Raw genomic sequence first — 46,079 nt, 5'->3', positions numbered from 1 at the left:
GGGGTCAGCCCGGTAGGCAGGGCAGTGGCCTGTCCTGAGGCAGGGGTCAGCCCGGTAGGCAGGGCAGTGGCCTGTCCTGAGGCAGGGGTCAGCCCGGTAGGCAGGGCAGTGGCCTGTCCTGAGGCAGGGGTCAGCCCGCCCGGTGCACCACCGCGTCGCACAGCTCCACCAGAGCCGCCTTGGCGTCGCATTCCGGCAGCGGCGCGAGCGCGGACCGGGCCTCCTCGGCGTACCGCACCGTGTCCCGGCGCGCCTGCTCGAGCGCGGGGTGGACGCGCAGCCGGGCCAGGACCTCCGCATGCCGGGCGTCGTCCGCGAGGTCGCCGTCGAGCAGCTCGCACAGGGCGAGGTCCTCGGGGTCGCGGTGCGCCTCGGCGGCCGCCCGCAGCAGGAGCACCGGCAGCGTCGGAATGCCCTCGCGCAGATCGGTGCCGGGGGTCTTGCCGGACTCGTGCGAGTCGGACGCGATGTCCAGGACATCGTCCGCCAGTTGGAACGCGGTGCCGAGCCGCTCGCCGTACTGCGTCAGGACGTCCACGACCGTCTCGTCCGCGCCGGACATCATCGCGCCGAAGCGGCCCGAGACCGCGATGAGGGAGCCGGTCTTGCCGCTGATCACATCGAGGTAGTGGTCGACCGGGTCGCGCCCGTCGCGCGGCCCCGCGGTCTCCAGGATCTGCCCGGTGACCAGGCGCTCGAACGCTTCAGCCTGGATCCGGACCGCCTCGGGCCCGAGGTCGGCCAGGATGTGCGAGGCACGGGCGAAGAGGAAGTCGCCGGTCAGGACGGCCACCGAGTTGCCCCAGCGGACATTGGCGCTGGGCACGCCGCGGCGCACGTCCGCCTCGTCCATCACGTCGTCGTGGTACAGCGTCGCGAGGTGGGTCAGCTCCACGACCACGGCCGAGGGCACAACGCCGGGCGCGTGCGGGTCGCCGAACTGGGACGCGAGCATCACGAGCAGCGGCCGGAACCGCTTGCCACCGGCGCGCACCAGGTGCTGCGCGGCCTCGGTGATGAACGGGACCTCGCTCTTGGTGGCCTCGATCAGACCCTCTTCGACAGCAGCCAACCCGGCCTGGACATCGGCTTCGAGAGCCTGGTCCCGCACGCTCAGCCCGAACGGCCCGACGACGGTCACGGGGTTCTCCTGTCTGCTGACTGTCTACTGACGTTCACAAGGTCGGTATCAAGATCGGTCACAGGCCACACGCCGCGCCCCGCACACGTCCACCACACACGTCCACCGCGTGCGTTCGGCCGCATACGTTCGATCACAGGATCGATGTCGCGGTTTGTCGATGTGTCGCCGTCATCGTTCAAGTCAGCGTATCCGGTCCCGTTTCGATCACCGTGAGCGCCCGCCCTACCTGGGCCTTGATCGTGGCTCGATCGTGGCGCGATCGTTTTCGGCCCTACTCCGAGCGATTGTCGATCACCACCGGTATGTTCGTGATCGTTCCCCTATATCCCTTCTGCTTCTCTCTCCCTATATCCCTTCTGCTTCTCTCTCCCTATATCCCTTCTGTTTCTCTCCCCCTTCTCTTCTGTGGCCCACGTCTGCTGCGGCCGCTCCTTCTGTGGCCCACGTCTTCTGCGCCGCTCCTTCTATAGCGGCTTGTTCTGTAGCGGCTCCTTCTGTAGCGGCTTCTTCCGTATCCGCTGCTTCTGTGTCCGCTGCTTCTGTGGCTCGTGCCCCTTCTCAGCCCGTCAGAGGTCCCGCCCATGCGCATCCGCACCGAGTTTCCGTACGAGACGACCCACGACGATCTCCGCATCCCGCTCCCCGACGGCACCCGGCTCTACGCCCGCGTCTGGCGACCGGCCGGCGGCGGCCCCGTACCGGCGCTGCTCGAATATCTGCCGTACCGGCTCGGCGACGCGACCGCAGCGCGCGACTGGCAACGCCACCCCTGGTACGCGGGGCACGGCTACGCCTCCGTACGGGTCGATGTGCGCGGACACGGGAACTCCGAGGGCCTGCCGGGCGACGCGTACGGCGAGACGGAGCTCACCGACGGGGTCGCCGTCGTGGAGTGGCTGGCCGAACAGCCCTGGTGCGACGGCACGGTGGGCATGTTCGGGATCGCGCGGGACGGCTGCGACGCCTCACTACAGATCGCCGCGCTCGCGCCCGAGCCTTTGAAGGCGGTCGTGACGGTCTGCTCGACGGACGACCGCTTCGGCGACGGCGCGCACTACCTGGGCGGCTCGGTACTCGCCGTCGACATGCACGCCTGGGCGGCGACCCTGCTCGCCTTCGCCGCCCGGCCACCGGACCCGGCGCACGTCGGCGAGGCGTGGCGGGAGATGTGGCTGCGCCGCCTGGAGTCCCTGGAGCCGTTCGTCCACACCTGGCTCGCCCACCAGACCCGCGACGCCTACTGGCGGCACGGCAGTGTCGGTGAGGACTACGCGGCGATCAAGGCGGCCGTCCTCGCGGTGGGCGGCTGGTACGACCCGTACCGCGACACAGTGCTCCGCCTCGTCGAGCATCTGCCCGGTCCGGTACGGGGATTGATCGGGCCGTGGTCGCACGAGTACCCGGACCGGGGGCGGCCGCCCGGACCCGCGATCGGCTTCCTGCAGGAGACGCTCCGCTGGTGGGACCACTGGCTGAAGGGCACCGACACGGGGGTGATGGCCGAGCCGAAGCTGCGCTCCTGGATGAGCGAGTCGCACCCGCCGGCCACGGGGGACGGGGGGCTGCCGGGGCGGTGGGTGGGTGACCCGTTCTGGCCTTCGCCGCGGGTCACTCCGGTTTCGTACGGGTTCCGGGACGCTCCTTCGGAAGGCACCTCGTACGCCGACACCGCCCGGGGTGCCGCGCACGCCGACGCCTCCCGGAGTGCCACGCACGCCGACGCCGCCCGGGGTGCCGCGCGGCCGGTGCGCTCACCGCAGCGGACCGGCCTCGACGCGGGGCCGTTCTGTCCCGTCGGGGGCAAGGCCGACCTGCCGCCGGACCAGCGGGACGACGATGCGCAGTCGGTCTGCTTCGACTTCGCGGTGCCGGAGCGCGTGGAGATCCTGGGGCGGCCGCGGGTCACGCTCCGGCTCACCCTGGACACCCCCTTCGGGCAGACCGTCGCCCGCCTCTGCGACGTGGCGCCCGACGGCACGTCCACCCTGGTCACCCGGGGTGCGCTCAACCTCTCGACGCGGCACGGCCCGGACCGGGCGGACGCCTGGCCGCCGGGCACCACAGAGGACGTCACCTTCGCGCTGCACGCCATCGGCCACGTCTTCCCGCCCGGCCACCGCATCCGGCTCGCGGTCTCCTCCGCGTACTGGCCCTGGATCTGGCCGCAGCCCGACTCCGAGGCGGGCTTCACCCTCGACCCGGCGGGCAGCTCCCTGGAACTCCCGGTACGCGCGGTGCCCTCCGAGGACGAGGGCATCGGCTTCGACGAACCGGAACAGGCCGAGCCACTGGGCGTCGCCTCCCCGGCCTTCCTCGACGAGGCCGAGGCGCCCCGCCCCGAACGCCTCGTCGTCCGCGATGTGGCCCGCGGCCGCTGGCGCCTGGAGGTCGGCCGCCCGGGCTCCAGCGTCACCCGGTACTACCCGGACGGCCTGGAGCTCACCGAGGACGCCCAGGAGACGTACACCATCGACGAACACGACCCCCTCTCCGCCCGCACCAGCTCCGACTGGCACATCCGCCTGCATCGCCCCGAACTCCCCTGGGACGCAAGGGTGGAGGCCCACTCCGAGATCTCCGCGAACGCCACGGACTTCCTGACCATGGACGAACTCATCTGCCGCACCGGCAACGAGATCGTCTTCCACCACACCTGGCAGAAACGGATCCCTCGTCGGGCGTAGGGGGCACAGAACCGTCGGGCGTAGGGGGCACAGAACCCCGTCACGGATCCCTTAGGGAACAGTCACGGAGCCCGTCAGGGATCTGTCACGGAACCCGTCACGGAATCTGTCACGGAACCCGTCAGGGAACCGTCACGGGAAGAGCCGCTCCAGGACCACCGCGACCCCGTCCTCCTCGTTCGACAGCGTCACCTCGTCCGCCACCGCCTTCAGCTCCGCATGCGCATTGGCCATGGCCACGCCGTACGCCCCCCACCGGAACATCGGCACATCGTTCGGCATGTCCCCGAACGTGATCGTCGACTCGGCGCCAAGCCCCAGACATTCCGCCGCCAACGCCAGGCCCGTCGCCTTGTTCACCCCGAGCGGCTGCAACTCCACCGTGCCCGGCCCCGCCATGGTCACCGTGACAATGCCGTCCGCCACCGAGCGCGCCGCGGCGGCCAGCTCGTCGTCGCTGAGCGAGGGGTGCCGCATCAGCACCTTCGTGATCGGGTCGGCCCAGAGCGCCGCCCGGCTGCCCACCCGCACCGCGGGCAACGTCGGGTGCGGCATCTCGTACCCCGGCTCGATCAGCATCAGGCCGTCCAGCCCGTCCTGGTTCACCGCGGCGAACACCTCGCCGACCTCCGCCTCGATCTTGCCCAGCGCCTGGTCGGCGACCTCCCGGTCCACGGTGAGTGAGCTCAACAGGGTGTCCGCCCCCGCGTCGTAGACCTGCGCCCCCTGACCGCACACCGCGAGCCCGCGATAGTCCAACTCCACCAGAAGATGGCGCACCTGCGGTGCCGGACGGCCAGTGACCACGATGTGCTGCGCACCCGCCGCCGCGGCCCGCGCGAGCGCCGCCCGGGAACGTACGGAAACGGTGTCGCCATGGCGCAGCAGGGTGCCATCGAAGTCGGTGGCAATGAGGGAATACGGGGGTCGGGAGGGCATGCGCAACAGGATACGGAGACCCCAACAAAGGCCTCTAAAGGGGGCGTTGACCTTTCCCGGGGGGGGCTCCCCCTCCCCTCCCCACCCCTCCCTCACCCCCTCACCCCCTCACTCCCCCGCACCCCGAACCCGGCACCCACACCCGCACCCAGCACCCGGCACCCGGCACCCGGCACCCGGCACCCAGACCCAGCACCCAGCACCCAGCACCCAGCAATGCTCACCCCGTAACCCAAATCCCGAATTCATCAGCCCAGTAATGCTTTTCCAGATATCACCACCTTGCGTCGGCACTGCCGCCACAGGCGGCTCTCGTCGTAACGTGTGGGCAACCTGTTGAAGGAAAGTGAGGCAGTGTCCATGCCCGAGCAGACCCCGCTCGACCTGCCCGAGGGCGACCCCTTCGGCCCGCACAACCTCCCCTACGGGGTGTTCACACCGAACGCTCCGGGTGACGACAGGCGCAGGGTCGGCGTTCGGCTCGGCTCCTTCGTCCTCGACGCCGGTGCCGCGGCCCGCGCCCTCGGCTCGCCGTACGCATCGCTGCTCGACCAGCCCACCCTCAACCCGCTGCTTGCGGCGGGCCGTCAGACCTGGAGCGATGTCCGGCGCGCGCTGACCTCCTGGGTGACGGTGCCGTCCCACCGGGACGCGGTGGCGCCGCTCTTCCACCCGCTCTCCGAGGTAACGCTGCACCTCCCCTTCGAGGTCGGCGACTACGTGGACTTCTACGCCAGCGAGAACCACGCCACCAACCTGGGCCGCCTCTTCCGCCCCGACTCCGAGCCGCTTCTGCCCAACTGGAAGCATCTGCCGGTGGGTTACCACGGCCGCGCGGGCACCGTCGTGGTCTCCGGCACGGAGGTCGTACGTCCCTGCGGCCAGCGCAAGGCACCTACGGCGTCCGCTCCCTCCTACGGCCCTTCGGCCAAGCTGGACATCGAGGCCGAGGTCGGCTTCGTGGTGGGTGCCGCGTCCGAGCTCGGCACCGCGGTACCGCTGTCCTCCTTCCGTGATCATGTCTTCGGGCTCTGTCTGCTCAACGACTGGTCCGCGCGGGACATCCAGCCCTGGGAGTACGTTCCGCTCGGCCCGTTCGTGGCCAAGTCCTTCGCCACGTCGGTCTCCGCCTGGGTCACTCCGCTGGAGGCCTTGGAGGCGGCCCGGATCTCCCCGCCGGACCGCGATGTTCCGCTCCTTCCCTATCTGGACGACTCCGCCGAGGACGAGGCGGGCGGCTTCGACCTGCGGATCACGGTCACCCTCAATGGCGAGGTGATCTCGGAGCCGCCGTTCGCCGGGATGTACTGGACGCCCGCCCAGATGCTGACCCATATGACCGTGGGCGGCGCCTCGCTGCGCCCCGGCGACCTGTACGGCTCCGGCACCGTCAGCGGTCCCGAGGCCCACCAGCGCGGCTCCCTGATCGAGCTGACCTGGAACGGTGCCGAGCCCCTCGAACTGCCCTCAGGGAAGCGGACGTTCCTGGAGGACGGGGACGAGGTCACGATGACTGCGTGGGCGCCTGGCCCGGATGGAGTCCGGGTCGGCCTGGGCGAGGTCACGGGGCGGATCGCTCCGACCCGGGCAGGATCCGCGGGCTGACGGGAGCCCTTGGGCGGGGCCGGGTGGGGCGGGGCCGGGGTGGGTTGTTTTCCCCTACCCCGCCCCTTCCCGGCTGTGTTCGATATGCGGCTGACGCCGCGTGGGCGGCTCCGCCCCCAGACCCCCGTATCGCGCTCGACCAAGGGGTGGCACGAAGCGCCTCGCCGCTTGTCCTCACGCCGGACAGGCTCACTGGAAGCCCGTCAGTACCTCCAACACCCCCTCCCCCCACGTCGCCAGCTTCTTCTCCCCCACACCGCCGATCTCGCCCAACTGGACGATGGACGCGGGGCATTGCACGGCGATTTCCCGGAGCGTCGCGTCGTGGAAGATGACGTAAGCCGGGACGCCCTGTTCCCGGGCCTGTTCGGCGCGCCAGGCCCGTAGCGCCTCGAAGATCGGCAGGGCTTCTTCCGGCAGGTCCACCGGGACCTTGGCCTTGCGCTCGCCCTTCGGTGCCGAACTCCGTGCCACCGGCGCCTTCTTCGGCTCCTTGCGCAGCGGCACCTCGCGCTGTCGGCCGAGGACCGCGCCGCTCTCCTCCGTCAGTACCAGCGTGTTGTACTCGCCCTCGACCGCGAGCAGACCTTGGGCCAGCAACTGGCGTGCCACGCTGCGCCATTCACCTTCCGTCAGATCCTGTCCGATGCCGAAGACCGACAGCTGGTCGTGGTCGAAACGGATGACCTTCGCCGTCTTCCGGCCGAGCAGAATGTCGACGATCTGGCCCACGCCGAACTTCTGCCGCCGCTCCCGATCCAGGCGTACGACCGTGGAGAGGAACTTCTGCGCCGCGATGGTCCCGTCCCAGGTCTCCGGCGGGACAAGGCAGGTGTCGCAGTTGCCGCACCGCTCGGCGGCCTGCTCCTGGCCGAAGTAGGCGAGGAGTTGGGAGCGGCGACACCGGACCGTCTCGCACAGCGCCAGCATCGCGTCCAGATGGGCGGCGGCCCGGCGCTGGAACGCCTCGTCGCCCTCGCCGCCCTGGATCAGCTTGCGCTGCTGCACCACGTCGTTGAGGCCGTAGGCCATCCAGGCCGTGGACGGCAGACCGTCACGACCGGCGCGGCCCGTCTCCTGGTAGTAGCCCTCCACCGACTTCGGCAGGTCGAGGTGGGCGACGAAGCGGACGTCCGGCTTGTCGATGCCCATGCCGAAGGCGATGGTCGCCACCACGACCAGGCCGTCCTCGCGCAGAAAGCGGGCCTGATGGGCGGCGCGGGTCCCGGCGTCCAGGCCCGCGTGGTAAGGCACCGCCTCCACGCCGTTCTTGCAGAGGAACTCGGCGGTCTTGTCGACCGAGTTGCGTGAAAGGCAGTAGACGATGCCCGCGTCCCCGGCGTGCTCGTCCCGCAGGAGCTTCAGGAGCTGCTTCTTGGGCTCGTCCTTCGGCACGATCCGGTACTGGATGTTCGGCCGGTCGAAGCTCGCCTCGAAATGCCGGGCGCCGGGCATGCCGAGGCGCTCCGTGATCTCCCGGTGTGTGGCCCGGGTCGCGGTCGCCGTCAGCGCGATCCGGGGCACCTCGGGCCAGCGCTCGCCGAGCAGTGACAGGGCCAGATAGTCGGGCCGGAAGTCATGGCCCCACTGCGCCACGCAGTGCGCCTCGTCGATGGCGAAGACGGAGACCTTGCCCCGGCCGATGAGGTCGAGGGTGCTGTCCAGGCGCAGCCGCTCCGGCGCCAGATAGAGCAGATCGAGCTCGCCCGCGAGGAACTCCGCCTCGACGACCCTGCGCTCGTCGAAGTCCTGCGTCGAGTTGATGAACCCGGCGCGCACACCGAGCGCCCGCAGCGCGTCCACCTGGTCCTGCATGAGTGCGATGAGCGGGGAGACCACCACGCCCGTGCCGGGTCTGACCAGGGCGGGGATCTGGTAGCAGAGCGACTTGCCGCCGCCCGTGGGCATGAGCACCACGGCGTCGCCACCGGCCACCACGTGCTCGATGACCGCTTCCTGCTCCCCGCGGAAGCTGTCGTACCCGAAGACGCGGCGGAGCGTGCGCAGCGCATCGCTCTCCGTCACCTTCACCTCGTCCATCACCACGGTCCCGTCCATCGCTGTCCCCCCGTACGCCGTCCTTCGACCACACCCGCAACGATAGGGCTCACGGCGGACAGGCCCGCAAAGTTATCCACAGGCGGCACTCTCCGGTATGAAAAACCGTCGCCCATGAGCCGCCCATGAAAGGCCGTCGCCCGGCACCCCATCACGGGCACCGGGCGACGGCACGACCGACCGCGGCCGGTCCACCACAGGCCTACCGGATGAACACCCCCGCCTGGCTCGCCAGGTCGAGGAAGTACTGCGGCGCCAGACCGAGCACCAGCGTGACCGCCACACCCACGCCGATCGCCGTCGTCGTGAGCGCGGAGGGCACCGCCACCGTCGGCCCCTCGGGGCGCGGCTCGCTGAAGAACATCAGGACGATGACCCGGATGTAGAAGAACGCGGCGATCGCGGAGGAGATCACACCGACCACCACGAGCGCGCCCGCGCCGCCCTCGGCGGCCGCCTTGAACACCGCGAACTTCCCGGCGAACCCGGAGGTCAACGGAATGCCCGCGAGGGCGAGCAGGAACACCGCGAAGACCGCCGCCACCAGCGGCGAACGCCGCCCGAGCCCCGCCCACTTGGACAGGTGCGTGGCCTCGCCACCCGCATCCCGGACCAGCGTGACCACGGCGAAGGCGCCGATCGTCACGAAGGAGTAGGCGGCCAGGTAGAAGAGGACCGACGAGATGCCGTCGGGCGTCGCGGCGATGACACCGGCCAGGAGAAAGCCCGCGTGCGCGATCGAGGAGTACGCGAGCAGCCGCTTGATGTCGGTCTGCGTGATCGCGACGATCGCGCCGAGCAGCATGGTGAGGATCGCGACGCCCCACATCACCGGCCGCCAGTCCCAGCGCAGGCCCGGCAGCACCACGTAGAGCAGCCGGAGGAGCGCGCCGAAGGCCGCGATCTTGGTGGCTGCCGCCATGAAGCCGGTGACCGGGGTCGGCGCGCCCTGGTAGACGTCCGGGGTCCACATGTGGAACGGCACCGCGCCGACCTTGAAGAGCAGCCCCATCAGGATCAACGCGCCGCCGGTGAGCAGCAGCACGTCGTTGCCCATGGTGTCGGCGAGCGCCGGGGTGAGGGACGGCAGGGTGCCGTCGACGACGTCGGCGATCCCGGCGTACGTCACCGTGCCCGCGTAGCCGTACATGAGGGCGATGCCGAAGAGCAGGAACGCCGAGGAGAAGGCGCCGAGCAGGAAGTACTTGACCGCGGCCTCCTGCGACATGAGCCGCTTGCGACGGGCCAGGGCGCACAGCAGGTAGAGCGGGAGCGAGAAGACCTCGAGCGCGATGAAGAGCGTCAGAAGGTCGTTCGCCGAGGGAAAGACCAGCATGCCGCCGATCGCGAAGAGCGCGAGCGGGAACACCTCGGTGGTGGTGAACCCGGCCTTTATGGCGGCCTGTTCGGCCTCGCCACCCGGTACCGCGGCGGCCTGCGCGGCGAAGGAGTCCACGCGCTTGCCGTGCACGACGGGGTCGAGTCGGCGCTCGGCGAAGGTGAACGTGGCGACGAGTCCGGCGAGCAGGATGGTGCCCTGAAGGAACAGCGCCGGTCCGTCGACGGCGATCGCGCCCATCGCCGCGATGCCCGCCTTGGTGGTGCCGTACCCGCTGACGGCGAGCCCGACGACGGCCGCGAAGGCGGCCGCCAGGGCGGACACCGTCACGAACAGCTGGGTGTAGTACCGCGCGCGGCGCGGCACCGCGGCCTCCACCAGGATGCCCACGACCGCAGCGCCGATGACGATCAGCGTGGGTGCCAGGAGGCTGTACTCGATGTGCGGCGCGTCGATCTTGTTGATCGGGTCGGCCGCCGTTGTCCACAGGCTGTGGACGGCTGCTGCGCTCACTTGGCCGCCTCCACCTCGGGCTTGGGGTCCTTCTTCTGTACGTCGGACATGGTGTGCTCCACCGCCGGGTTGACCAGGTCGGTGACCGGCTTGGGATAGACACCGAGGAAGAGGAGCAGCGCGATCAGCGGTGTGATGACCACGAGTTCACGCGCCTTGAGGTCCGGCATCGCCGAGATCTTCTCCTTCACCGGGCCCGTCATCGTCCGCTGGTAGAGGACGAGGGTGTAGAGCGCGGCGAGCACGATGCCGAAGGTCGCGATGATGCCGATCACCGGATAGTTCGTGAACGTGCCGACCAGGACCAGGAATTCGCTCACGAACGGTGCGAGCCCGGGCAGGGAGAGGGTCGCGAGGCTGCCCACCAGGAAGGTCCCGGCGAGCACCGGGGCGACCTTCTGCACGCCGCCGTAGTCCGCGATGAGCCGCGAGCCGCGCCGCGAGATCAGGAATCCGGCGACCAGCATCAGAGCGGCCGTCGAGATGCCGTGGTTGACCATGTAGAGCGTGGCGCCGCTCTGGCCCTGCGAGGTCATCGCGAAGATGCCCATGATGATGAACCCGAAGTGGGAGATCGAGGCATAGGCGATCAGGCGCTTGATGTCCCGCTGGCCGACGGCGAGCAGCGCGCCGTACACGATGCTGACCAGGGCGAGCACCAGGATCACCGGCGTCGCCCACTTCGAGGCCTCCGGGAACAGCTGGAGGCAGAAGCGGAGCATCGCGAAGGTGCCGACCTTGTCGACCACCGCCGTGATCAGCACGGCGACCGGGGCGGTGGCCTCGCCCATGGCGTTGGGCAGCCAGGTGTGCAGCGGCCACAGCGGCGCCTTCACCGCGAAGGCGAAGAAGAAGCCGAGGAAGAGCCACCGCTCGGTGCTGGTCGCCATGGTGAACTCGCCGCTCGCGCGGGCCGCTGCGATCTCCTGGAGGGAGAAATTCCCCGCTACTACGTAGAGACCGATGACCGCGGCCAGCATGATCAGGCCGCCGATCAGGTTGTACAGAAGGAACTTCACGGCGGCGTACGAGCGTTGGGTCGCCGCCTCCTTCTCGCCGTGGGCACCCGCGCGGTCCCCGAAGCCACCGATGAGGAAGTACATCGGGATGAGCATGGCTTCGAAGAGGATGTAGAAGAGGAAGACGTCGGTGGCCTCGAAGGAGAGGATCACCATCGCCTCGACCATCAGGATCAGCGCGAAGAAGCCCTGCGTCGGACGCCACCGCTTGCTGCCCGTCTCCTGCGGGTCGGCGTCGTGCCAGCCCGCGAGGATGACGAACGGGATGAGCAGCGCGGTCAGGCCGATCAGGGTGACGCCGATGCCGTCCACGCCCAGTTCGTAGCGGACCCCGAAGTCCGCGATCCAGGCGTGCGACTCGGTGAGTTGGTACCGCTCGCCGCCCGGCGCGAAGCGGGCGCCGATGACGCCCGCGAGGACGAGGGTGGCGAGCGAGAAGAGCAGCGCGAGCCACTTGGCCGCGGTGCGCTTCGCGGCCGGGACGGCGGCGGTGGCGATCGCGCCGATCGCCGGTACCGCGGCCGTCACTGTCAGGAGGGGAAAGGACATCGTGATCAGACCGCCCTCATCAGCAGGGTCGCGGCGATGAGGATCGCCGCACCGCCGAACATCGAGACCGCGTACGAACGGGCGAAGCCGTTCTGCACCTTGCGCAGCCGCCCGGAGAGCCCGCCGACCGAGGCCGCCGTGCCGTTGACCATCCCATCGACCAGGGAGTGGTCGACGTACACCAGGGAGCGGGTGAGGTGCTGGCCGCCGCGGACCAGGACGATGTGGTTGAAGTCGTCCTGCAGCAGGTCACGGCGGGCCGCGCGGGTCAGCAGCGAGCCGCGGGGCGCGGTGACCGGGACCGGGCGGCGGCCGTACTGCACATAGGCGAGGCCGACACCGAGCAGCAGCACCACGACGGTGGATGCCGTGATCACCGGGACGCTGACCACCGGGTGCGGGTGCTCGAACTGGGTGACCGGTTCGAGCCACTTGACGAACGCCTCGTTCAGCGAGAACAGGCCACCCGCGAAGACCGAGCCGAAGGCGAGCAGGACCATCGGAATGGTCATGGACTTCGGCGACTCGTGCGGGTGCGGCTCGTTGCCCTCCGCGTCCGGCTGCCAGCGCTTCTCGCCGAAGAAGGTCAGGATCATCACGCGCGTCATGTAGAACGCGGTGATGCCCGCGCCGAGCAGGGCCACGCCGCCGAAGATCCAGCCGCGGGCGCCCTCCTGGGCGAAGGCCGCCTCGATGATCTTGTCCTTGGACCAGAAGCCGGACAGGCCCGGGAAGCCGATGATGGCGAGGTAGCCGAGCCCGAAGGTCACGAAGGTGACCGGCATGTACTTCCTGAGGCCGCCGTACTTGCGCATGTCGACCTCGTCGTTCATGCCGTGCATGACCGAGCCGGCGCCGAGGAAGAGCCCGGCCTTGAAGAAGCCGTGCGTCACCAGGTGCATGATCGCGAAGGCGTAGCCGATGGGGCCGAGCCCGGCCGCGAGGATCATGTAGCCGATCTGCGACATCGTCGAACCGGCCAGGGCCTTCTTGATGTCGTCCTTGGCGCAACCGACGATCGCACCGAAGAGGAGCGTGGCCGCGCCGACCACCACGACGGCCAACTGGGCGTCGGGGGCGGCATTGAAGATCGCGCCGGACCGGGTGATCAGATACACGCCCGCGGTCACCATCGTGGCCGCGTGGATCAGGGCCGAGACCGGCGTCGGGCCCTCCATCGCGTCCCCGAGCCAGGACTGCAGCGGCACCTGTGCGGACTTGCCGCACGCCGCGAGCAGCAACAGCAGGCCGATGGCGGTGAGCTTGCCCTCACTGGTCTCGCCGGTGGCCTCCAGGACCGGGCCGAACGCGAAGGTGCCGAAGGTCGTGAACATCACCATGATCGCGAGCGACAGGCCCATGTCGCCGACCCGGTTGACCAGGAACGCCTTCTTCGCGGCCGTGGCCGCGCTGGGCTTGTGCTGCCAGAAGCCGATCAGGAGGTAGGACGCCAGGCCGACGCCCTCCCAACCGACGTACAGAAGGAGGTAGTTGTCGGCGATGACGAGGAGCAGCATCGCCGCGAGGAACAGGTTGAGGTAACCGAAGAAGCGGCGGCGCCGCTCGTCGTGCTCCATGTACCCGATCGAGTAGACGTGGATCGCTGAGCCCACGCCGGTGATCAGAAGCACGAACGTCATCGACAGCTGGTCCAGCTGGAACGACACGTCCGCCTGGAAGCCCTCGACGGGGATCCAGCTGAACAGGTACTGGTGCAGGACGCGGTGCTCCGGCTCCATGCCGAGCATGTCGACGAAGAGCAGCACGCCGATCACGAACGAGACGATGGCGAGCAGGCTGCCGATCCAGCCGCCCGCACGGTCGAGCCGACGCCCGCCGCACAACAGGACGGCCGCTCCGAGCAGCGGCGCTGCGATCAGCAGCGCAATCAGGTTCGATGTGCTTTCCACGAGTCCGCGACCCCTTAGAGCTTCATCAGACTGGCGTCGTCGACCGAGGCCGAGTGGCGGGAACGGAACAGGGACACGATGATCGCGAGGCCCACCACGACCTCCGCGGCGGCGACGACCATCGTGAAGAACGCGATGATCTGGCCGTCGAGGTTGCCGTGCATCCGGGAGAAGGCGACGAGCGTCAGGTTGCAGGCGTTGAGCATCAGCTCGATGCACATGAACACGACGATCGCGTTCCGCCGGATGAGGACGCCAGTGGCGCCGATCGCGAACAACAGGGCCGCGAGGTAGAGGTAGTTGACGGGGTTCACTGCGTGGCCTCCTCTTCCTCCCGGTCGCGGCCGAGGCGTTCCTGGGAACGCTGCTCGAGTGCCTTCAGGTCGTTCAGCGCCTGCTCCGACACATCGCGGATCTGGCCACGCGCGCGCAGCGTCTTGCTGACGGTGAGCTCGGACGGGGTGCCGTCCGGGAGCAGACCGGCGATGTCCACGGCGTTGTGCCGGGCGTAGACGCCCGGGGCCGGGAGCGGCGGCAGGTACTCGCCCTCGCGGACGCGGAGTTCGGCCAGCTCCCGCTGGGTCTTCGCGCGCTCGGTGCGCTCCCGGTGGGTGAGCACCATGGCGCCGACCGCGGCGGTGATGAGCAGCACGCCGGTGATCTCGAACGCGAAGACGTACTTCGTGAAGATCAGCGCCGCCAGGCCCTCCACATTGCCGCCGGAGTTGGCCTGCCCGAGGCCGTTGAACTCCGTGATCGCGGCGTTGCCCAGGCCGCCGACGAGGAGCACCGCGAAGCCGACCACACAGAGGGCGGCCAGCCAGCGCTGCCCCTTGAGGGTCTCCTTCAGGGAGTCCGCGGCCGTGACGCCGACGAGCATGACCACGAAGAGGAAGAGCATCATGATCGCGCCGGTGTAGACCACGATCTGGACGATGCCCAGGAAGTACGCGCCGTTGGCGAGGTAGAACACCGCCAGGATGATCATGACCCCGGCCAGCGAGAGCGCGCTGTGCACGGCCTTCTTCATCAGGACGACGCACAGGGCACCGATCACCGCGACCGTGCCGAGCACCCAGAACTGGAGCGCCTCCCCGGTCGAGGTGGTGTACGCCGCGAGCGTGCTCATGCCTCGGCCCCCTCTTCCTCAGGCCGTTCGCCCTTGGAGACGGCCACCTGGCGCTCGGTGCCGGGGGCCGCCTCCGTGACCAGGCCGCGGTAGTAGTCCTGCTCGTCCATGCCCGGGTAGATCGCGTGCGGGCTGTCGACCATGTTCTCTTCGAGACCGGCGAGCAGCTGCTCCTTGGTGTAAATGAGGTTGGCGCGGCTGGAGTCGGCGAGTTCGAACTCGTTCGTCATCGTCAACGCGCGCGTGGGGCAGGCCTCGATGCACAGGCCGCAGAAGATGCAGCGGGCGTAGTTGATCTGATAGACGCGGCCGTACCGCTCGCCCGGCGAGTAGCGTTCCTCGTCGGTGTTGTCCGCGCCCTCGACGTAGATCGCGTCGGCCGGGCAGGCCCAGGCGCACAGCTCGCAGCCGATGCACTTCTCCAGGCCGTCCGGGTGACGGTTGAGCTGGTGCCGGCCGTGGAAGCGCGGCGCCGTCGTCTTCTGCTGCTCCGGGTACTGCTCGGTCAGCCGCTTCCTGAACATGGCCTTGAAGGTCACGCCGAAACCGGCCACAGGGTTCTGGAACCCCTGCTTGGGCTCCCTGGATTCCTCAGACACCGTCAGCCTCCTTTCCGTCACTTTGAGTATCCGGGCCACCACTGACAATCAACTCCCGCTCGTGGCGCGGCCGTCGCCGCGGCACCGGCGGAAGGTTCTGTCCCGGCAGCGGCGGAACCGGGAAGCCGCCCGCCATCGGGTCGAAGGGAGGCTCCGCCTCCCGCTCGGCGGCCTCCGCGGCCTGGAGCTGCCGGTCGCGGAAGATGTCGACGACGAACGAGAGCAGCAGCACGGCGAGCACTCCGCCGCCGACGTAGAGCACGATCTGCGAGAAGTCGTAGTTCTCGTTCCGCAGCGTGCGCACGGTCGCGACGAGCATCAGCCAGGCCACCGCGACCGGAATGAGCACCTTCCAGCCGAGCTTCATCAGCTGGTCGTAGCGGACCCGCGGCAGGGTCGCGCGCAGCCAGACGAAGAGGAAGATGATCACCGTGAGCTTGCCGACGAACCAGAGCATCGGCCACCAGCCGTGGTTCGCGCCCTCCCAGACGGTGGAGATCGGGTACGGGGCCCGCCAGCCGCCGAGGAACAGGGTCACCGCGATCATCGACACGGTCACCATGTGGATGTACTCGGCCAGCATGAACATCGCGAACTTGATGGAGCTGTACTCGGTGTTGAACCCGCCGACCAGGTCGCCCTCGGACTCCGGCATGTCGAAGGGCAGTCGGCTGGACTCGCCGACCATCGTCACCATGTAGATCAGGAACGAGACCGGCAGCAGGATCGCGTACCAGCGCTCGCTCTGCGCGTCCACGATCGCCGAGGTCGACATCGACCCGGCGTAGAGGAACACCGAGGCGAACGTGGCGCCCATGGCGATCTCGTACGAGATGATCTGGGCGGACGAGCGGATGCCGCCGAGCAGCGGATATGTCGAACCGGAGGACCAGCCGCCGAGGACGAATCCGTACACACCGAGCGAGCCGATCGCCAGGATGTAGAGCATCGCGACGGGCAGGTCGGTCAGCTGCATCGTGGTGCGCTGCCCGAAGATCGAGATCTCGTTCCCTGCCGGACCGAACGGGATCACCGCGACGGCCATGAAGGCCGGGATGGCGGCGAGCACCGGCGCGAGGACGTAGAGGACCTTGTCCGCGCGCTTGACGATCACGTCCTCTTTGAGCATCAGCTTCACGCCGTCGGCGAGCGACTGCAGCATGCCCCAAGGGCCGTGCCGGTTGGGCCCGATACGGCGTTGCATCCAACCGATGACCTTGCGCTCCATGACGATGCAGAGCAGCACGGTCACCATAAGGAACGCGAAACAGAACACGGCCTTAAGGGCGACGAGCCACCACGGGTCACGCCCGAACGTGGACAGGTCCTCAATGGCGAGCGTGCTCATGTCCGCCAGCGCGAGCGGGCTCATGACTGCACCTCCTGTACGGCCGGGGAAGCCACGGCCGGGCCGATGCGGACGAGTTCGCCGGGCCGCGCGCCGGTGTCCGAGACGACGCCGCCGCCCGTCGAGTTGAGCGGGAGCCAGACCACCCGGTCCGGCATCTCGGTGATCTGCAGCGGGAATTGGACGTAACCGGCAGAACCGGTTACTTGCAGGACGTCGCCGTCCTTGACCCCGGCCTCGGCCGCGGTCGCCTCGGAAAGCCGGGCGACGGCCTCGTGCCGGGTGCCCGCGAGCGCCTTGTCGCCCTCCTGGAGCCGCCCCAGGTCGAGCAGCATCCGGTGCCCCGCGAGCACCGCCTCACCGGCGCCGGGGCGCGGCAGGACCGCACCGGACTCCCTCGGCTCGGTGGCCCGGGGCCCCTCCCAGGAGCCGAGGCGGTCGATCTCGCGCTGGACGGTGCGCTGGTCGGGCAGGCCCAGGTGGACGTCCATGGCGTCGGCCAGCATGTGCAGCACGCGCGCGTCGGTGGGCGCGAGCCTGCGGGTCATCTGGTCCGGCTTCAGGGCGGCCTCGAACGGCCTTGCCCGGCCTTCCCAGTTGAGGAACGTACCCGCCTTCTCGACGACCGCGGCCACCGGAAGGACCACGTCCGCGCGCTCGGTGACCTCGCCGGGCCGCAGCTCGAGCGACACGACGAAGACCTCGTCGAGGGCGGCACGCGCGCGTGCCGGGTCCGGCAGGTCGACGACATCCACACCGGCGACCAGCAGGGCGCGCAGCTCGCCGGAGGCCGCGTCCTCCACCATCTGGCCGGTGTCGCGGCCGTAACGGTGCGGGAGTTCGGCGACGCCCCAGACCGCGGCGACCTCGTCACGCGCGCGTGGATCGGTCGCGGGCCGCCCGCCGGGCAGCAGCGAGGGCAGCGCGCCCACCTCGACGGCGCCGCGCTCACCGGCCCGGCGCGGGATCCACACCAGTTCGGCGCCCGTGGCGGTAGCGACCCGGACGGCGGAGGTGAGCCCGCCGGGCACCGCGCCGAGCCGCTCACCGACGACGATCACCGCGCCCTCGGTGCGCAGCGCCTCGGCCGCCCTGGTGCCGTCCTCGCCGAGCCCCACACCGGAGGCAAGCGCGTCCAGCCACTCGGTCTCGGTGCCGGGCGCGGCCGGAAGGAGCGTTCCACCGGCCCGCTGAAGACCGCGGGTCGCATGCGTGGCGAGGGCGAAGGTCCGCTGACCGTGCTTGCGGTGCGCCTTGCGCAGGCGCAGGAAGATGCCGGGCGCCTCCTCCTCGGACTCGAAACCGGCGAGCAGCACCGCCGGTGCCTTCTCCAGTGCGGTGTACGTGAGGCCGCTGCCGTCCAGGTCGCGGCCGCGCCCGGCGACCCGTGCCGCCAGGAAGTCGGCCTCCTCCGCGGAGTGCCGACGCGCCCGGAAGTCGACGTCGTTGGTGGCCAGCGCCACGCGCGCGAACTTGCTGTACGCGTAGGCGTCCTCGACCGTGAGCCGCCCACCGGCGAGCACCCCGGCCCGGCCCCGGGCATCGGCCAGACCGCGGGCCGCCACCTCCAGGGCCTCGGGCCAGCTGGCGGGCTCGAGTTCACCGTCGGCGCCCCGCACCAGCGGGGTGGTCAGGCGGTCCCGCTGCTGTGCGTACCGGAACGCGAACCGCCCCTTGTCGCAGATCCACTCCTCGTTGACCTCGGGGTCGTTGGCGGCGAGCCGCCGCATGACCTTGCCGCGCCGGTGATCCGTACGCGTGGCGCAGCCGCCGGAGCAGTGCTCGCACACCGACGGCGAGGAGACCAGGTCGAAGGGGCGGGAGCGGAAGCGGTACGCGGCCGAGGTCAGCGCGCCGACCGGGCAGATCTGGATGGTGTTCCCGGAGAAGTACGAATTGAACGGGTCCCCTTCTCCAGTACCAACCTGTTCAAGCGCGCCCCGCTCCAGGAGCTCGATCATCGGGTCGCCCGCGATCTCGTTGGAGAAGCGGGTGCAACGGGCGCACAGCACGCACCGTTCGCGGTCGAGCAGCACCTGGGTGGAGATCGGCACCGGCTTCTCGTACGTCCGCTTCTTGCCGTCGAAGCGGGACTCGGCATGGCCGTGCGACACGGCCTGGTTCTGCAGCGGGCACTCGCCGCCCTTGTCGCAGACCGGGCAGTCCAGGGGGTGGTTGATGAGCAGCAGCTCCATCACCCCCTTCTGGGCCTTCTCGGCCACCGGCGAGGTGAGGTGGGTCTTGACGACCATGCCGTCGGTGCAGGTGATGGTGCAGGAGGCCATCGGCTTGCGCTGGCCCTCGACCTCGACGATGCACTGGCGGCAGGCACCGGCCGGGGCGAGCAGCGGGTGGTCGCAGAACCGGGGGATCTCGATGCCGAGTTGCTCCGCCGCACGGATCACCAACGTGCCCTTGGGGACGCTGATTTCGACACCGTCGATGGTCAGCGAGACGAGGTCCTCGGGCGGAACCGCCGCCTCCCCGCTCCCGGAGGGAGCGCCCGTCGTGACTGTCATGCGTTCACCTCCGTGTTGCTGGCGCCGGGCCGGTCCGCCCAGAGGGTGGACCTGGCCGGGTCGAAGGGGCAGCCCTTGCCGGTGACGTGCTGCTCGTACTCCTCGCGGAAGTACTTCATCGAGGAGAAGATCGGTGCGGCGGCGCCGTCGCCGAGGGCGCAGAAGGACTTGCCGTTGATGTTGTCGGCGATGTCGCTGATCTTGTCGAGGTCGGCCATGGTGCCCTTGCCGTCCTCGATGTCGCGGAGCAACTGCACCAGCCAGTACGTCCCTTCGCGGCAGGGCGTGCACTTGCCGCAGGACTCGTGGGCGTAGAACTCGGTCCAGCGCGTGACCGCCCGTACGACGCAGGTGGTCTCGTCGAAGCACTGGAGCGCCTTGGTGCCGAGCATGGATCCGGCGGCGCCGACGCCCTCGTAGTCGAGCGGCACGTCGAGGTGCTCGTCGGTGAACATCGGCGTGGAACTGCCGCCCGGGGTCCAGAACTTGAGGCGGTGGCCGGGCCGCATGCCGCCGCTCATGTCGAGCAGCTGGCGCAGCGTGATGCCGAGCGGCGCCTCGTACTGGCCGGGGCCCGCCACATGGCCGCTGAGCGAGTAGAGCGTGAAGCCCGGGGACTTCTCGCTGCCCATCGCTTTGAACCAGTCCTTGCCCCGGTTCACGATCGCGGGAACTGACGCGATCGACTCGACGTTATTGACGACAGTGGGGCACGCGTAGAGACCCGCGACAGCCGGGAAGGGGGGACGCAACCGGGGCTGGCCGCGGCGGCCTTCGAGCGAGTCGAGCAGCGCGGTCTCCTCACCGCAGATGTACGCGCCCGCGCCCGCGTGCACCGTGATGTCGAGGTCGAGCCCGCTGCCGAGGATGTTCTCCCCGAGATATCCCGCCTCGCGCGCCTCGCGCACGGCCTCGTGCAGCCGCCGTAGTACGGGGACGACCTCACCACGCAGATAGATGAAGGCATGGTTCGACCGGATCGCGTAGCAGGCGATCACGATGCCCTCGATGAGGCTATGCGGATTGGCGAACAGGAGCGGGATGTCCTTGCAGGTCCCGGGCTCCGATTCGTCGGCGTTGACAACTAGATAGTGCGGTTTGCCGTCTCCCTGGGGAATGAACTGCCACTTCATTCCGGTGGGGAAGCCCGCGCCGCCGCGGCCGCGGAGCCCCGCGTCCTTGACGTAGGCGATCAGGTCGTCCGGGGCCATGTCGAGGGCCTTGCGCAGCCCCTCGTAGCCCTCGTGCCGCCGGTAGGTCTCCAGGGTCCAGGGCTTCTCCTCGTCCCAGAACGCCGAGAGGACCGGTGTGAGCACCTTCTCCGGGCTGCCCTCTCCCCCCACCGGCTGGGAGGCGCCCCCGAGGTTCTCGGTGGACACGGTCATCACTCCCCCTCCTCGGTGTGCGGCCGTTCCCCGGGCGCCTCGTCGCGCGGGTGCACGACGCGCGGCAGCGGGGCCTGCCCCTTGGCCAGCCTCAGGCCGATCAGGGAGGCGGGGCCCGCGGCACCGGTGGCCTCGACGGCGCCGGGCCGCTCGTCCGGGAAGCCGGCGAGGATCCGGGCGGTCTCCTTGAAGGTGCACAGCGGTGCACCGCGGGTGGGCTCGACGGTGCGGCCCGCGCGCAGGTCGTCGACGAGCCGCTTGGCGGACTCGGGGGTCTGGTTGTCGAAGAACTCCCAGTTGACCATCACCACGGGCGCGTAGTCGCAGGCCGCGTTGCACTCGACGTGCTCGAGGGTGACCTTGCCGTCCGCGGTGGTCTCCTCGTTTCCGATGCCGAGGTGGTCCTTGAGCGTGTCGAAGATGGCGTCGCCGCCCATCACCGCGCACAGCGTGTTGGTGCAGACGCCCACCTGGTAGTCGCCGCTCGGCCTGCGGCGGTACATGGTGTAGAAGGTGGCCACCGCGGCGACCTCGGCGCTGGTCAGGCCGAGCATCTCGGCGCAGAACCGCTGGCCGGTGCGGGTGACGTGACCCTCTTCGGACTGCACCAGGTGAAGCAGCGGGAGCAGCGCGGAGCGGGAGTCCGGGTAGCGGGCGATGACTTCCTTCGCGTCCGCCTCCAGACGGGCTCGTACGTCGGCCGGGTAGTCGGGGGCCGGGAGTTCGGGCATCCCCAGCTCTGTCGGGGGTACGGGGGTCGTCCCCCGAATGACGCTGTCGTCCGTCATTACCGGTCGACGCCTCCCATCACGGGGTCGATGGATGCGACGGCGACGATGACGTCGGCGACCATGCCGCCCTCGCACATCGCCGCCATGGTCTGGAGGTTGGTGAAGGACGGGTCCCGGAAGTGCACCCGGTAGGGCCGGGTGCCGCCGTCCGAGACGACGTGCGCGCCGAGCTCGCCCTTGGGCGACTCCACCGCGACGTACGCCTGTCCTGGCGGGACCCGGAAGCCCTCCGTCACCAGCTTGAAGTGGTGGATCAGGGCCTCCATCGAGGTACCCATGATCTTCTTGATGTGGTCCAGCGAGTTGCCGAGGCCGTCCGGGCCGAGGGCGAGCTGGGCGGGCCAGGCGATCTTCTTGTCGCCGACCATCACCGGGCCGGGCTCCAGGCGGTCCAGGCACTGCTCGATGATCCGCAGCGACTGGCGCATCTCCTCGAGGCGGATGAGGAAGCGGCCGTAGGAGTCGCAGGTGTCGGCGGTGGCGACCTCGAAGTCATAGGTCTCGTAGCCGCAGTACGGATCGGTCTTGCGCAGGTCGTGCGGCAGGCCCGTGGCGCGCAGGATCGGCCCGGTGGCGCCGAGGGCCATGCAGCCCGTCAGGTCCAGGTGGCCGACGTTCTGCATGCGGCCCTTGAAGACGGGGTTCCCGGTGGCGAGCTTGTCGTACTCGGGAAGGTTCTTGTGCATCGTCTTCACGAACTCGCGGATCTGGTCCACGGTGCCGGGCGGCAGGTCCTGGGCGAGTCCGCCGGGGCGGATGTACGCGTGGTTCATCCGCAGGCCGGTGATCAACTCGTAGATGTCCAGGATGAGTTCGCGGTCCCGGAAGCCGTAGATCATGATCGTGGTGGCGCCGAGCTCCATGCCGCCGGTGGCGAGGGCCACCAGGTGCGAGGACATCCGGTTCAGCTCCATGAGCAGGACCCGGATGATCGTGGCCCGGTCGGGGATGTCGTCCTCGATGCCGAGGAGCTTCTCCACCGCGAGGCAGTACGCCGTCTCGTTGTAGAACGGCGTCAGGTAGTCCATGCGCGTGACGAACGTGGTGCCCTGGGTCCAGGTCCGGAACTCGAGGTTCTTCTCGATGCCGGTGTGCAGATAGCCGATGCCGCAGCGGGCCTCGGTGACGGTCTCGCCGTCGATCTCCAGGATCAGCCGCAGCACGCCGTGCGTGGACGGGTGCTGGGGTCCCATGTTGACGACGATGCGCTCGTCGTCCGCCTGGGACGCGGCCGTGGCGACCTCGTCCCAGTCGCCACCGGTGACCGTGTAGACGGTGCCCTCGGTGGTCTCACGCGCGGAAGCCTCGGAAGCGTGGGGTGCCGAGTTCGAAGTGGTCATCAGCTGTACGACCTCCGCTGGTCCGGAGCCGGGATCTGGGCGCCCTTGTACTCGACGGGAATGCCGCCGAGCGGGTAGTCCTTGCGCTGCGGGAAGCCCTGCCAGTCGTCCGGCATCATGATCCGGGTCAGGGCGGGGTGGCCGTCGAAGATCAGGCCGAAGAAGTCGTACGTCTCGCGCTCGTGCCAGTCGTTGGTCGGATAGACCGGGACCAGGGACGGCACATGCGGATCGCTGTCCGGAGCGCTGACCTCCACGCGGATCAGTCGGCCGTGGGTGAGCGAGCGCAGGTGGTAGACGGCGTGCAGCTCGCGGCCCTTGTCCTCCGGGTAGTGGACGCCGGAGACGCCGGTGCAGAGCTCGAAGCGGAGCGCCGGGTCGTCCCGCAGGGTCCGGGCGACCTGCACCAAGTGCTCGCGCGCGATGTGGAAGGTGAGCTCGCCACGGTCGACGACCGTCTTCTCGATGGCGTTCTCGGGAACCAGGCCCTGTTCCTCCAGGGCGCCCTCCAGTTCGTCGGCGACCTCGTCGAACCAACCGCCGTAGGGGCGGGTCGCGGCGCCGGGGAGGCGCATCGAGCGGATCAGGCCGCCGTAGCCCGTCGTATCGCCGCCGTTGTTGGCGCCGAACATGCCGCGCTGGACGCGGATCTCCTCGCCGTGTTCGCCGCGCTGGCCGGGAAGGTTGGTGGCGCCGAGGTCCTTCTCGGGGTTGACCCCGTTGTTCCCGTTCGCGGCGCCGTTGTTCCCGTTCGCGGCGGCGTGGTCCCCGTTGCTCTTGTTCTCGTCGCTCACTGGAGCAGCCCCTTCATCTCGATCGTGGGGAGGGCCTTGAGCGCCGCCTCCTCCGCCTCGCGGGCCGCTTCCTCGGCATTCACGCCGAGCTTGGAGCTCTGGATCTTCTGGTGCAGCTTGAGAATCGCGTCCACCAGCATTTCGGGCCGCGGCGGACAGCCGGGCAAGTAGATATCGACAGGGACGACATGGTCGACGCCCTGGACAATCGCGTAGTTGTTGAACATGCCGCCGGACGACGCGCAAACCCCCATGGAAATGACCCACTTGGGATTCGGCATCTGGTCATAGACCTGCCGAAGCACCGGCGCCATCTTCTGACTGACCCGGCCGGCCACGATCATCAGGTCCGCCTGCCGGGGCGAACCGCGGAAGACCTCCATGCCGAAGCGCGCGAGGTCGTACCGCCCCGCACCGGTCGTCATCATCTCGATGGCACAACACGCGAGGCCGAAGGTGGCGGGGAAGACGGACGCCTTGCGCACCCAGCCCGCGGCCTGTTCCACGGTGGTCAACAGAAAACCGCTCGGCAGCTTCTCTTCGAGTCCCATTGGTGACCCCTCAACCCCTCAGTCCCATTCCAGGCCGCCGCGCCGCCAGACGTACGCGTAGGCGACAAAGACGGTGAGCACGAAGAGCAACATCTCCACGAGCCCGAAAAGCCCCAAGCTGTCGAACGTGACGGCCCAGGGATAGAGGAAGACGATCTCGATATCGAAGATGATGAAGAGCATCGCCGTCAGGTAGTACTTGATCGGGAATCGCCCGCCACCGGCTGGAGTCGGCGTGGGCTCGATGCCGCATTCATACGCCTCAAGCTTGGCTCGGTTGTACCGCTTTGGACCGATAAGCGTGGCCATAACCACGGAGAAGATCGCAAAGCCGGCGGCTAGGGCTCCCAATACGAGGATGGGCGCATAAGCGTTCACCGCTCCTCGCTCCTCTCAGTCGACTCTGACTGCATCGGCGGACGGACCTCTGCGGGCCCGCGCCCCGCCCCTTCCCACGAAGATCGTGTTTATGTGAGGCAGTTCACAAGCCCAACTGCCCCGCATCCTATGCCTGCCGGTCTGTGATCTGCGACACGGGGTACGACAACTGCTTTGTGATCTCCACCACCTGACGAACGATCATGAAGTCGGATGAGCGGTGATCTTCATACGCGAAGCTCCGAAGTGATCACTACTGGTGACATCCCGAGCCGTTACCGCTGGTCGGAGCGGTGCGCCCCCTATCAAGGCGTGGCAGTTGCAAGCAAATTGGTGATGGACAGGGTGGCCTGATAGTGGGGGTCGGCGGAACCCCGGAGCACGCCCGCGCCGACCACCGCGGCATGTCCGGAATCGACCCGAGGGGCACTCGGTACGTGCACACATTCACGAGCACGCCGACGACGCGGACGACGCGGACGACACCCCCGCCCGCATCCGAGCCACACCGCAGCGGCACGTAGGCCACACCTCAGCGGCACCCCGGTCGCACCCGAGCGGCACCCCAACCGCACCCGAGCGGCACCCCAGCAGCACCCCAGCGGCACAGGAAATCCAGATCTGCCGAGAACATGTCGGATATGCGACTACAGATGTCCGCGTACGCGACACCGTCAGAAGGGTGACAGGGGGCGGACGTTGACGAGCGGGGCGGCGTTCCGGCGGTGACCTGACCGTGACCTCCACCACTCGGCCCGGCGGCCGGAAAACCGGAGGCTTGGCCAATCAACGGCGGCGATGGTAAGCGCGGGGCAAATCGGGCGTAACGCGGAAAACCCGTGATCACAGCCGTGATCGCGGCTGCCCGGATTGCCCGTTACGGCGTCAATAAAGGGCGACACGCCCGGGATTCGGCCGCTCGGAGGCGAACTGTGGCGCACCACACGTTTCTTGAAGGTAACAGCGAGCCCCTGATAGCCAGGGACCCATGTCCCAAACCGCTCACATACCCAGCCACCGGAAGCCCCGCCGCGGCAGCACCACCAAGCTGCGGGCCGGAGTTGCCGGTGGCGTCCTCAGCACCCTCGCGGTGGCCGGCACCGCAGGTTCGGCACACGCGGCCTCCGGCCAGGTGACCGAGACCGCGACCATCGAAATGCCCACGCTCACCACGGAGCTGACGACCAAGGTCGCCGCCAGCGCGGACGCCACCCAGCAGGCCGCGGACGCGTACAAGCTCCTGGCAGAGCAGGACGCCGCCGCGGCGAAGGCGGCCAAGGACGCCAAGAAGGCGAAGGCCGAGGCCATCGCCAAGGCGAAGGCCAAGAAGAAGGCCGCCGAGGAGCGCGCCGCCAAGGAGCGCGCCGCCCGTGACGCCGAGCGCACCAAGCTCAGCGCCTCCGTCAGCAGCGACGGCGTCGACGCGGACGTCTCGGTGCCCAGCGGCAGCGTCGGAGCCGTCATCGGCTTCCTCAAGGCCCAGCTCGGCGACGCCTACGTGATGGGTGCCTCCGGCCCCGACTCCTGGGACTGCTCCAGCCTCATTCAGGCCGCGTACCAGCAGATCGGCGTCGACCTGCCGCGCGTCTCGCAGGACCAGTCGATGGTCGGCACCGAGGTCGGCACGTCCAACCTGCAGGAAGGCGACATCCTCTACTGGGGCGGCAAGGGCTCCGCGTACCACGTCGGTGTGTACATCGGGAACGGCCAGTACCTCGACGCGGCCAACCCCAGCAAGGGCGTTGTCATCCAGGACCTGTCCGGCTACCCGGCCGACGGTGCGGTGCGCGTGCTCTGAGGCACCCCACAGACACCGCGAGGGCCCCATTCCCCGAAGGGAGTGGGGCCCTCGCCCGTTTTCGCCTCGCCCGTTTTCGCACCGATAAGCCCGACTTACGCCTTCGGGGCCACCTTCGAAAGGCCGTTGATGATGCGGTCCATGGCGTCGCCGCCCGTCGGGTCGGTGAGGTTGGCCAGCATCTTCAGGGTGAACTTCATCAGCATCGGGTGGGTGAGCCCGCGCTGCGTGGCGATCTTCATGACCTTCGGGTTGCCGATGAGCTTCACGAAGGCGCGGCCGAGCGTGTAGTAGCCGCCGTAGGTGTCCTTGAGGACCTTCGGGTAGCGCTGTAGGGCCAGTTCGCGCTGGGCGGGGGTCTGGCGGGCGTGCGCCTGCACGATGACGTCGGCGGCGATCTGCCCGGACTCCATGGCGTACGCGATGCCCTCGCCGTTGAACGGGTTGACCAGGCCGCCCGCGTCGCCGACGAGCAGCAGCCCGCGCGTGTAGTGCGGCTGCCGGTTGAAGGCCATCGGCAGGGCCGCACCGCGGATCGGGCCCGTCATGTTCTCCGGGGTGTAGCCCCAGTCCTCGGGCATCGAGGCGCACCAGGCCTTCAACACCTCGCGCCAGTCCAGCTCCTTGAAGGAGGCGGAGGTGTTGAGGACGCCGAGACCGACGTTCGACGTGCCGTCGCCCATGCCGAAGATCCAGCCGTAGCCGGGAAGCAGCCGGTCCTCGCCGGGGCCACGGCGGTCCCACAGCTCGAGCCAGGACTCCAGGTAGTCGTCCTCGTGCCGGGGCGAGGTGAAGTACGTGCGCACCGCGACGCCCATCGGACGGTCGTCGCGGCGGTGCAGGCCCATCGCGAGGGAGAGCCGCGTGGAGTTGCCGTCGGCGGCGACCACGAGCGGGGCGTGGAAGGTGACCGGAGTCTTCTCCTCGCCGAGCTTGGCCTGCACGCCGGTGACCCGGCCGGTGCGCTCGTCCAGGACCGGGGCGCCGACGTTGCACCGCTCGTACAGCCGGGCGCCCGCCTTCTGCGCCTGCCGGGCCAGCTGCTCGTCGAAGTCGTCGCGCTTGCGCACGAGTCCGTAGTCCGGGTACGAGGCGAGCTCCGGCCAGTCGAGCTGGAGCCGGACGCCGCCGCCGATGATCCTGAGGCCCTTGTTGCGCAGCCAGCCCGCCTCCTCGGAGATGTCGATGCCCATCGACACGAGCTGCTTGGTGGCGCGCGGCGTGAGGCCGTCGCCACAGACCTTCTCGCGCGGGAACGCCGTCTTCTCCAGGAGCAGTACGTCGAGGCCGGCCTTGGCCAAGTGGTACGCCGTGGTGGAACCGGCGGGTCCGGCCCCGACGACGATCACGTCAGCGGTGTGCTCGGAGAGGGCCTGGGACGCCTGGGGCTCAGACACGGCGGGTGCTCCTCCGGGTTCGGAGTTCGGCTGTCGGCAAACTCACGTGCCGAGCAGCTCTGTACAGGGGCAGTCTATGGGGACCACTGTTCACGGATCCGAAGGGCTGCCCCGTATGACGCCGAGCACCGCTCCGACCGCCGAGCAACTCCCTGCCATACGGCTGCGGGTCCCGACCGAGGAGGACGCGTACGCCTGGCACCAGGTCTTCGACGACCCGGAGGTCATGGAGTTCCACGGCGGCACGTCGGCGGAGCTCTCCGTGTACGAGGAGCTGACGGCCCGACAGCGCAAGCACGACGCGGAACGCGGCTTCTGCCTGTGGACGCTGCTCGACGAGGACGACCAGGTGCTCGGCTTCACGGGCGCGCAGCCGTGGCCGCACGAGTGGGGCCCGACCGGCGAGATCGAGATCGGCTGGCGGCTCGGCCGGGCGGCCTGGGGCCGCGGTTACGCCACGGCGGCGGCCCGGATCACCCTCGACCGGCTGCGCTCGGCGGGCGTGCGCGAGGTGGTGGCGATGGTGAACGCCCGCAACGAACGCTCCATCGCGGTGACCCAGCGGCTCGGGATGCGGCTCGGCGAGACGTTCATGACGCCGACGACGCAACAGAAGGGACACTGCTTCCGGCTCGGACTCTGACGGGGAGACCGCGCCCGGCCCGCGTCCGACACAGGCCCTAGGTCCTGTCGTCAGACTCCCGTCGCCGCCCGGAGCGCGGCCGCGCCGGGGGCACCTCCCGCTCGAGCGAAGCCGAGAGTGGGGGAGTCTGGTGCGGCGATCGCAAGGCGCCGGAGCGCCCTCGTGGCGGAGTCACGTGGGCGATTCGGCAACGCGGCTGGGGGTCCCGCTCGAGCGAAGCCGAGAGTGGGGGAGTGCGAGCCAGCGTCGCGCGGCAGGCGGGAGTTTGACGACAGGGCCCAGGTCTGCGCCCCGCACGCCCGATCGAGCGGCTGACCCGCGCGATGGCTTCCGGTGGCGGTCCGGTGCGTCTACCCTGCCGGATACGGCTGGGGGTGACGGCTTTGCGTAGCTGGTCTGGAACGCCCGAGGTGCGTGTGCCCAGGTTCGTCGGGCGGATGGCGATGGACGTACGGGAGCAGGCTGCTGCCTGCGGGCTGCTCCTGGCGGCGCCGGACGAGCCCGAATTCCCGCGCCTCGCCACCGACTACGTGGTGCGCCAGTACCCGTCGCCCGGCGTCGAGGTGCCGCGCGGCGCGGTCGTCACCCTCTGGTTCGGCCCCGAGGACGAGGGCAACGGTGGGGTACGCGAGCCGAGGGCGCCCCGGCCGCCCCGCGGCGGGATGAGCCGGGAGCTCAACGAACCGGGCGCCGCGCCGGATTGGGCGGTGTCGTCGGCCGTACGACAGTGAGGGCCGTACGCGTACCTCAGCGCGTTTGGTACGCGTACGTCAGAAGACCGAAAGCCCCGTCAGCGTCGTGAACCGGTCCAACGCCGCCACGCCCGCCACCGAGTTGCCGCGCTCGTCCAGACTCGGGCTCCACACACAGAGCGTGCACACGCCCGGCACCACGGCCACGATGCCGCCGCCGACGCCGCTCTTGCCCGGAAGGCCCACGCGGTAGGCGAAGTTGCCCGCGGCGTCGTACGTCCCGCAGGTCATCATCACCGCGTTGATCTGCTTGGCCTCGCTGCGCGAGAGCAGCCGGGAGCCGTCCGCGAGCAGCCCGTGCCGGGCCAGGAAGCCGCTCGCCAGGGCGAGATCGGCGCAGCTCATCTCGATCGAGCACTGCCGGAAGTAGTGGTCGAGCAGGGTCGGTACGGGGTGCCGGATATTGCCGTACGAGGCCATGAAGTGCGCGAGCGCGGCGTTCCGGTCGCCGTGGGCGGACTCGGAGGCGGCGACCTCCAGGTCGAAGTCGAGGTCCGGGTTGCCGCTCTCCTCGCGCAGGAAGGCGAGCAGGTCCTCGCTGGCGTCGCCGGTGAGGGACTGCAGCCGGTCGGTGACGACGAGGGCGCCCGCGTTGATGAACGGATTGCGCGGAATGCCGTTTTCGTACTCCAGCTGGACCAGGGAGTTGAACGGGTTGCCGGAGGGCTCGCGGCCGACCTGCTCCCAGAGCCCGGCGCCTTCCCGGGCGAGCACGAGGGCGAGCGTGAAGACCTTGGTGAGGGACTGGGCGGAGAACGGGGCCTGCCACTCCCCCACGCCGTACACCGTGCCGTCGACGGTGGCGGCGGCCATGCCGAAGCGGTCCGGGTCGACGCCGGCGAGTGCGGGGATGTAGTCGGCGGGGCGGCCGCGGCCGGGCATCACGGCGACCTCGTCGGCGATGCGGTCCAGGACGGCGGCGAAGTCGATCGGGGCCTTGTCGGTCGGTGCCTTGTGTTCTTCGCGCACGGCTCAGTGGTCCTTGAAGCCTCGGTGCAGGGCCACGATGCCGCCGGTCAGGTTCCGCCAGGCCACCTTGGTCCAGGCCGCGTCCTGGAGCCGTCCCGCGAGCGCCGCCTGGTCCGGCCAGGTGCGGATCGACTCGGCGAGATAGACGTACGCGTCCGGGTTCGAGGAGACCGCGCGGGCCACCGGCGGCAGCGCGCGCATCAGGTACTCGGTGTAGACGGTACGGAACGGCGCCCAGGTCGGGCGGCTGAACTCGCAGATGACGACCCGGCCGCCGGGCTTGGTCACCCGGTACAGCTCGCGCAGCGCCGCGTCGGTCTCCTGCACGTTGCGCAGGCCGAAGGAGATGGTGACCGCGTCGAAGACGTCGTCCGCGAAGGGCAGCTGCGTGGCGTCGCCCGCCGTGAAGGGCAGGTGCGGGTGGCGCTTCTTGCCGACGCGGAGCATGCCGGTGGAGAAGTCGCAGGGCACGACGTACGCGCCGGTCCGGGCGAAGGGCAGCGAGGAGGTGGCGGTTCCGGCGGCCAGGTCGAGGATCTTCTGGGCGGGCCGGGCGTCCACCGCCTTGGCGACCTCCTTGCGCCAGAGGCGGGCCTGGCCGAGGGAGAGGACGTCGTTGGTGAGGTCGTACTTCTCGGCGACGTCGTCGAACATCTCGGCGACTTCGTGCGGCTGCTTGTCCAGGGAGGCGCGGGTCACGCACCCATTCAAGCAGGGTGTCCCACGCGCCCCGTGGCCGCATACGCTGTGGCGGCGCGAGGACGGGGAGGGTGCGCCGTGAAGAAATGGCTTGTCGGGGTGTGGGTGGTGCTGGTGATCGGCGGGTGGGCGCTGACGGAGTCCGCCGACGACAGCATCGAACCGAGTTCCGGCGGTACGGAGCCCACATCCACGTCGCCGTCGGTGTCGCCGTCCGTGCCCGTGGATCTCGACTGCCCGTCGGAGTCGCCGGAGGGCACCATCGTGGCCTGCGCGTACGCGGTGGAGGACTGACGGTGGCGGACTGACGGTGGCGGACTGAGCGAGCGCCGCTCAGCGCCGCCGGTACACGAGCCGCCCGCCGATCACGGTCGCCACGCAGGTCGAGGCGCCGCGGCGGACCAGCTCGGCGCGGTCCGCCACGTCGAACACCGCGAAACTGGCCGGGCCGCCCACGGTGAGTCCGGGAAGCAGCACCAGCGGCGTGGGCGACAGCGACACGGGGCCCGGCAGCCGGTCCGGCCGCCGCCCCACCGCAAGGCCCGCCCGCCGCACCGCGTCCACGACGGCCCGCGACCGCAGTTCACCGGCGATCGCCACCGTGCCGTGCGCAAGCAGCCGCTGCACACCGCGCCGGGCGCTCGCGCCGAGCCGCGCCGGGTCGGCGCGCAGCAGTTCGCGGCCCCGCTCCCCGCCGATCGGCGCGGTGCCGTACGTATCGGCCTCGCGCGGGTCGGGGTGGTACGTCGCCTCGAGGAGCTCCGGGCCGTACGGGTTGAGCAGTCCGGGCGTAAGGATGCCGGGCCAGCGCCGCACCCGCGCCTGCGGGTGGGCGGCGGCCAGCTCCTCGTAGGGGCCGACGGCAGCGACGGTCGCGCCGTCGACCACGACGGCCGTCTCGGGGGACGCCTCGGCGACGTGAAGTGTCAGCACAGACAGCTCGATCGGGGTGGTCGGTACGGCGGACTCAGTTGGTGGCGAGGAGCTTGAGCTCGGGGTGGGCCGTGCCGCCCTCGATCGCGGTGGAGGAGATGTGCGAGGCGACGCGCTCGTCGACCGGGTCGTTCGCCGGGTCGTCGTGCACCACGAGGTGTTCGTACGTCGTCGAGCGCTGGGCCGGGACGCGGTCGGCCTTGCGGATCATCTCGATGATCTCGAGGAGGTTGGAGCGGTGCTTGGCACCGGCCGACGACACCACGTTCTCCTCCAGCATCACCGAGCCCAGGTCGTCGGCGCCGTAGTGCAGCGAGAGCTGGCCGATCTCCTTGCCGGTGGTCAGCCAGGAGCCCTGGATGTGCGCGACGTTGTCGAGGAAGATCCGGCCGATCGCGATCATCCGCAGATACTCGAAGATCGTCGCCTGGGTGCGGCCCTTGAGGTGGTTGTTCTCGGGCTGGTACGTGTACGGAATGAAGGCCCGGAAGCCACCCGTCCGGTCCTGTACGTCGCGGATCATCCGCAGGTGCTCGATGCGCTCGGCGTTGGTCTCGCCCGTACCCATGAGCATCGTCGAGGTGGACTCCACGCCGAGCCCGTGCGCGATCTCCATGATCTCCAGCCAGCGCTCGCCGGACTCCTTGAGCGGGGCGATCGCCTTGCGCGGCCGCGCCGGAAGCAGTTCGGCTCCGGCGCCCGCGAAGGAGTCGAGGCCCGCGGTGTGGATCCGCTGGATCGCCTCCTCCACCGAGACCTTGGAGATCCGCGCCATGTGCTCCACCTCGGAGGCGCCGAGGGAGTGGATGACGAGCTGGGGGAACTCCTTCTTGATGGCGGCGAAGTGCTCCTCGTAGTACTCGACGCCGAAGTCCGGGTGGTGGCCGCCCTGGAACATGACCTGCGTACCGCCGAGTTCGACGGTCTCGGCGCAGCGGCGCAGGATGTCGTCCAGGTCCCGCGTCCAGCCCTTCTTGGTGTCCTTCGGCGCGGCGTAGAAGGCGCAGAACTTGCAGGCCGTGACGCAGACGTTGGTGTAGTTGATGTTCCGCTCGATGATGTACGTCGCGATGTGCTCCGTGCCCGCGTACTTGCGCTTGCGCACCGCGTCGGCGGCCCGGCCGAGGGCGTGCAGCGGTGCGGAGCGGTAGAGGTCGAGGGCCTCTTCCGGCGTGATCCGGCCCCCCTCGGCGGCGCGGTCGAGAATGGACTGAAGGTCGGCCTTCTCGGTCACCGGGACGTCCCTTTCGGCAGGCTCTGTCCATGGGCGTCGCCATGGCTGGACGGACCGATCCAGCGTACGCCAGACCCCTGACAGGCCCTTCGGTGCCTTACCTCTGCGGTGTCTTACGCCTGCTGTGTCTTACTCCCGTGGTGTCTTACGCCTGCGGTGGCTCACTTCTTCTTGGAGAGCCGTCCCTCGGGGTTTCCGCCCGAGTCGTTCTCGGAGACGTAGCGCAGGTCGTCGCCGACGGGGGTCAGGCGCACAGGGTGGGTATTTTTGGTGCAGCGGGGGTCGTTCTTGGTCTTCGGGCGGCCGGTGGCGAGCAGTTCGTCCTTGGTGGCCTTCTTCAGGACCAGGATGTCGGTGCAGGTGCTCAGGCCCAGCTCGTCCGTCATGCTCGCGGTGCCGAACTCCTCGCCCTCGGCGGCCTGCCGCACCACGACCTTGACCGTCCCCGCGGGGAGCGCGCCGCCCAGGGCCTCGGCCTTGCCCTCCCAGGTGCCCAGGTAGCGCTTCGGGATGGCGGCGTCCGGCTTCTGTTCCGTGTCCCCGGCGGGCGGGGGCGTCGCGGCGCCGCCGTGGTCCTGGCCGCTCCCGCCGCCGGGAAGGAGCCCGAGCATGAAGGCCGAGCCGAAGGTGACCGCGGCCAGGGCTCCGGCCACCGCGAGCGCCACCGTGCAGGTCAGGCGCCGACCCCGGCCGTTCTCCGTGGCGGCGGTCCCGGCGGCCACGGACAGCGAGACCCGGCCACGGCCGGACCCGGGAGCGGTCTCGGCCTGCTCCGCGCCGGTGCTCGGGCCGGTGCCCTGGCCGCTGCCCGGGCCGGTGCTCGGCGTGCTCGGTCCCGTAGGCGTATACGCGGGATCGGCCGCCCATCCCGGGGACGGAGCCACAGAAGGAGGAGCCGATGGAGCCGCGGGCACACCGGGCGGAACAGTAGAAGGGCCGGGCGGAACCGAAGGCGGGGGCGGCGCCACCGCCCGATGCGTGAACGGCACCGGCCCCGAGCCCGAAGGCTCCTGCTCCCCGGCCTCCAGGTCGAGCAGCGCCACCGCGCTCCGGCTGACCTGCTCCACCAGCGGCCCCGGCAGCCACCCGGACGACGCGAGCGCGGCGGCGCCCGCGGGCGCGAGCCGTCGGGCCACCTCGTCCGGGGCGGGCCGGGCGGCCGGATCCTTGGCCAGGCAGGCGGCCACCAGGTCCCGCAACTCGCCCTCCGCCAAGGTCAGTTCGGGTTCCTCGTGGACGACCTTGTAGAGCAGCGCCGCCGACGAGTCCCCGGGGAAGGGCGAGCCCCCGGTCGCCGCGTACGCGAGCACGGCGCCCAGCGAGAAGACGTCGGCCGCGCCGGTGACGCCCTTGCCGAGGATCTGCTCCGGCGCCATATAGCCGGGCGAGCCGATCGAGACGCCGGACGCGGTCAGCGAGGCGGTGCCGTCCGTGGCCCGCGCGATACCGAAGTCGATCAGGCGCGGCCCGTCGAGCGCGAGCAGCACATTGGACGGCTTGACGTCGCGGTGGACCAGGCCGAGCCCGTGCACCGCCGACAGCGCCTCGGCGAGTCCGGCGCCCAGGACCCGTACCGCATGCTCGGGAAGCGCGGGCAGCGCGCCCCGCTCGCCGACCGCCTGCGTGAGCGAGGGACCGGCCACATAGCCGGTCGCCACCCACGGAATGGATGCCTCCGGGTCGGCGTCGAGGACCGGTGCCGTCCAGGCGCCGCCGACCCGCCGCGCGGCCTCGACCTCGCGCCGGAAACGCGCCCGGAACTCCTCGTCGAGCGCGAAGTGCGGGTGGACGACCTTGATCGCGACGGTACGGCCGCCGGAGCTGCGCCCCAGATAGACCCGGCCCATTCCGCCCGCCCCGAGCCGGCCGAGCAGCCGATAGGGGCCGACGACGGCGGGCTCGCCCGCTTCGAGCGGCTGCATCAGGACCTCTCCCCCCGGGACCCCCGGAACTGCGTCGGACTTCTCCCCGTACGACGTACGACCTACGACGGTGCGGGGCGCCGCACAGCAGCCTACGGCGGGCGTGGCCGGGATCACTCGGGTACCCCGGGAACCCGTACCGCCCCAACTCCCTCTTCATGTCCGGAAATACCCTTATCCGTCCCCATTTTCCGGAGCACCCATGACGCGCCGTACCGGAGCCCGCAGGAAGCGCCCGGCCGCCGCCCTGATCGCGGCCCTCGCCCTCACCCCGGCCCTCCTGGCCACGGCCTGCTCCAGCCAGGGCGACCCGGTCAGTTACGGCAGCACCGACCAGAGCCGGCAGACCCAGCGGGGCTCGCACGCCGCCGAGCCCGCGGCCGACGGCGTACAACTGCCCACGAACCCACGGCAGTTCGAGACCCAGCGGACCCTCGACAACGGTACGACCGTGGGCGTCACCACGCTCAAGGGCAAGAAGTCCGGCTTCGAGGGCAAGGTCTGGGTCTGGGCGCCGAAGCAGTACTACGACAAGAAGTACGAGAAGAGCGCGTTCCCGGTCCTGATCGCACTGCCCGGCAGCCACGGCTACCCGACCAACTACTGGTTCGGCGGCGACCTGAAACTCCAGGAGAACATCCAGAAGTTCGCCGACGAGGGCCGATCGCTGCCGTTCGTCGTCGTGATGCCGGTGCTCAACGCGTCCAACGACAAGTACTACGACGGCAGCGACATACCGGGCCAGCCGAAGATGGGCACCTGGATGGCGCAGGACGTCCCCGAGTTGGTCAAGGAGAACTTCCGTACCTTCAAGGACCCGCGCGGCTGGGGCTTCTTCGGCTCGTCGTCCGGCGGCTACGTCGGCATGAAGATGGTCCTTCAGCACCCGGACAAGTTCCGCTCCGTGGTCGCCGGAGGCCCCGACACCCGCCCCGACTCGCCGCTCTGGCAGGGCCACGAGAAGGAGCGCCAGGCGAACAACCCGGAGAAGCTCGCCGCCGACCTCATCAAGAAGGGCGGCCCCGAGGTCAACATCTCGATCATGCTGGGCACCAAGGAGTCCGGCCAGGCGACCACCAAGAACTTCCTACAGAAGTACGGCAAGGGCCCGATCAAGACCCAGCTGTTCATGATCCAGAACGGCGAGCACAGCGGACGGCAGTACGCCAAGTCCCTCGGCGACGGCCCACTCCAGTGGATCAGCAAGCGCATGCTCGGCCCGACCCCGACCGCCTGACCCCAGCGCCCTGACCCCAGCACCCTGACCCCAGCGCCGACGCCCCCGCCAGACCTGTGGCCCCGGGAGAACCCTGACTCCCGGGGCCACAGCCCTGTTCACAGCCGGTCACTAGCCCTGTTCGCAGCCGGTCACTCCGGTACGCGGCCGGTCACGGCTCCAGAAGATCCACCCGTACGTCCGCCGCGAACCCGGTCGTCGGGCCGACCCGGCGGGCGAACTCCCGCACCCCGGCGAGCTGCTGCGCGCCGAAGCGGAAGTCGAGCGTGGTGAAGTAGCGCTCCAGGACCCCGGCGTCGAAGGACTCCCAGCGCGCGGCCTGCTCGGCCACCTTGGTGACCTCCTCGAGGGACAGATCCCGGGACGCCAGAAACGCCTCGTGCACCTTGCGTACGACCTCGGGCTCGCGCTCCAGATAGTCGCGCCGGACCGCCCAGACGGCGAAGACGAACGGCAGGCCCGTCCACTCCTTCCACAGCTGCCCCAGGTCGTGCACCTGGAGGCCGAGCCGCGGCCCGTCGTGCAGATTGGCCCGCAGCGCCGCGTCCCCGATCAGGACCGCCGCCTCGGCCTCGCGCATCATCAGACCGAGATCCGGCGGGCAGGTGTAGTAGTCCGGCGCGACACCGACGCGCTCGGCGAGCAGCAGCTGCGCCAGGCGTACCGACGTGCGCGAGGTGGAGCCCAGGGCGACCCGGGCGCCGTCGAGCCGGTCGAGCGGCAGCTGCGAGACGATGACGCAGGACATCACGGGGCCGTCGCAGCCGACGGCGATGTCCGGCAGGGCGACCAGCTGATCGGCGTGCTTCAGGAACTCCACGAGGGTGATCGGAGCGATGTCCAGATCGCCGGTGACTAGTCGCTCGCTGAGCTTTTCCGGGGTGTCCTTCGTCAGCTCCAGGTCGAGCAGCGTTCCGGTGCGCGCGAGCCCCCAGTAGAGGGGCAGGCAGTTCAGGAACTGGATGTGCCCGACGCGCGGGCGGCTGCGGGGAGAATTGTCCACATCGCGAGGCTAGCCCCCGCCGGCCGATCGGTTGCCCCGGGGTACCGTTCAGGGCCGTGTCGCACCCGGTTAACTCCACGGCCGGCACCGCGTCAATCTTTCGACCAGGAACTTCAAACATTCGGGTGACATGATCTTGCCCTCTATCCCGGGGGGGTACCCCCGTGCTAGGCTCAACGCAAGTTGCAGTTTGGTTTCCCTTGCAGTACAGAGCCTGCGGAGCATGTGACCGCGGGCTCTCGTCGTTTTCAGACTTTTGCGTTTGTTGTTGCACTCGTGGGGTTCTGGAGCAGGGCGACCCTTTGAGCCCATAGGAGGGCTTTTATGGCTACCGGAACCGTGAAGTGGTTCAACGCTGAAAAGGGCTTTGGCTTCATTGCCCAGGAAGGCGGCGGCCCGGATGTCTTCGTCCACTACTCCGCGATCAACGCGAACGGTTTCCGCTCGCTCGAGGAGAACCAGGTAGTGTCCTTCGACGTCACGCAGGGCCCGAAGGGCCCGCAGGCGGAGAACGTCACCCCGCACTGACCTGGAACTCCGGACTCTGATCCGAGAATCCTAGAGCAGTACCCAAGGAGCCCCGCTCCCTCGCTTCGGCGAGGGTGTGGGGCTCCTGCCCTTTCCGGCGCCCTTTTCGGCGCCTCTTCCAGCGCCTCTTCCGGCGTCCTTTCCGGTGCGATTTCTGCGCTTTCTCCGGCCACCACCCGATATCGGCCCGCTACCGCCGGATACAGGCCCCGGCTAACGTCAGGTGGATGTCGAGGCGGACGATCACCGTGCACCGTGTGCGGTCGGTGCTGCGCGGTGCCGAGCGGCGCGGCCTCGACACCGTGCCGCTGCTCCAGGCCGCGCAGATCCCGCCGCTGCTGCTCGGCGACGACCGGGCCCGGGTCACGCCGGCCCAGTTCGCCCGGCTCTTCCGGGCGCTTTACCGGGCCACGCAGGACGAGTTTCTGGGGCTCGGCACGGAGGTCAGTCGCCCCGGGACGTTCGCGATGATGTGCCACGCCTCGCTGGGCTGCCGGGACCTGGGCGCGGCCGTCGAGCGTGCGGCCACCTTCTACCGCCTGTTCCCCGGCGGACCCGACCTTGCCCTGGAGCGCGGGCCCGGCGAGGCCGTCTTCACGGTCCGCAGCGAGCTCCCCCGAGCCGTCGACGAAGCCCGCTTCACCGCCGAGTGCTTGATGATCATCTGGCACCGGCTGTGCAGTTGGCTGGTCGGCCGCCGTATCCCGCTGCGCTGGGCGGAGTTCGCCTGTCCCCCACCGCCGCGCCAGGACGAGTACGAGGCGCTCTTCGGCTGCCCGGTGCGCTTCGGGGCCGCGCGGACCGGGGCCGGTTTCGACCCGCGCTGGCTGGCCGCGCCGCTGGTACGGGACGAGTCCGAGCTCGACGCGATGCTCCGCAGGGCCCCTTTCGAGCTGCTCAGCCGGCGCGCGTACGGCACCACGGTGGCCGAGCAGGTGCGGCGCGGGCTCGTCCGGGCCCTCGGTGACGCGCCACGGCTACCGGATCTGGGGGACATCGCGGCGCGGCTCGCGGTCAGCCCGGCGACGCTGCGGCGGCGGCTCGCCGCGGAGGGCACCTCGTACACGGAGGTCAAGGACAGCGTGCGGCGGGACGCGGCGATCGCCGGGCTCGCCGAGGGCCGGGAGCCGATCGCGGCGCTCGCGGCCCGGCTCGGGTTCTCCGAGGACACGGCGTTCCACCGGGCCTTCCGGCGGTGGACGGGGACGACCCCGGGGGCGTACCGGATGCGCGGCGGCGGGGACGGCACAGACACGGTTGAGACCACGATTGAGACCACGGCTGAGACCACGGTTGAGACCTACGGTCAGCAAAGCTGAGCTCTCCGGTCAGGCCGGACCTTACTCGCGGGTCACTACGGTCCTCCCACTACCTCAGCCCCATCGAACAGCGGGGCTCAGCTCCCAGAGGCCCCCACCTCGACCCCCACCCTCAACCAGCCCTGTCATTCAGGACAGTTGGGAGAGCCGCATGCACATCCGTATGCCCAAACGCCTGGGCGGAGTGCTCGCCGCGGTGGCCCTCGCCGCCGCGCTGCCCGCCGTCACCGCCCCGGCCCAGGCCGCCGGGCGGGCCACCGACCCCGGCGACGTCGTGAGCGTCGCCGACTCCGCCTTCCACCCGCTGCCCGGCCAGCCCACCGCCACCAAGGCGTGGAAGGTCGAGTACCGCTCCACCAGCGCCACCGACGAGGCCAACGTGGTCTCCGGCACCGTGATCGTCCCGCAGGACGGCAAGAAGGGCCCGCGCCCGCTGATCACCTATGCCGTCGGCACCGTAGGACTCGGCGACTCATGTGCCCCGAGCGCCAACTTCCCCCAGGGCACCGCCCTGGAGGCCAATCTGATCCAGCAACTCACCTGGCGCGGCTGGGCCGTCGCGGTCACCGACTACGAGGGGCTCGGCACCCCCGGCGACCACACTTATACGGCCGGGAGGTCCGCCGGGCACGCCATGCTCGACATGGCGCGCGCCGCGCAGCGCATCCCGGCCGCCGCCGAGTCCGGGATCACCGCGGACAGCCCGATCGGCATCATGGGCTACTCGCAGGGCGGCCAGGCCGCCAGCTGGGCGGCCGAGTTGAAGAAGTCGTACGCGCCCGAGCTGAACGTCAAGGGCACGGCGACCGGCGGCGTCCCCGCCAAGTTGGCCACGCTCGCGCCGGTGCACGACGGGTCGTACGGGGCCGGGCTCCTGTTCATGGCGGCCGCCGGGCAGGACGCCGCCTTCCCCGACCTTGACCTGGAGTCGTATCTGAACCCGCGCGGCAAGAAGTTGATCGAGTACTTCCGGAACAACTGCGTCGCCGCCGACACGACCGTGGGCGCGTTCAAGAAGATCTCCGATGTGACGACGAGCAATCCCCTGGAGACGGCGGCGTGGCAGCGGCGGCTCGCCGAGTCCGACCTCGGCACCCGCACGCCGGACCACCCGGTGTACCTGTACCACGCGGTCGCCGACGAGTTGATCCCGTACGAGCTCGGCACGGGCCTGCGCGACGACTGGTGTGCCGCGGGCTCCAATGTCACCTGGAGCGGGATCGCGGTGGGCGAGCATGTGTCCGGAGTGATCACGGAGGCGGCGGCGGTGCAGAACTGGCTGGCGGGCCGGTTCGCCGATGAGCCGACGGACGGTACGTGCGCTGAGTGACCGTAAGAGGCCCGGCCCGGCGCGCTCCTCTCGCGGGAGGGCGCCGGGTCCCCTCCTGGGGCGGGACTTCCGACACAGGCCCGGGCACCTGGGTCATTCCTCCGGGCAGTACAGGGTGTTCCGCGCGAGGCCCCTGCCGTAGAGCAGATACTCGTCCACCTTCTGCTGCACGCACTTCGACGCGAGATACGCGCCATGGCCCTCGCCCTGGTTGTCCAGGAGAACGGCCTGCGAACCGAGGCGCTTCTGGGTCTCGACGGCCCACTGGTACGGCGTGGCCGGGTCGCCGCGGGTGCCGACGAGCAGGAACCGCGAGTCGGTGTCCACGTTCCGGATCTTTCGGATGTAGTCGGTGCCCTTGGGCTGGCCCGCGCACATCAGCACGGTGAAGAGCCGCGATGGCCCGAACACCGGGGACGCCTCGGTGAATTCCTGGAAGAGCTGCTCGCCCCACTTCTCGTCGTCGAGCTGCGCGGCGGTGAGGCGGTCGGGGTCATCGGCGCAGTTCACCGCGATGAGCGCGGTGTCCTCGTTGTCCACGGGCACTTGGGACTGCTTGAGGGGTGGGTCACCGGCATCACGGGCCTTCCGCGCGGCGCCCGTCACGCTCTCACCGGAAGACCTCTCGCCGGAAGCCCCCACGCCGGAGGACTCGGTACCGGACGAATCGGCCGCATCGTCATCGGGTGGCGGGATCTGTGCGCCCTGGAGGCGGAGCAGCGCGCGCGGGTCCCGGTCCTCCACCACGTTGCTGAGCGCCTGGGACAGATAGGGCCAGGCGCTCCGTTGGTAGAGGGCCGAGCCGAGCGCGCCGACCAGGGCGTCGCCGTCGTACACCGCGCCCTCGCCGAGAGTGATCGGCCGGTCGTTGAGCTGGTCGATCAGCTTGCGCACATTCTCCTTCGCGTCCCGGGAGTTGCTGCCGAGGACGCAACCCCCGTTCGCCGAGCACCAGGTGACGAAGTTGTCCAGGGCGGTCTGCTGGCCCGCGGCGGAGACCCGCTGCTGCTCGGGCATCGGCTCGGTCAGCGTGTCCACGCCGTCGAGCACCATCCGGCCCACCTTGTGCGGGAATTGGGCCGCGTACACCGCCCCGAGCCGGGTCCCGTACGAGAAGCCGAGATAGTTCAGCTTGTCGTCGCCGAGTACCTGACGCATCACATCCAGATCACGCGAGACATTGACCGTACCGATGTGTTCCAGGACCGGTCCGGAGTACTTCTTGCAGATCTCGTACTGCTTCTTGAGCCGTTCGATCTCGAAGGCCCCGCTGTCCTGGTCCGTGCCGCTGCCCTGGAGCTCGTCGTCGTCGACGCCCTCGCCGCAGGTGACCGGCGAACTCTGGCCCACCCCGCGCGGGTCGAAGCCGATGACGTCGTACCCCTCGGTGAGCGAGTCGAAGTTCCGCTCCATCCCGGCGAGTCCGGCCACGCCCGCGCCGCCGGGCCCACCGAAGTTCACAAGCAGGGAGCCGCGCTTCTTGCCGGAGGCCGGGATCCGGTTCAGGACGAGGTCGACGGTGCCCTTCTTGGGGTTCGCGTAGTCGAGGGGGACCGTGACCTGCCCGCAGGTCATGTCCTTCGGCACATCCATGGCGTCGAGCACGTCGTCGCACTTGCCCCAGGAGATCTTCTGCCCGTAGAAGCGGGTGAGATCCGGCTGCTTGTCGCCGCGGTCACGCTCCGCGACCCTCTCCATGGCCGACGTCGGCGCTCCCGCGCCGACCAGCGCCAGGACGGCGGCCCCGGCAATCACACGACGTGTGCGCATGGCAACCCTCCATGAGGTGCCCCTTCGCCTCACGATAGGGCTGCCGTGGCCATCTCGCCTGTTCTCACGGACGGTAAGCGCCGGACCTCACGCCCGCTCGAGGATCGCCGTCACCCCCTGCCCACCGGCCGCACAGATCGAGATCAACCCCCGGGCCCCCGGCTCCGCCTCCGCAAGCAGCTTCGCCAGCGTCGCCACGATGCGGGCCCCGGTCGCCGCGAACGGATGTCCCGTCGCGAGCGACGACCCCGCCACGTTCAGGCGCGCCCGGTCGACCGTGCCGAGCCCGGCCTTCTCCCAGGCCGCGAGGGTCGCCAACACCTGGGAGGCGAAGGCCTCGTGGACCTCGATCAGGTCGAAGGCGTCGAGGCCGCGGATCCCGGCCCGTTCGAGCAGACGCGGTACGGCGTACGCGGGTGCCATGAGCAGTCCGTCGCCCCCGGCGGCCCCGGTCACGTCCCCGTGCACGAAGTCCACGGCCGCGGTCTCGCAATACGTCAGATACGCCAGCGGGTTGAGCCCGCGCCCGGCCGCCCACTCCTCGTCGGCGAGCAGCACCGTGGCCGCCCCGTCGGTCAGCGGCGTCGAATTACCGGCCGTCATCGTCGGGTCGGGCCCGTCGAGCCCGAACACCGGCTTCAGGGCGGCGAGTTGGTCGGGCGTCGAACCGGGCCGCAGGTTCTGGTCCCGCTCTAGGCCGCGGAACGGCACCACGAGGTCGTCCAGGAAGCCCCGTTCGTACGCCGCCGCGAGCCGCTGATGGCTGGTGGCCGCCAGCTCGTCCTGCGCCTCGCGCGCGATGCCCCACTCCCGCGCGGTGACCGCCGCGTGCTCGCCCATCGACAGATGGGTGCGCGGCTCGGCGTTGCGCGGGATGTCCGGCACGAGGTGGCCGGGCCTGACCTTGGCCAGGGCCTTGAGGCGGGCCCCCGTGGACTTGGCGCGCCGGGCCTCGAGCAGGATCTTCCGGAGCTTGTCGTTCACGCCGAGCGGCGCGTCGCTCGCGGTGTCCGCGCCGCCCGCGATCGCGCTGTCCAACTGCCCGAGCGCGATCTTGTTGGCGGCGGCGATGACCGCCTGTAGGCCGGTGCCGCAGGCCTGTTGGATGTCGTACGCGGGGGTGCGCGGGTCGAGCGCGGAGCCGAGCAGGGTCTCGCGCGCGAGGTTGAAGTCCCGGCTGTGCTTGAGGACCGCGCCCGCGACGAACTCGCCGACCCGCTCGCCGCGCAGACCGTACCGGTCGACCAGGCCGTTCAGGGCCGCGGTCAGCATCTCTTGGTTGGAGGCGGTCGCATACGGCCCGTCGGAGCGCGCGAACGGGATCCGGCTGCCTCCGATCACGGCCACGCGCCGAACACCGCTCATTTCCGTACCCATCTCGACCAGCTCCTGACCTCTGAGTAACCTTACTCGAAAGTAAATTTACGACCGAGCTGGGAGTTGGACAATGGCCGACCGCTATCTGCACTTCACCGGCACCGCGCCCGGCCGCTTTCTGACCCGCAGACTCGGCCTGCCGCAACCGGCCAGGCTGCGCCGCTGGACCCCCGAACAGCCCACCCTGGACGGACCGTTGCTGCATCTGACGGCCGGTACGTCGGCGGTGCCCGGCCTCACCGACGTGCTGGCCCGCACCGGGCTCGCCCCGGGCTCCGAGCGCCCCGCGGCCGTCGTCCTCGACGCCACCGGGGTGACGGATGTGGCCGGGCTCGCCGGGGTGCACGCGGCGCTGCATCCGGTGGTGCGGTCGGTCGCGACGTCCGGGCGCGTGGTGGTGCTCGGCGCGCCGCTCGACCCGGCCGACCACCACCAGAGCGCGGCGCAGCAGGCCCTTGAGGGGTTCGTCCGCTCGCTCGGCAAGGAGCTCGGCAAGGGGCGCACGGCCACCCTGGTGCGCACCGCGTCGGCCACGGCCGCGGAGTCCACGCTGCGGTTTCTGCTCTCGCCCAAGTCGGCCTACGTCAGCGGCCAGTTGATCGAGCTCGCAGACGAAGCCGTCGCCTCGACGACTGACCCCGACGGCCGCCGGGGCTATGCTGCCCGTCCGCTCGCCGGGCGCACCGCCCTGGTCACCGGTGCCGCGCGCGGCATCGGAGAGGCGGTCGCGGCGACGCTCGCCCGGGACGGGGCGCATGTCGTGGCCCTGGACGTGCCCGCGGCCCAGGCCGACCTCGCCAAGGTGGCCGACCGGCTCGGCGGCACCGCCCTGCCGCTCGACATCACCGCGGACGACGCGGGCGATCGGATCAGCGCCGCGCTCCCGGACGGCCTGGACGTCCTTGTGCACAACGCCGGGATCACCCGCGACCGACGGCTCGCCAACATGCCCGCGGAACGCTGGAGTTCGGTCCTGGACGTCAACCTCGCGAGCGTGCTGCGCACCACGGACGCGCTGCTCAAGGCGGGCACGCTGCACCGCGGCGGCCGTATCGTGGCCACCGCCTCCATCAGCGGCATCGCGGGCAACGCCGGGCAGACCAACTACGCCGCGTCCAAGGCGGGCATCATCGGCCTGGTCCGCTCGCTGGCCCCGCGCGCGCTCGCGGAGCACGGCGTCACCGTCAACGCGGTCGCGCCCGGCTTCATCGAGACGAAGATGACGGCCGCGGTGCCGTTCCTCATCCGCGAGGCGGGCCGCCGGATGAACTCCCTCGCGCAGGGCGGCCTTCCGGTCGACGTCGCCGAGACCACGGCCTGGTTCGCGCACCCGGCGTCCGGCGGCGTCAACGGCCAGGTCATCCGCGTCTGCGGGCAGAGCCTGTTGGGGGCCTGACCATGACGGACATACGCCTTGCCGCCGCGCCCGGCCTCGTGCCGCTGCTCGCCCGGGGCGCCCTGCTCTCCCCGCTCAAGCGGGTACGGCCGGACGCGACGGCCCCGGGGACGCGGCTCGTCCTTCCGGGCGCACGCGCGCGTGCGGACCGGCTCGACGCGTACCGGCAGGTCTGCGGCTTCACCCGGGGGCCCTCGGCCGACGCCGTGCTCCCGGTGACGTATCCGCATGTCATGGGCTTCCCGCTCGCCATGCGCCTGATGGCGGCCCGGGACTTCCCGCTCCCGCTGCTCGGCCTGGTCCATACGTCGATCGAGATCGAACAATCCCGTGCGCTTCCGGCCGACGCGGAGCTCGAACTGACGGTGTACGCCGAGGAGTTGCGGCCCCACCGCCGCGGCACGGAAGCGGTGGTGCTGACGCGGGCGGAGCTCGACGGCGAGCCGGTCTGGGAGTCACGCAGCACCTACTTGGCCCGGCACAGCCGTACGTCCGAATCGGCCGCTCCTTCTGTGGAGCCGGAAAACGACGGCGGCGAGGAGCCGGAACTCCCCACCCTCACGGAGTGGCGCCTGCCCACCGACCTCGGCCGCCGCTACGGCGCCGCCTCCGGCGACCGCAACCCGATCCACCTGCACCCGCTGACGGCCCGCGCCTTCGGCTTCCCGCGCGCCATCGCCCACGGCATGTGGACGGTGGCCCGCTGCCTGGCGGAGTACGGAGCACAGGAACGGGTCCGGGTGCGGGCCGACTTCAGGGCCCCGGTGTTCCTGCCGGGCCGGGTGACGTACGCCGCCAAGCATGGGCGCTTCGAGCTACGGGACGCCAGGCGCCCGGAGAAACTGCACGTGAGCGGCGAGGTGACGGCCCTCGCACCATGACGGCACCCGCGCCGTGAGCGTCGTGAGCGACGCCGTGCCGTCACTTGGGCGGCGACCAGGGCTTCCCATACATCAAATTCCCGAGCCCCGCCCAGGCGAAGTTCATCAGCGTCGCCGCCGCCTCCTTCGCCGAGACGCCCTCCGTGGTGTTCGCCCACACCGCGAGCGCCTCCGCGGCGCCCACCAGGGCCTCGGCGAGCCCGGCGACCTCCCGCTCGGGCAGCGAGGGGTTGTGGTGCGCCTCCCGTGCGGCCTCGGCTATGAGCAGCGTCACGAACGCGACGATCTCCTCGCGCA

At 70.1% G+C, this 46,079-nt stretch carries 39 protein-coding genes (1 of these 39 running past the window's edge); 12 read left to right on the top strand and 27 right to left on the bottom strand.

What is annotated here, in order from left to right; translation table 11 throughout:
* Window positions 1–130: 130 nt before the first annotated feature.
* Window positions 131–1,141 carry a polyprenyl synthetase family protein gene (locus ACWD10_RS26055; RefSeq protein ID WP_451095020.1) on the bottom strand — a complete coding sequence of 337 codons (1,011 nt, stop codon included), beginning with the start codon at window positions 1,139–1,141 and terminating at the stop codon, window positions 131–133.
* Between the two features lie 584 nt (window positions 1,142–1,725).
* On the opposite strand from ACWD10_RS26055, the gene ACWD10_RS26050 reads away from it, so the two are divergent.
* Entirely contained in the window at window positions 1,726–3,828 is a 2,103-nt protein-coding gene (locus ACWD10_RS26050) for a CocE/NonD family hydrolase (RefSeq protein WP_451095018.1), read from the top strand.
* Between the two features lie 132 nt (window positions 3,829–3,960).
* On the opposite strand, the gene ACWD10_RS26045 is transcribed toward ACWD10_RS26050, so the two are convergent.
* Window positions 3,961–4,767 (bottom strand): HAD family hydrolase, encoded by an 807-nt coding sequence (locus ACWD10_RS26045; protein ID WP_451095016.1) that lies wholly within the window; start codon window positions 4,765–4,767, stop codon window positions 3,961–3,963.
* A gap of 360 nt (window positions 4,768–5,127) precedes the next feature.
* Between ACWD10_RS26045 and fahA the strand changes: the two genes are divergently transcribed.
* Entirely contained in the window at window positions 5,128–6,372 is a 1,245-nt protein-coding gene (gene fahA / locus ACWD10_RS26040) for a fumarylacetoacetase (protein ID WP_451095014.1), read from the top strand.
* Between the two features lie 189 nt (window positions 6,373–6,561).
* Here fahA and recQ read toward each other — a convergent pair whose 3' ends face one another.
* The 15 genes from recQ to ACWD10_RS25965 form a co-directional block, all read right to left on the bottom strand.
* Entirely contained in the window at window positions 6,562–8,430 is a 1,869-nt protein-coding gene (gene recQ / locus ACWD10_RS26035; protein WP_451095012.1) for a DNA helicase RecQ, read from the bottom strand.
* A gap of 202 nt (window positions 8,431–8,632) precedes the next feature.
* A complete protein-coding gene (gene nuoN / locus ACWD10_RS26030) occupies window positions 8,633–10,282 on the bottom strand; it encodes an NADH-quinone oxidoreductase subunit NuoN (RefSeq protein ID WP_451095010.1) in 1,650 nt (549 codons plus the stop codon).
* Window positions 10,279–11,850, bottom strand: a complete 1,572-nt coding sequence (locus ACWD10_RS26025) for an NADH-quinone oxidoreductase subunit M (RefSeq protein WP_451095008.1) — start codon at window positions 11,848–11,850, stop codon at window positions 10,279–10,281. Before ACWD10_RS26025 ends, nuoN begins: the two co-directional genes overlap by 4 nt.
* Window positions 11,851–11,855: 5 nt before the next feature.
* Window positions 11,856–13,760 (bottom strand): NADH-quinone oxidoreductase subunit L, encoded by a 1,905-nt coding sequence (gene nuoL / locus ACWD10_RS26020; RefSeq protein WP_451095006.1) that lies wholly within the window; start codon window positions 13,758–13,760, stop codon window positions 11,856–11,858.
* Window positions 13,761–13,774: 14 nt separating this feature from the next.
* The gene (nuoK, locus tag ACWD10_RS26015) at window positions 13,775–14,074 is read right to left on the bottom strand and encodes an NADH-quinone oxidoreductase subunit NuoK (RefSeq protein WP_451095004.1); all 300 of its coding nucleotides are present in this window, start codon (window positions 14,072–14,074) and stop codon (window positions 13,775–13,777) included.
* Window positions 14,071–14,889: an NADH-quinone oxidoreductase subunit J gene (locus ACWD10_RS26010; RefSeq protein ID WP_451095002.1), complete on the bottom strand. Its 819-nt coding sequence runs from the start codon at window positions 14,887–14,889 to the stop codon at window positions 14,071–14,073. The genes nuoK and ACWD10_RS26010 overlap by 4 nt, the downstream gene beginning before the upstream one ends.
* Entirely contained in the window at window positions 14,886–15,488 is a 603-nt protein-coding gene (nuoI, locus tag ACWD10_RS26005) for an NADH-quinone oxidoreductase subunit NuoI (RefSeq protein WP_451095000.1), read from the bottom strand. The genes ACWD10_RS26010 and nuoI overlap by 4 nt, the downstream gene beginning before the upstream one ends.
* Window positions 15,481–16,860: an NADH-quinone oxidoreductase subunit NuoH gene (nuoH, locus tag ACWD10_RS26000; RefSeq protein WP_451094998.1), complete on the bottom strand. Its 1,380-nt coding sequence runs from the start codon at window positions 16,858–16,860 to the stop codon at window positions 15,481–15,483. The genes nuoI and nuoH overlap by 8 nt, the downstream gene beginning before the upstream one ends.
* On the bottom strand, window positions 16,857–19,355 hold the full coding sequence (locus ACWD10_RS25995) for an NADH-quinone oxidoreductase subunit G (RefSeq protein WP_451094996.1): 2,499 nt from the start codon (window positions 19,353–19,355) through the stop codon (window positions 16,857–16,859). Before ACWD10_RS25995 ends, nuoH begins: the two co-directional genes overlap by 4 nt.
* Window positions 19,352–20,743: an NADH-quinone oxidoreductase subunit NuoF gene (gene nuoF, locus ACWD10_RS25990; RefSeq protein WP_451094994.1), complete on the bottom strand. Its 1,392-nt coding sequence runs from the start codon at window positions 20,741–20,743 to the stop codon at window positions 19,352–19,354. Before nuoF ends, ACWD10_RS25995 begins: the two co-directional genes overlap by 4 nt.
* Window positions 20,740–21,528: an NADH-quinone oxidoreductase subunit NuoE gene (nuoE, locus tag ACWD10_RS25985; RefSeq protein WP_451094992.1), complete on the bottom strand. Its 789-nt coding sequence runs from the start codon at window positions 21,526–21,528 to the stop codon at window positions 20,740–20,742. Before nuoE ends, nuoF begins: the two co-directional genes overlap by 4 nt.
* Entirely contained in the window at window positions 21,528–22,871 is a 1,344-nt protein-coding gene (locus ACWD10_RS25980) for an NADH-quinone oxidoreductase subunit D (RefSeq protein WP_451094990.1), read from the bottom strand. The genes nuoE and ACWD10_RS25980 overlap by 1 nt, the downstream gene beginning before the upstream one ends.
* Window positions 22,871–23,665 carry an NADH-quinone oxidoreductase subunit C gene (locus ACWD10_RS25975; protein WP_451094988.1) on the bottom strand — a complete coding sequence of 265 codons (795 nt, stop codon included), beginning with the start codon at window positions 23,663–23,665 and terminating at the stop codon, window positions 22,871–22,873. Before ACWD10_RS25975 ends, ACWD10_RS25980 begins: the two co-directional genes overlap by 1 nt.
* Window positions 23,662–24,216, bottom strand: coding sequence for a NuoB/complex I 20 kDa subunit family protein (locus tag ACWD10_RS25970; protein ID WP_451094986.1), 555 nt, complete (start codon window positions 24,214–24,216; stop codon window positions 23,662–23,664). The genes ACWD10_RS25975 and ACWD10_RS25970 overlap by 4 nt, the downstream gene beginning before the upstream one ends.
* 18 nt (window positions 24,217–24,234) lie before the next feature.
* On the bottom strand, window positions 24,235–24,594 hold the full coding sequence (locus ACWD10_RS25965) for an NADH-quinone oxidoreductase subunit A (protein ID WP_451094984.1): 360 nt from the start codon (window positions 24,592–24,594) through the stop codon (window positions 24,235–24,237).
* Between the two features lie 988 nt (window positions 24,595–25,582).
* Here ACWD10_RS25965 and ACWD10_RS25960 point away from each other — a divergent pair.
* Window positions 25,583–26,392 carry a C40 family peptidase gene (locus ACWD10_RS25960; protein WP_451094982.1) on the top strand — a complete coding sequence of 270 codons (810 nt, stop codon included), beginning with the start codon at window positions 25,583–25,585 and terminating at the stop codon, window positions 26,390–26,392.
* Window positions 26,393–26,487: 95 nt separating this feature from the next.
* Here ACWD10_RS25960 and ACWD10_RS25955 read toward each other — a convergent pair whose 3' ends face one another.
* The gene (locus ACWD10_RS25955) at window positions 26,488–27,789 is read right to left on the bottom strand and encodes a geranylgeranyl reductase family protein (protein WP_451094980.1); all 1,302 of its coding nucleotides are present in this window, start codon (window positions 27,787–27,789) and stop codon (window positions 26,488–26,490) included.
* Window positions 27,790–27,904: 115 nt separating this feature from the next.
* Here ACWD10_RS25955 and ACWD10_RS25950 point away from each other — a divergent pair, with 115 nt between their 5' ends.
* Together ACWD10_RS25950 and ACWD10_RS25945 are read left to right on the top strand one after the other, a co-directional pair.
* The gene (locus tag ACWD10_RS25950; protein ID WP_451094978.1) at window positions 27,905–28,432 is read left to right on the top strand and encodes a GNAT family N-acetyltransferase; all 528 of its coding nucleotides are present in this window, start codon (window positions 27,905–27,907) and stop codon (window positions 28,430–28,432) included.
* 410 nt (window positions 28,433–28,842) lie between these two features.
* Window positions 28,843–29,163, top strand: coding sequence for a PASTA domain-containing protein (locus tag ACWD10_RS25945; protein ID WP_451094976.1), 321 nt, complete (start codon window positions 28,843–28,845; stop codon window positions 29,161–29,163).
* Between the two features lie 39 nt (window positions 29,164–29,202).
* Here the strand turns inward: ACWD10_RS25945 and ACWD10_RS25940 are convergent, their stop codons facing one another.
* Window positions 29,203–30,153 (bottom strand): glutaminase, encoded by a 951-nt coding sequence (locus tag ACWD10_RS25940; protein WP_451094974.1) that lies wholly within the window; start codon window positions 30,151–30,153, stop codon window positions 29,203–29,205.
* 3 nt (window positions 30,154–30,156) lie between these two features.
* Window positions 30,157–30,852 carry a demethylmenaquinone methyltransferase gene (locus ACWD10_RS25935; RefSeq protein WP_451094972.1) on the bottom strand — a complete coding sequence of 232 codons (696 nt, stop codon included), beginning with the start codon at window positions 30,850–30,852 and terminating at the stop codon, window positions 30,157–30,159.
* A gap of 78 nt (window positions 30,853–30,930) precedes the next feature.
* Between ACWD10_RS25935 and ACWD10_RS25930 the strand changes: the two genes are divergently transcribed.
* A complete protein-coding gene (locus tag ACWD10_RS25930; RefSeq protein ID WP_451094970.1) occupies window positions 30,931–31,146 on the top strand; it encodes a hypothetical protein in 216 nt (71 codons plus the stop codon).
* A gap of 39 nt (window positions 31,147–31,185) precedes the next feature.
* Here the strand turns inward: ACWD10_RS25930 and ACWD10_RS25925 are convergent, their stop codons facing one another.
* From ACWD10_RS25925 to ACWD10_RS25915, 3 genes are all read right to left on the bottom strand, one after another.
* Complete coding sequence (locus tag ACWD10_RS25925; protein ID WP_451094968.1) at window positions 31,186–31,785, bottom strand: imidazolonepropionase-like domain-containing protein; 600 nt, start codon at window positions 31,783–31,785, stop codon at window positions 31,186–31,188.
* Between the two features lie 34 nt (window positions 31,786–31,819).
* Window positions 31,820–33,019, bottom strand: coding sequence for a cyclic dehypoxanthinyl futalosine synthase (mqnC, locus tag ACWD10_RS25920; protein WP_451094966.1), 1,200 nt, complete (start codon window positions 33,017–33,019; stop codon window positions 31,820–31,822).
* Between the two features lie 161 nt (window positions 33,020–33,180).
* Complete coding sequence (locus ACWD10_RS25915; protein ID WP_451094964.1) at window positions 33,181–34,941, bottom strand: protein kinase domain-containing protein; 1,761 nt, start codon at window positions 34,939–34,941, stop codon at window positions 33,181–33,183.
* A gap of 202 nt (window positions 34,942–35,143) precedes the next feature.
* On the opposite strand from ACWD10_RS25915, the gene ACWD10_RS25910 reads away from it, so the two are divergent.
* Entirely contained in the window at window positions 35,144–36,178 is a 1,035-nt protein-coding gene (locus ACWD10_RS25910) for an alpha/beta hydrolase (RefSeq protein WP_451094962.1), read from the top strand.
* A gap of 151 nt (window positions 36,179–36,329) precedes the next feature.
* On the opposite strand, the gene ACWD10_RS25905 is transcribed toward ACWD10_RS25910, so the two are convergent.
* Window positions 36,330–37,181 carry a menaquinone biosynthetic enzyme MqnA/MqnD family protein gene (locus ACWD10_RS25905; RefSeq protein WP_451094960.1) on the bottom strand — a complete coding sequence of 284 codons (852 nt, stop codon included), beginning with the start codon at window positions 37,179–37,181 and terminating at the stop codon, window positions 36,330–36,332.
* A gap of 324 nt (window positions 37,182–37,505) precedes the next feature.
* Here ACWD10_RS25905 and ACWD10_RS25900 point away from each other — a divergent pair, with 324 nt between their 5' ends.
* The 3 genes from ACWD10_RS25900 to ACWD10_RS25890 all read left to right on the top strand — a co-directional run bounded on the left by ACWD10_RS25900 (window position 37,506) and on the right by ACWD10_RS25890 (window position 40,358).
* A complete protein-coding gene (locus ACWD10_RS25900; protein WP_451094958.1) occupies window positions 37,506–37,709 on the top strand; it encodes a cold-shock protein in 204 nt (67 codons plus the stop codon).
* 227 nt (window positions 37,710–37,936) lie between these two features.
* Entirely contained in the window at window positions 37,937–39,028 is a 1,092-nt protein-coding gene (locus tag ACWD10_RS25895) for an AraC family transcriptional regulator (protein ID WP_451094956.1), read from the top strand.
* A gap of 151 nt (window positions 39,029–39,179) precedes the next feature.
* A complete protein-coding gene (locus ACWD10_RS25890; protein WP_451094954.1) occupies window positions 39,180–40,358 on the top strand; it encodes a lipase family protein in 1,179 nt (392 codons plus the stop codon).
* A gap of 93 nt (window positions 40,359–40,451) precedes the next feature.
* On the opposite strand, the gene ACWD10_RS25885 is transcribed toward ACWD10_RS25890, so the two are convergent.
* Together ACWD10_RS25885 and ACWD10_RS25880 are read right to left on the bottom strand one after the other, a co-directional pair.
* Window positions 40,452–42,128 carry an alpha/beta hydrolase gene (locus ACWD10_RS25885; protein WP_451094952.1) on the bottom strand — a complete coding sequence of 559 codons (1,677 nt, stop codon included), beginning with the start codon at window positions 42,126–42,128 and terminating at the stop codon, window positions 40,452–40,454.
* 87 nt (window positions 42,129–42,215) lie between these two features.
* On the bottom strand, window positions 42,216–43,505 hold the full coding sequence (locus ACWD10_RS25880) for an acetyl-CoA C-acetyltransferase (RefSeq protein ID WP_451094950.1): 1,290 nt from the start codon (window positions 43,503–43,505) through the stop codon (window positions 42,216–42,218).
* Between the two features lie 70 nt (window positions 43,506–43,575).
* Here ACWD10_RS25880 and ACWD10_RS25875 point away from each other — a divergent pair, with 70 nt between their 5' ends.
* Window positions 43,576–44,901, top strand: a complete 1,326-nt coding sequence (locus ACWD10_RS25875; RefSeq protein WP_451094948.1) for a 3-oxoacyl-ACP reductase — start codon at window positions 43,576–43,578, stop codon at window positions 44,899–44,901.
* Between the two features lie 2 nt (window positions 44,902–44,903).
* Window positions 44,904–45,782, top strand: coding sequence for a MaoC/PaaZ C-terminal domain-containing protein (locus ACWD10_RS25870; RefSeq protein WP_451094946.1), 879 nt, complete (start codon window positions 44,904–44,906; stop codon window positions 45,780–45,782).
* Window positions 45,783–45,822: 40 nt separating this feature from the next.
* Here ACWD10_RS25870 and ACWD10_RS25865 read toward each other — a convergent pair whose 3' ends face one another.
* Window positions 45,823–46,079, bottom strand: partial view of a TetR/AcrR family transcriptional regulator gene (locus ACWD10_RS25865; RefSeq protein ID WP_451094944.1) — the final stretch only. The gene runs 385 nt beyond the window's last position; only the last 257 of its 642 coding nucleotides appear in the window; its start codon lies off the right edge, out of view; the stop codon is at window positions 45,823–45,825.

Source organism: Streptomyces sp. NPDC002851, from assembly GCF_053591935.1.
Note: the sequence above shows the minus strand (reverse complement) of the source record. Positions and strands in the feature narration are given on the sequence as shown.

Bases quoted from the DNA above. Each gene is read 5' to 3' on its own strand.
- ACWD10_RS25890 (WP_451094954.1), top strand. From the start codon at position 39,180: ATGCACATCCGTATGCCCAAACGCCTGGGCGGAGTGCTCGCCGCGGTG.
- nuoE (WP_451094992.1), bottom strand. From the start codon at position 21,528: ATGACGGACGACAGCGTCATTCGGGGGACGACCCCCGTACCCCCGACA.
- ACWD10_RS25995 (WP_451094996.1), bottom strand. From the start codon at position 19,355: ATGACAGTCACGACGGGCGCTCCCTCCGGGAGCGGGGAGGCGGCGGTT.
- ACWD10_RS25885 (WP_451094952.1), bottom strand. From the start codon at position 42,128: ATGCGCACACGTCGTGTGATTGCCGGGGCCGCCGTCCTGGCGCTGGTC.
- ACWD10_RS26045 (WP_451095016.1), bottom strand. From the start codon at position 4,767: ATGCCCTCCCGACCCCCGTATTCCCTCATTGCCACCGACTTCGATGGC.
- ACWD10_RS26025 (WP_451095008.1), bottom strand. From the start codon at position 11,850: ATGTCCTTTCCCCTCCTGACAGTGACGGCCGCGGTACCGGCGATCGGC.
- recQ (WP_451095012.1), bottom strand. From the start codon at position 8,430: ATGGACGGGACCGTGGTGATGGACGAGGTGAAGGTGACGGAGAGCGAT.
- ACWD10_RS25895 (WP_451094956.1), top strand. From the start codon at position 37,937: ATGTCGAGGCGGACGATCACCGTGCACCGTGTGCGGTCGGTGCTGCGC.
- nuoH (WP_451094998.1), bottom strand. From the start codon at position 16,860: ATGAGCCCGCTCGCGCTGGCGGACATGAGCACGCTCGCCATTGAGGAC.
- ACWD10_RS25960 (WP_451094982.1), top strand. From the start codon at position 25,583: ATGTCCCAAACCGCTCACATACCCAGCCACCGGAAGCCCCGCCGCGGC.
- ACWD10_RS25915 (WP_451094964.1), bottom strand. From the start codon at position 34,941: ATGCAGCCGCTCGAAGCGGGCGAGCCCGCCGTCGTCGGCCCCTATCGG.
- ACWD10_RS25900 (WP_451094958.1), top strand. From the start codon at position 37,506: ATGGCTACCGGAACCGTGAAGTGGTTCAACGCTGAAAAGGGCTTTGGC.
- ACWD10_RS25875 (WP_451094948.1), top strand. From the start codon at position 43,576: ATGGCCGACCGCTATCTGCACTTCACCGGCACCGCGCCCGGCCGCTTT.
- fahA (WP_451095014.1), top strand. From the start codon at position 5,128: ATGCCCGAGCAGACCCCGCTCGACCTGCCCGAGGGCGACCCCTTCGGC.
- ACWD10_RS26010 (WP_451095002.1), bottom strand. From the start codon at position 14,889: ATGAGCACGCTCGCGGCGTACACCACCTCGACCGGGGAGGCGCTCCAG.
- ACWD10_RS25870 (WP_451094946.1), top strand. From the start codon at position 44,904: ATGACGGACATACGCCTTGCCGCCGCGCCCGGCCTCGTGCCGCTGCTC.
- ACWD10_RS26050 (WP_451095018.1), top strand. From the start codon at position 1,726: ATGCGCATCCGCACCGAGTTTCCGTACGAGACGACCCACGACGATCTC.
- ACWD10_RS25950 (WP_451094978.1), top strand. From the start codon at position 27,905: ATGACGCCGAGCACCGCTCCGACCGCCGAGCAACTCCCTGCCATACGG.
- ACWD10_RS25970 (WP_451094986.1), bottom strand. From the start codon at position 24,216: ATGGGACTCGAAGAGAAGCTGCCGAGCGGTTTTCTGTTGACCACCGTG.
- ACWD10_RS25910 (WP_451094962.1), top strand. From the start codon at position 35,144: ATGACGCGCCGTACCGGAGCCCGCAGGAAGCGCCCGGCCGCCGCCCTG.
- ACWD10_RS25980 (WP_451094990.1), bottom strand. From the start codon at position 22,871: ATGACCACTTCGAACTCGGCACCCCACGCTTCCGAGGCTTCCGCGCGT.
- ACWD10_RS25880 (WP_451094950.1), bottom strand. From the start codon at position 43,505: ATGGGTACGGAAATGAGCGGTGTTCGGCGCGTGGCCGTGATCGGAGGC.